This window comes from Lysobacter xanthus, from assembly GCF_047159895.1.
On record NZ_BAAGAB020000013.1, the window covers coordinates 1 to 52,249 of the forward strand.

The 52,249-nt window shown below is 70.5% G+C and carries 50 protein-coding genes, 1 other RNA gene and 1 pseudogene; 16 read left to right on the top strand and 36 right to left on the bottom strand.

The features are described from left to right. The 6 genes from ACY35P_RS05585 to ACY35P_RS05610 form a co-directional block, all read left to right on the top strand. The coding region (locus ACY35P_RS05585) for a sigma-54-dependent transcriptional regulator (RefSeq protein WP_462114844.1) at positions 1-1,228 on the top strand (1,228 nt) is incomplete at its 5' end. A gap of 243 nt (positions 1,229-1,471) precedes the next feature. Further along, positions 1,472-1,897, top strand: a complete 426-nt coding sequence (locus ACY35P_RS05590; protein ID WP_462114845.1) for a pilin — start codon at positions 1,472-1,474, stop codon at positions 1,895-1,897. 89 nt (positions 1,898-1,986) lie between these two features. Continuing rightward, positions 1,987-2,415, top strand: a complete 429-nt coding sequence (locus ACY35P_RS05595; RefSeq protein WP_462114846.1) for a pilin — start codon at positions 1,987-1,989, stop codon at positions 2,413-2,415. Between the two features lie 96 nt (positions 2,416-2,511). Next, entirely contained in the window at positions 2,512-4,236 is a 1,725-nt protein-coding gene (gene pilB / locus ACY35P_RS05600; protein ID WP_462114847.1) for a type IV-A pilus assembly ATPase PilB, read from the top strand. A gap of 3 nt (positions 4,237-4,239) precedes the next feature. Beyond that, entirely contained in the window at positions 4,240-5,493 is a 1,254-nt protein-coding gene (locus ACY35P_RS05605) for a type II secretion system F family protein (protein ID WP_462114848.1), read from the top strand. A 3-nt stretch (positions 5,494-5,496) separates the two neighbouring features. Further along, complete coding sequence (locus ACY35P_RS05610) at positions 5,497-6,360, top strand: prepilin peptidase (RefSeq protein ID WP_462114849.1); 864 nt, start codon at positions 5,497-5,499, stop codon at positions 6,358-6,360. Between the two features lie 18 nt (positions 6,361-6,378). Here ACY35P_RS05610 and coaE read toward each other — a convergent pair whose 3' ends face one another. The 4 genes from coaE to ACY35P_RS05630 all read right to left on the bottom strand — a co-directional run bounded on the left by coaE (position 6,379) and on the right by ACY35P_RS05630 (position 11,801). Further along, entirely contained in the window at positions 6,379-6,999 is a 621-nt protein-coding gene (gene coaE, locus ACY35P_RS05615) for a dephospho-CoA kinase (protein WP_462114850.1), read from the bottom strand. Between the two features lie 24 nt (positions 7,000-7,023). Next, a complete protein-coding gene (locus ACY35P_RS05620) occupies positions 7,024-7,980 on the bottom strand; it encodes a Nudix family hydrolase (protein WP_462114851.1) in 957 nt (318 codons plus the stop codon). 102 nt (positions 7,981-8,082) lie between these two features. After that, positions 8,083-10,797 (bottom strand): preprotein translocase subunit SecA, encoded by a 2,715-nt coding sequence (gene secA, locus ACY35P_RS05625; RefSeq protein ID WP_462114852.1) that lies wholly within the window; start codon positions 10,795-10,797, stop codon positions 8,083-8,085. A gap of 137 nt (positions 10,798-10,934) precedes the next feature. Continuing rightward, positions 10,935-11,801 carry a M23 family metallopeptidase gene (locus ACY35P_RS05630; protein WP_462114853.1) on the bottom strand — a complete coding sequence of 289 codons (867 nt, stop codon included), beginning with the start codon at positions 11,799-11,801 and terminating at the stop codon, positions 10,935-10,937. A 19-nt stretch (positions 11,802-11,820) separates the two neighbouring features. Between ACY35P_RS05630 and ACY35P_RS05635 the strand changes: the two genes are divergently transcribed. Beyond that, positions 11,821-12,270 (top strand): DciA family protein, encoded by a 450-nt coding sequence (locus ACY35P_RS05635; protein ID WP_462114854.1) that lies wholly within the window; start codon positions 11,821-11,823, stop codon positions 12,268-12,270. Between the two features lie 251 nt (positions 12,271-12,521). Here the strand turns inward: ACY35P_RS05635 and lpxC are convergent, their stop codons facing one another. From lpxC to rsmI, 18 genes and pseudogenes are all read right to left on the bottom strand, one after another. Next, entirely contained in the window at positions 12,522-13,442 is a 921-nt protein-coding gene (gene lpxC / locus ACY35P_RS05640) for a UDP-3-O-acyl-N-acetylglucosamine deacetylase (protein ID WP_462114855.1), read from the bottom strand. Between the two features lie 25 nt (positions 13,443-13,467). Continuing rightward, a complete protein-coding gene (locus ACY35P_RS05645; protein WP_462114856.1) occupies positions 13,468-13,755 on the bottom strand; it encodes a hypothetical protein in 288 nt (95 codons plus the stop codon). A gap of 50 nt (positions 13,756-13,805) precedes the next feature. Next, positions 13,806-15,029, bottom strand: a complete 1,224-nt coding sequence (ftsZ, locus tag ACY35P_RS05650; RefSeq protein WP_462114857.1) for a cell division protein FtsZ — start codon at positions 15,027-15,029, stop codon at positions 13,806-13,808. A 169-nt stretch (positions 15,030-15,198) separates the two neighbouring features. After that, on the bottom strand, positions 15,199-16,437 hold the full coding sequence (gene ftsA / locus ACY35P_RS05655) for a cell division protein FtsA (RefSeq protein ID WP_462114858.1): 1,239 nt from the start codon (positions 16,435-16,437) through the stop codon (positions 15,199-15,201). Then, positions 16,434-17,243, bottom strand: coding sequence for a cell division protein FtsQ/DivIB (locus ACY35P_RS05660; RefSeq protein WP_462114859.1), 810 nt, complete (start codon positions 17,241-17,243; stop codon positions 16,434-16,436). Before ACY35P_RS05660 ends, ftsA begins: the two co-directional genes overlap by 4 nt. Next, positions 17,240-18,223 (bottom strand): D-alanine--D-alanine ligase, encoded by a 984-nt coding sequence (locus ACY35P_RS05665; protein ID WP_462114860.1) that lies wholly within the window; start codon positions 18,221-18,223, stop codon positions 17,240-17,242. The genes ACY35P_RS05660 and ACY35P_RS05665 overlap by 4 nt, the downstream gene beginning before the upstream one ends. Beyond that, a complete protein-coding gene (gene murC / locus ACY35P_RS05670; RefSeq protein WP_462114861.1) occupies positions 18,220-19,656 on the bottom strand; it encodes a UDP-N-acetylmuramate--L-alanine ligase in 1,437 nt (478 codons plus the stop codon). Before murC ends, ACY35P_RS05665 begins: the two co-directional genes overlap by 4 nt. Next, positions 19,653-20,759 (bottom strand): undecaprenyldiphospho-muramoylpentapeptide beta-N-acetylglucosaminyltransferase, encoded by a 1,107-nt coding sequence (gene murG / locus ACY35P_RS05675; protein WP_462114862.1) that lies wholly within the window; start codon positions 20,757-20,759, stop codon positions 19,653-19,655. Before murG ends, murC begins: the two co-directional genes overlap by 4 nt. Continuing rightward, positions 20,756-22,078: a putative lipid II flippase FtsW gene (gene ftsW, locus ACY35P_RS05680; protein WP_462114887.1), complete on the bottom strand. Its 1,323-nt coding sequence runs from the start codon at positions 22,076-22,078 to the stop codon at positions 20,756-20,758. Before ftsW ends, murG begins: the two co-directional genes overlap by 4 nt. After that, complete coding sequence (gene mraY, locus ACY35P_RS05685; protein WP_462114863.1) at positions 22,075-23,163, bottom strand: phospho-N-acetylmuramoyl-pentapeptide-transferase; 1,089 nt, start codon at positions 23,161-23,163, stop codon at positions 22,075-22,077. Before mraY ends, ftsW begins: the two co-directional genes overlap by 4 nt. Continuing rightward, positions 23,153-24,529 carry a UDP-N-acetylmuramoyl-tripeptide--D-alanyl-D-alanine ligase gene (locus ACY35P_RS05690; RefSeq protein WP_462114864.1) on the bottom strand — a complete coding sequence of 459 codons (1,377 nt, stop codon included), beginning with the start codon at positions 24,527-24,529 and terminating at the stop codon, positions 23,153-23,155. The genes mraY and ACY35P_RS05690 overlap by 11 nt, the downstream gene beginning before the upstream one ends. Next, positions 24,526-25,995 carry a UDP-N-acetylmuramoyl-L-alanyl-D-glutamate--2,6-diaminopimelate ligase gene (locus ACY35P_RS05695; RefSeq protein WP_462114865.1) on the bottom strand — a complete coding sequence of 490 codons (1,470 nt, stop codon included), beginning with the start codon at positions 25,993-25,995 and terminating at the stop codon, positions 24,526-24,528. The genes ACY35P_RS05690 and ACY35P_RS05695 overlap by 4 nt, the downstream gene beginning before the upstream one ends. Next, a complete protein-coding gene (locus ACY35P_RS05700) occupies positions 25,992-27,821 on the bottom strand; it encodes a peptidoglycan D,D-transpeptidase FtsI family protein (protein WP_462114888.1) in 1,830 nt (609 codons plus the stop codon). The genes ACY35P_RS05695 and ACY35P_RS05700 overlap by 4 nt, the downstream gene beginning before the upstream one ends. 56 nt (positions 27,822-27,877) lie before the next feature. After that, positions 27,878-28,141, bottom strand: a complete 264-nt coding sequence (gene ftsL / locus ACY35P_RS05705) for a cell division protein FtsL (protein WP_462114889.1) — start codon at positions 28,139-28,141, stop codon at positions 27,878-27,880. Positions 28,142-28,155: 14 nt separating this feature from the next. Beyond that, positions 28,156-29,094, bottom strand: a pseudogene (rsmH, locus tag ACY35P_RS05710) (16S rRNA (cytosine(1402)-N(4))-methyltransferase RsmH); the annotation flags it as partial. Continuing rightward, positions 29,091-29,537 (bottom strand): division/cell wall cluster transcriptional repressor MraZ, encoded by a 447-nt coding sequence (gene mraZ / locus ACY35P_RS05715; protein ID WP_462114866.1) that lies wholly within the window; start codon positions 29,535-29,537, stop codon positions 29,091-29,093. The pseudogene rsmH and the gene mraZ, both read right to left, overlap by 4 nt. Before the next feature lie 352 nt (positions 29,538-29,889). Next, an RNA gene (rnpB, locus tag ACY35P_RS05720) (RNase P RNA component class A) lies at positions 29,890-30,237 on the bottom strand. A 73-nt stretch (positions 30,238-30,310) separates the two neighbouring features. Further along, positions 30,311-31,138, bottom strand: a complete 828-nt coding sequence (rsmI, locus tag ACY35P_RS05725) for a 16S rRNA (cytidine(1402)-2'-O)-methyltransferase (protein ID WP_462114890.1) — start codon at positions 31,136-31,138, stop codon at positions 30,311-30,313. A gap of 61 nt (positions 31,139-31,199) precedes the next feature. Here rsmI and ACY35P_RS05730 point away from each other — a divergent pair, with 61 nt between their 5' ends. From ACY35P_RS05730 to ACY35P_RS05750, 5 genes are read left to right on the top strand one after another with little or no spacing between them, the layout of a single operon-like run. Next, positions 31,200-32,591, top strand: a complete 1,392-nt coding sequence (locus tag ACY35P_RS05730; RefSeq protein WP_462114867.1) for a penicillin-binding protein activator — start codon at positions 31,200-31,202, stop codon at positions 32,589-32,591. After that, positions 32,563-32,961 (top strand): YraN family protein, encoded by a 399-nt coding sequence (locus ACY35P_RS05735; protein ID WP_462114891.1) that lies wholly within the window; start codon positions 32,563-32,565, stop codon positions 32,959-32,961. Before ACY35P_RS05730 ends, ACY35P_RS05735 begins: the two co-directional genes overlap by 29 nt. Beyond that, a complete protein-coding gene (locus tag ACY35P_RS05740) occupies positions 32,961-33,470 on the top strand; it encodes a metal-dependent hydrolase (RefSeq protein WP_462114868.1) in 510 nt (169 codons plus the stop codon). Before ACY35P_RS05735 ends, ACY35P_RS05740 begins: the two co-directional genes overlap by 1 nt. Next, positions 33,467-34,846 carry an FAD-binding oxidoreductase gene (locus ACY35P_RS05745; protein WP_462114869.1) on the top strand — a complete coding sequence of 460 codons (1,380 nt, stop codon included), beginning with the start codon at positions 33,467-33,469 and terminating at the stop codon, positions 34,844-34,846. The genes ACY35P_RS05740 and ACY35P_RS05745 overlap by 4 nt, the downstream gene beginning before the upstream one ends. Before the next feature lie 41 nt (positions 34,847-34,887). Then, positions 34,888-35,496, top strand: coding sequence for a uracil-DNA glycosylase family protein (locus ACY35P_RS05750; RefSeq protein WP_462114870.1), 609 nt, complete (start codon positions 34,888-34,890; stop codon positions 35,494-35,496). A gap of 70 nt (positions 35,497-35,566) precedes the next feature. On the opposite strand, the gene thiL is transcribed toward ACY35P_RS05750, so the two are convergent. The 11 genes from thiL to glyA form a co-directional block, all read right to left on the bottom strand. Then, complete coding sequence (gene thiL, locus ACY35P_RS05755) at positions 35,567-36,559, bottom strand: thiamine-phosphate kinase (RefSeq protein WP_462114871.1); 993 nt, start codon at positions 36,557-36,559, stop codon at positions 35,567-35,569. Positions 36,560-36,565: 6 nt separating this feature from the next. Further along, positions 36,566-36,805, bottom strand: coding sequence for a hypothetical protein (locus tag ACY35P_RS05760; protein WP_462114872.1), 240 nt, complete (start codon positions 36,803-36,805; stop codon positions 36,566-36,568). 11 nt (positions 36,806-36,816) lie between these two features. Beyond that, positions 36,817-37,284 carry a transcription antitermination factor NusB gene (gene nusB / locus ACY35P_RS05765; protein WP_462114873.1) on the bottom strand — a complete coding sequence of 156 codons (468 nt, stop codon included), beginning with the start codon at positions 37,282-37,284 and terminating at the stop codon, positions 36,817-36,819. Further along, positions 37,281-37,760, bottom strand: a complete 480-nt coding sequence (ribH, locus tag ACY35P_RS05770) for a 6,7-dimethyl-8-ribityllumazine synthase (RefSeq protein WP_462114874.1) — start codon at positions 37,758-37,760, stop codon at positions 37,281-37,283. The genes nusB and ribH overlap by 4 nt, the downstream gene beginning before the upstream one ends. A 65-nt stretch (positions 37,761-37,825) precedes the next feature. Then, a complete protein-coding gene (ribB, locus tag ACY35P_RS05775; RefSeq protein WP_462114875.1) occupies positions 37,826-38,932 on the bottom strand; it encodes a 3,4-dihydroxy-2-butanone-4-phosphate synthase in 1,107 nt (368 codons plus the stop codon). Between the two features lie 127 nt (positions 38,933-39,059). Next, positions 39,060-39,566 (bottom strand): GAF domain-containing protein, encoded by a 507-nt coding sequence (locus tag ACY35P_RS05780; protein WP_462114876.1) that lies wholly within the window; start codon positions 39,564-39,566, stop codon positions 39,060-39,062. A 110-nt stretch (positions 39,567-39,676) separates the two neighbouring features. Next, on the bottom strand, positions 39,677-40,282 hold the full coding sequence (locus tag ACY35P_RS05785) for a riboflavin synthase (protein WP_462114892.1): 606 nt from the start codon (positions 40,280-40,282) through the stop codon (positions 39,677-39,679). Between the two features lie 326 nt (positions 40,283-40,608). Next, positions 40,609-41,367, bottom strand: coding sequence for a class I SAM-dependent methyltransferase (locus tag ACY35P_RS05790; protein ID WP_462114877.1), 759 nt, complete (start codon positions 41,365-41,367; stop codon positions 40,609-40,611). Beyond that, positions 41,364-42,425, bottom strand: a complete 1,062-nt coding sequence (gene ribD / locus ACY35P_RS05795; protein ID WP_462114893.1) for a bifunctional diaminohydroxyphosphoribosylaminopyrimidine deaminase/5-amino-6-(5-phosphoribosylamino)uracil reductase RibD — start codon at positions 42,423-42,425, stop codon at positions 41,364-41,366. The genes ACY35P_RS05790 and ribD overlap by 4 nt, the downstream gene beginning before the upstream one ends. 109 nt (positions 42,426-42,534) lie before the next feature. Next, positions 42,535-43,062: a transcriptional regulator NrdR gene (gene nrdR / locus ACY35P_RS05800; RefSeq protein ID WP_462114878.1), complete on the bottom strand. Its 528-nt coding sequence runs from the start codon at positions 43,060-43,062 to the stop codon at positions 42,535-42,537. A gap of 3 nt (positions 43,063-43,065) precedes the next feature. Then, positions 43,066-44,319, bottom strand: a complete 1,254-nt coding sequence (gene glyA, locus ACY35P_RS05805) for a serine hydroxymethyltransferase (protein WP_462114879.1) — start codon at positions 44,317-44,319, stop codon at positions 43,066-43,068. Positions 44,320-44,506: 187 nt separating this feature from the next. Between glyA and ettA the strand changes: the two genes are divergently transcribed. From ettA to ACY35P_RS05825, 4 genes are all read left to right on the top strand, one after another. Continuing rightward, positions 44,507-46,168 carry an energy-dependent translational throttle protein EttA gene (gene ettA, locus ACY35P_RS05810; RefSeq protein WP_462114880.1) on the top strand — a complete coding sequence of 554 codons (1,662 nt, stop codon included), beginning with the start codon at positions 44,507-44,509 and terminating at the stop codon, positions 46,166-46,168. A gap of 53 nt (positions 46,169-46,221) precedes the next feature. Next, positions 46,222-46,650 carry a hypothetical protein gene (locus ACY35P_RS05815; RefSeq protein WP_462114881.1) on the top strand — a complete coding sequence of 143 codons (429 nt, stop codon included), beginning with the start codon at positions 46,222-46,224 and terminating at the stop codon, positions 46,648-46,650. Between the two features lie 19 nt (positions 46,651-46,669). Continuing rightward, complete coding sequence (gene pyrF / locus ACY35P_RS05820; protein ID WP_462114882.1) at positions 46,670-47,482, top strand: orotidine-5'-phosphate decarboxylase; 813 nt, start codon at positions 46,670-46,672, stop codon at positions 47,480-47,482. A gap of 86 nt (positions 47,483-47,568) precedes the next feature. Beyond that, entirely contained in the window at positions 47,569-48,081 is a 513-nt protein-coding gene (locus ACY35P_RS05825; protein WP_462114883.1) for a hypothetical protein, read from the top strand. Here the strand turns inward: ACY35P_RS05825 and ACY35P_RS05830 are convergent, their stop codons facing one another. The 3 genes from ACY35P_RS05830 to gspD are packed head-to-tail and all read right to left on the bottom strand — an operon-like array spanning position 48,082 to position 52,070. Further along, positions 48,082-48,915 (bottom strand): glycosyltransferase family 2 protein, encoded by an 834-nt coding sequence (locus ACY35P_RS05830; protein WP_462114884.1) that lies wholly within the window; start codon positions 48,913-48,915, stop codon positions 48,082-48,084. Beyond that, the gene (locus ACY35P_RS05835) at positions 48,912-49,787 is read right to left on the bottom strand and encodes a glycosyltransferase (RefSeq protein ID WP_462114885.1); all 876 of its coding nucleotides are present in this window, start codon (positions 49,785-49,787) and stop codon (positions 48,912-48,914) included. The genes ACY35P_RS05830 and ACY35P_RS05835 overlap by 4 nt, the downstream gene beginning before the upstream one ends. 3 nt (positions 49,788-49,790) lie before the next feature. Continuing rightward, positions 49,791-52,070 carry a type II secretion system secretin GspD gene (gspD, locus tag ACY35P_RS05840; RefSeq protein WP_462114886.1) on the bottom strand — a complete coding sequence of 760 codons (2,280 nt, stop codon included), beginning with the start codon at positions 52,068-52,070 and terminating at the stop codon, positions 49,791-49,793. Between the last annotated feature and the right edge of the window lie 179 nt (positions 52,071-52,249).

The following is a 52,249-nucleotide window of genomic DNA, read 5'->3' on the forward strand; positions in this document are numbered from 1 at the left end:
CACCGGGCTGGAGATCGTCTCCGAGATCAACCAGAAGCATCCGCAGACCCCGGTCGCGATGATCACGGCGTTTGGCAACGTCGAGGCGGCCGTCGAGGCGCTCAAGGCGGGCGCCTTCGACTTCGTCAGCAAGCCCGTCGACCTTGGCGTGCTGCGCGACCTCGTCCGCCAGGCGCTGGAGCTGCACGAGCGGCGCCGCGCCGCCAGCGAGGCGGGCCTGTCCACGCGCCTGTTCGGCGAATCGCCGGCGATGGCCGCGCTGCGCGCCACGCTCACCAAGGTCGCCCGCAGCCAGGCACCGGTCTACATCTCCGGCGAGTCGGGCGTGGGCAAGGAGCTGGTCGCCCGCACCATCCACGCCGAGGGCGGGCGCGCCTCGGGCCCGTTCGTCCCGGTCAACTGCGGCGCGATCCCGGCCGAGCTGATGGAGAGCGAGTTCTTCGGCCACAAGAAGGGCAGCTTCACCGGCGCCCACGCCGACAAGCCCGGCCTGTTCCAGGCGGCCGACGGTGGCACCCTGTTCCTCGACGAGGTCGCCGAGCTTCCGCTGCCCATGCAGGTCAAGCTGCTGCGCGCGATCCAGGAGAAGTCGATCCGGCCGGTCGGTGCGAACACCGAGGTCAAGGTCGACGTCCGCATCCTGTCGGCGACGCACAAGGACCTGGCGGCGCTGGTCGAGGAAGGCCGGTTCCGCCACGACCTCTACTACCGCATCAATGTCATCGAGCTGCGCGTGCCGCCCCTGCGCGAGCGCCCGGAGGACCTCGCCGGGCTCGCCGAGGTCATCCTGCGTCGCCTCGCGGCCGCCCAGGGCCGCGGGGTGCCGAAGCTGTCCACCGACGCGCTCGAAGCGCTGCGCGACTATCCGTTCCCCGGCAACGTCCGCGAGCTCGAGAACATCCTCGAGCGTGCCCTGGCGATGGCCGACGGCGAGCAGATCCGTGCCGACGACCTGAGCCTGCCGAAGGCCGCGCCGCGCCCGGGTGCGTCGCCTGCGGCGCCAGCGGCCGCGCCGTCGCCCGCCGCCCCGGCCGCCGCCGACCCGCGCACGCTCGACCCGCGTGAAACCGCCACCAGTGCCCTGCCCTCGTACATCGAGGAAATCGAGCGTGCCGCCATCCAGCACGCCCTGCAGGAGAACCGCTACAACAAGACCCGAACCGCGGCCGCCCTGGGCATCACCTTCCGGGCGCTGCGCTACAAGCTCAAGAAGCTCGGGATCGACTGAACGCGCCCTGACGCCACGCGTCACCCCGGCGCGCAACGTGACGCGCCGGGGCATGAACAGGCCGCCGGCGCGGCCCCCAAGCGTGATCGGCTGCCCGAAAGCCCCCTCCGACGGTTGGCAGGACCGGTTGGCACGCGTTATGCGTATCCTCGGATGCACGGACAGCACGTACGGCGGACCAAGGACCCGGCGAGTCGTCCGTTCTCATCCGTGAAGTTCCAAACCACTCCTAGGGGATACACCATGAAGAACCAGCAGGGCTTTACCCTCATCGAACTGATGATCGTCGTTGCGATCATCGCCATCCTGGCCGCCATCGCGCTGCCGGCGTACCAGGACTACACGATCCGCGCCCGCGTTTCGGAGCTGGCCGTGATGGCCGACGGCATGAAGGCGACGGTCGCCGAGAACATCGCGAACAACGGCGGCACGATCGCCGCGGGCTCGTGCAAGGGCACCGGCACCACCGCCGCCACGACCAACATGGCGTCGATCGCCTGTGCCGACGCCACCGGCGTGATCACCGTCACCGGCGACGCGACGAAGGTGAAGGGCACCGTCCTGACCTTCACCCCGACGGCCGGCGCCGACGGTTCCGCGGTCGGCACGACGTGGAAGTGCGTGGGCAGCGGCTCGAAGGCCAGCTACTACCCGGCCGAATGCCGCTAATAGCCGGCGCGTGACCGAAAGCCCCGGCACGTCCGGGGCTTTTTTTTGGCACCGGATTTGCTTGGCACCATGACAGCGGGGAGCACGTCATGAAGCGCAATCGGGGATTCACCCTCATCGAGTTGATGATCGTCGTCGCGATCATCGCGATCCTCGCGGCGATCGCGATTCCGGCCTACCAGCAGTACACGGTGCGGGCACGCGTGTCCGAGGCGCTGCTGCTCGCCGAGTCGCCGAAAGCGACCGTTGCCGAGAACATCGCCGCGAACGGCGGCAGCCTGGGGGCGGGCTCCTGCCGGGGTCTGACCACGGAAGCGCCGGGAACGTCGAACCTCGCGCTGATCGACTGCAGCGACGCGACCGGCACCCTCACCTTCGTCACGAGCCCGGCCGCGCGCAGCATGACGCTGACGTTCAAGCCCACGGCGGGCGCAGTCGGCAGCGCGGTCGGGACGACGTGGCGCTGCAGCAGCGCGAGTGCCGTCGACACCCCTTATCTACCCGCCGAGTGCCGCTGAGACGCCCGTAGGGCATGCCGGTCCTTTGTGGACCCGACCCCGTTTTGACGCGTTCCGATTGGGTTACAGTCAGGGCGGGGAAATTCGGGTATCACCATGAGCACCGTCGCTTCGGCCAACCTGGTCGGGATTACCGGCATTGCGCGCCGCCTCGTCCTTGATGGCGCGCTGGACGAGGCCGTCGCCCGCGAGGCGATGGCGGCCGCCACGACCGAGAAGAAGCCTCTGGCGCAGTACCTGTCGGACCGCCGACTGGTGTCCGCTGCCAGCATGGCCGCCGCCAATTCCGTCGAGTTCGGCGTTCCGCTGCTCGACGCCATGGCGTTCGATCCCGGCCAGTCCGCCATCAAGCTGGTCAACGAGGAACTCCTCCGAAAGCACAACGTGCTGCCGCTGTTCAAGCGCGGCAACCGCCTCTTCGTAGGCGTCACCGACCCCACCAATTCAGGCGCCCTCGACGAGGTCAAGTTCCAGACCAACCTCGCCGTCGAGGCGATCCTTGTCGACGCGGACACGATCGCGCGTTGCCTGGAGCGTTGGCAGGAGAATTCCGATTCGCTCGGCGATGCCGGCGGGGATGACGAGGGCTTCGAGAACCTCGAGGTCGGCAAGGACGATGACGGCGGCGCCGGAGACTCGGGCGTGGACGCGAAGGGTGACGACACCCCGGTCGTGCGCTTCGTCAACAAGGTGCTGGTCGATGCGATCCGCCGCGGTGCCTCGGACATCCACTTCGAGCCGTACGAGACGGAATACCGCGTGCGCATGCGCATCGACGGCATCCTCAAGCAGGTCGCCAAGGCGCCGGTGAAGCTCAACACGCGCATCGCCGCGCGCCTGAAGGTCATGTCGCAGCTCGACATCGCCGAGAAGCGCGTACCGCAGGACGGCCGCATCAAGCTCAATCTCTCGAAGACCAAGCAGATCGACTTCCGCGTAAGCACGCTACCGACGCTGTTCGGCGAGAAAGTGGTGCTCCGCATCCTGGACGGCAGCGCGGCCAAGCTCGGCATCGACAAGCTGGGCTACGAGGAGGACCAGAAGGAACTCTTCCTCAACGCGATCGCCAAGCCCTATGGGATGGTGCTGGTCACGGGTCCGACTGGTTCGGGCAAGACGGTCTCGCTGTACACGGCGCTGAACATCCTCAACGAGGACGCGCGCAACATCTCGACCGTCGAGGACCCGGTGGAAATCCGTGTCCCGGGCATCAACCAAGTGCAGATGAACGTGAAGCGCGGCATGACGTTTGCCGCCGCGCTGCGCAGCTTCCTGCGCCAGGACCCGGACGTGATCATGGTCGGCGAAATCCGCGACCTGGAAACGGCCGAGATCGGCGTCAAGGCCGCGCAGACCGGCCACATGGTGCTGTCGACGCTGCATACGAACGATGCGCCGCAGACGATCGCGCGCCTGATGAATATGGGCATCGCGCCGTACAACATCACGTCCTCGGTCACGCTGATCATCGCCCAGCGCCTCGCGCGCCGGCTGCACGACTGCAAGCGTCCCGTGGTGCTCCCCGAGCATGCACTCATCGCCGAAGGCTTCACGCACGAGGAGATCGCATCCGGGTTCACCGTTTACGAAGCCGTGGGCTGCCCCGATTGCACCGAGGGCTACAAGGGCCGGCTGGGCATTTACCAGGTCATGCCGATGACCGAGGCGATCCAGGCCATCATCCTGGAGGGCGGCAATGCGATGCAGATCGCCGAGGCCGCCCAGAAGTCCGGAATCCGCGACCTGCGCCAGTCGGCACTGATGAAAGTCCGCACGGGCGCCACCAGCCTCGCCGAAATCAACCGCGTCACCAAGGACTAAGCCATGTCCGCTAGCCGAAACGCAGTCAAAACCACCGCGCGCGCGAACGACGGCCTCCAGACCTTCACATGGGTCGGCAAAGACAAGCGCGGCATCGTCATGAAGGGCGAGACGCCCGCGAAGAACATGAACCTGGTCAAGGCGGAACTGCGCCGACAGGGAATCACGCCGCAGACGGTCAAGCCGAAAGGCAAGCCGCTGTTCGGCGCGACGGGCAAGCCGATCAAGCCGGGCGAGATCGCCGTCTTCGCCCGCCAGATCGCGACCATGATGAAGTCGGGCGTGCCGATCGTTGCCTCGCTCGAAATCATCGGCAACGGCAACAAGAACCCCCGCATGAAGAAGATGGTCGACGAGATCCGGGCCGACATCCAGGGCGGCATGGCGTTCTCGGAAGCCCTCACGAAGCACCCGGTGCAGTTCGACGAACTGTTCCAGAACCTCGTCCGCGCCGGCGAGGCGGCAGGCGTGCTGGATACGGTCCTGGACACGGTCGCCACCTACAAGGAAAACCTTGAGGCACTGAAGGGCAAGATCAAGAAGGCGATGTTCTACCCCGCCATGGTCGTTGCGGTCGCCCTGATCGTCAGTGCGATCCTGCTGATCTTCGTGGTGCCCATGTTCGAGGAAGTCTTCAAAGGCTTCGGTGCCGACCTCCCCGCATTCACGCAGATGGTCGTCAACTTCAGTCGCTTCATGGTGAGTTGGTGGTGGGCGATCCTGATCGTCATGGTCGCCAGCGTGGTCGGCACGATCGCGTTCTACAAGCGTTCGACGGCCTTCCAGCACACGCTGGACCGTTGGATCCTGAAGGTGCCGGTGATCGGCCAGATCATGCACAACTCCGCCATCGCGAGGTTCTCGCGCACGCTCGCGGTCACCTTCAAGGCCGGCGTTCCGCTGGTCGAGGCCCTCGATACGGTGGCAGGTGCGACCGGTAACCGCGTGTATACGCAGGCGGTGCTGCGAATCCGCGACGACGTCGCCGTCGGCTACCCGGTCAACATGTCGATGAAGCAGGTCAACCTGTTTCCGCACATGGTCATCCAGATGACCGCGATCGGCGAGGAAGCCGGCGCGCTGGACACGATGCTGTTCAAGATCGCCGAGTTCTACGAGCAGGAGGTCAACAATGCGGTCGACGCGCTGTCGAGCCTGCTCGAGCCGATGATCATGGTCTTCCTCGGCGTCATCGTCGGCGGCATGGTCATCGCGATGTACCTGCCGATCTTCAAGCTCGGCGCGGTCGTCGGCTGACGGATGGCGTTCCTCGACGGCAATCCGCAACTCGGTTATCCGCTCGCCGCAGGCTTCGGCCTGCTGGTGGGCAGCTTCCTCAACGTGGTGATCCTCCGCCTGCCCGGGCGGCTGGAATGGGCGTGGAAGCGCGACTCGCGCGACATGCTCGGCATCGACGAGGTCTACGACCCGCCGCCGCCGGGCATCGTCGTCGAGCGGTCGCACTGCCCGCACTGCAAGCACGTGCTGAGCTGGTACGAGAACATCCCGCTCTTCAGCTGGCTCGCCCTGCGCGGCAAGTGCCGCCACTGCAAGGCGCCGATCTCCGTGCAGTACCCAGCGGTCGAGCTGCTCACGATGCTGCTGTTCGTCGCCTGCGTGGCGCGCTTCGGCTTCGGGTGGCAGGGCTTCGGCGCGATGGTGTTCACGGGCTTCCTGGTCGCGATGTCCGGCATCGACCTGCGCACGCAACTGCTGCCCGATTCGCTGACGTTGCCGCTGATGTGGCTCGGCCTCATCGCCGCGTCGGATCACCTGTACATGGGCGCGAAGCCGGCGCTGCTCGGCGCTGCGGTGGGCTATGCGAGCCTGTGGTCCGTCTGGTGGCTATTCAAGCAGCTCACCGGCAAGGAAGGCATGGGCCACGGCGACTTCAAGCTGCTCGCCGCGATCGGCGCGTGGACCGGCCTCAAGGGCATCCTGCCGACGATCCTGTTCTCGTCGCTGGTCGGCGCGATCGTCGGTTCGATCTGGCTCGCCATGAAGGGCCGCGACCGCCAGACGCAGATCCCGTTCGGCCCGTATCTCGCCGTGGCCGGCTGGGTGGTGTTCTTCTGGGGCGAAGCGCTCGTCGACGGCTACCTTCGGTACGCGAAGCTGAAGTGAGTCGACACCCGGCGCGCGTCAGCCGCGCGCGTCGGCCCACGTCCGGTAACGCGCGTCGAGCGCATCGATACCCGCCTGCAGCGCGGCGCGATCGCCGTCGTTGACCAGGACGTCGTCCGCCAGCGCCAGCCGCGCTTCGCGGCTCGCCTGCGCCGCGATCATGCGATCGGCCAGCCCAACGTCGATCCCGTCGCGTTCGACCAGCCGCGCGCGCTGCACCTCGACCCGCACGTCGATCACGAGGATGCGCGCGACATACGGATACGCCGTGCGTCCCCCGCCTTCCGCCAGCAGGGGGATTGCGGCGACGACATAGGGCCCGGTCGAGGCGAGGCAGCGTCGCTCGATCGCCTCGCGGACGCGCGGATGGACGATCCCTTCCAGGCGCGTCCGCGCGGTCGGGTCGTCGAAGACGCGTCGACGCAGGGCGCCACGGTCGAGCAGGCCGTCGGGCTGCAGCACGTCGGCCCCGAACGCGTCCACCACCGCGGCCAGACCCGGCGTGCCGGGCGCCACGACCTCGCGCGCGATCACGTCCGCATCGACGACCTCGATGCCGAGTGCTTCGAAGCGTCGCGAGGCTTCGCTCTTGCCCGAGGCGATGCCGCCGGTGAGGCCGATGACGTAGGGCTCGCGCATGGTGTCCTCCGGCGACGCGCCAGCCTAGCCCAGCCCGCCGTCGCCGAAGAAGCCCCGGATGCCGGCGATGCCCTGCGCGCCGTGCTCGCGCGCCTCGGCGAGGTCGGGCGCGCGCAGCCCGCCGATGGCATAGAGCGGCAGCGCGACCTGTTCGCGCAGCGCGGCGAAGCCCGCCCAGCCGAGTGGCACCCGATCGGGATGCGTGGGCGTGGCCCGGACATGGCCCACGACCGCGAAGTCGCAGCCGAGGCGCACGGCGTGCGCGAGGTCGGCCGCGTCATGGCACGACGCAGCGACCGGAACGCCCCCGGGCCGCGGGCGCGACGCCAGCGCGGCCAGTTGCGCGGCGCGCAGATGCACGCCCGCGCCCAGTTCGCTCGCGAGCGCGATGTCGCCGTTGACCAGGACCTCCGCGCCCATCGCACGGCCGCGCTCGACCGCCTCGGTGACCGCGTGTCGCCACGCAGGCCCCTCGCTTCCCGGCGAACGCAGCTGTAGCCGGCGAACGCCCGCGGCGAGCGCGGCGTCGATGCCGGCGAGCCAGTGGTCGAGGTCGAGCAATGCCGGCGTCACGGCGTACAGCGGAGGCTGCAGCAGCGCGGCGACCACCGGGCGATCGGCCGGCGGCATGTCGTAGAGGGCCAGCTTCTCGTGCGGCACCCAGGCCAGCGCCTGGCCTTCGCGCCCGCGCGGCGTGCCGGTCCAGCCGTCGACATGGCGGACGTCGAGCGCGAGCAGCTTGTCGGGGTACTGCTGCGGCACGCGGATCAGCGGCGCGCCGATGCGCGCCTCGATCCCGAGTTCCTCGCGCAGCTCGCGAACGAGTGCCTCGTCGGGCGTCTCTCCCGGCTCGCACTTGCCGCCCGGGAATTCCCACAACCCCGCCAGGTCGCGGCCTTCGGTGCGGCGCGCGAGCAGCACGCGGCCGCGCACGTCGCGCAGGACGCCGGCCACGACGTGGATCGAGCGCCGTACCGCCATCACGCACGACTCCACGCGGGGCACGATGGGCGAAAGAGTTGGCAACGCGGAGGATTCATGCCTGCACCGCCGACCCGGGGGCCGGCGGCCTTCGCGATCCCGTCAGGCCAGCTGGCCGTGGCAGTGCTTGTACTTCTTGCCGCTGCCGCAGGGGCAGGCATCGTTGCGTCCGATGTTCGCGACCGCCGCGCCCTCGTCGAGCGCCTGCGCGGCTTCCTCGTCGGCACCGAGGCCACCGACGCCCGGATGCTGGAACTGCATTTGCCGGGCCTGCGCCTCGAGCGCGGCGCGCTGCGCCGCCTCCTCCTGCGCGATCTCCTCCTCGGTGCGAATGCGCACACGGGCGAGCAGCGTCACGACCTCGCTCTTCACCTTCTCCAGCATCTCGGAGAACAGCTCGAACGCCTCGCGCTTGTACTCCTGCTTCGGCTGCTTCTGCGCATAGCCGCGCAGGTGGATGCCCTGGCGCAGGTAGTCCATGCGCGCGAGGTGCTCCTTCCAGTTCTGGTCGAGCACGTTGAGCATGATGTGCTTTTCCAGCATGCGCATCGTCTCGGCGCCGAGCTGCGCCTCGCGCTCGTCGAAATGCGCAGTGACGGCCGCATCGACGTGGCGCAGGACGCCTTCGGCGTCGAGCTCGGGTTCGGACTTCACCAGCGCGTCGAGGTCGAGCTGCAGGCCGAAGTCCTCCGCGATCGTCGCCTCGAGGCCGCGCAGGTCCCACTGCTCGTCGATCGAATTCGGCGGCACGAACTTCTCGACCGTCTCGGCGACCACGTCGCCGCGGATCGCGGAGATGTTTTCCGCGACGTCCTCGGCCTCGAGCAGCTCGTCACGCTGGCCGTAGATGACCTTGCGCTGGTCGTTGTTGACGTCGTCGAACTCCAGCAGGTTCTTGCGGATGTCGAAGTTGTGTGCCTCGACCTTCCGCTGCGCGTTCGCGATCTGCTTGGTGACCAGCGGCGACTCGATGATGTCGTCTTCCTTCAGGCCCATGCGCGCCATGACGCGCTGCACCCAGTCGGCCGCGAAGATGCGCATCAGGTTGTCTTCGAGCGACAGGTAGAAGCGCGAGGAACCCGGGTCGCCCTGGCGACCGGAGCGGCCGCGCAGCTGGTTGTCGATGCGCCGCGACTCGTGGCGCTCGGTGCCCACGATGTGCAGGCCGCCCGCGGCCTTGACGGCTTCATGGCGCGCCTGCCATTCCGACTTCAGGCGCTGTTTCGTGACCTCGTCGACCTCGCCTTCCGCTTCGAGCAGGGCGAGCTCCGATTCCAGCGACCCGCCGAGCACGATGTCGGTGCCGCGGCCGGCCATGTTGGTCGCGATCGTGATCGCGCCCGGGCGCCCGGCCTGCGCGATGATGTGCGCCTCGCGCTCGTGCTGCTTCGCGTTGAGCACCTCGTGCGGGATGCCGGCTTCGCGGAGCTGGTCGCTGAGCATCTCGGAGACTTCGATCGACGTCGTGCCGACCAGCACGGGCTGCTTCTTCGCGTGGCAGTCCTTGATCTCGTTGACGACCGCGCGGTACTTGCCGGCGCGATTGAGGAACACCGCGTCCGGATGGTCCTTGCGGATCATCTGGCGGTTGGTCGGGATCACCGTGACCTCGAGGCCGTAGATCGACTGGAACTCGTAGGCCTCGGTATCGGCCGTACCCGTCATGCCGGCGAGCTTGCCGTACATGCGGAACAGGTTCTGGAAGGTGATGGACGCGAGCGTCTGGTTCTCGCGCTGGACCGGCACGCCTTCCTTCGCCTCGACCGCCTGGTGCAGGCCGTCGGACCAGCGGCGGCCCGGCAGCGTGCGGCCGGTGAACTCGTCGACGATGACCACTTCCCCGTCGCGCACGATGTAGTCGACGTCGCGGCTGTAGATCGCATGCGCACGCAGCGCCGCGTTGAGGTGGTGCACGACGCTGAGCTGGCGCGGGTCGTAGAGCTCGTCGTCCTCGCCGAGGATGCCGGCCTGTCGCAGCAGCTGCTCGGCGTGCTCCTGGCCCGCCTCGGACAGGTGCACCTGCTTGCCCTTCTCGTCGACCCAGAAATCGCCCTCGCCCTCTTCCGTCGCCTGGCGGACGAGCTGCGGGACGATGCGGTTGACCTTGATGTACAGCTCCGGCGATTCGTCCGCCGGGCCGGAGATGATCAGCGGCGTGCGCGCCTCGTCGATCAGGATCGAGTCGACTTCGTCGACGATCGCGTAGTTCAGGCCGCGCTGTACGCGATCGGCCTTCGACAGCGCCATGTTGTCGCGCAGGTAGTCGAAGCCGATCTCGTTGTTCGTCGCATAGGTGATGTCCGCGGCGTAGGCGGCATGCTTGTCGGCATGCGGCATGCCCGGATAGACCACGCTCGTGGTCAGCCCGAGCCAGCCGTAGAGCTTGCCCATCGTCGCGGCGTCGCGGCGCGCGAGGTAGTCGTTCACGGTGACGACGTGCACGCCCTTGCCGGTCAGCGCGTTGAGATAGACCGGCAGCGTCGCGGTGAGGGTCTTGCCCTCGCCGGTGCGCATCTCGGCGATCTTGCCCAGGTGGAGCACCATGCCACCGACGAGCTGCACGTCGAAGTGGCGCATGCCCATCACGCGGACCGAGGCCTCGCGGCAGACGGCGAACGCCTCCGGCAGGATCTTGTCGACGGACTCGCCGTTGGCGATGCGCTGCTGCAGTTCCGGCGTCTTCGCCTTCAGCTCCTCGTCGCTCAGCTTCTGCATCTGCGGTTCGAGGGCGTTGATCTTGTCGACGGAGCGCTGCAGCTGACGCAGGAGGCGTTCGTTGCGGCTGCCGAAGACACGGGTGAGCAGGCTGTTGAGCATGACGGACCGGTTGGAAAAAGGGCTGGGCGGCGCGGTGGCGTCGCCAATAAAAAAGGGCGCTGGGCGCCCTTCTACGGCATCGCGCATTGTAGCTGGAGGCGGTCGGCGGCGTTTGCAAGCCGCCGGCCGCCTCGTGCTCAGCCCTGCAGCCGGCCCTGCAGGAACGGCCGCGGATTCACCACGCGCCCGTCCTGCCAGACTTCGAGGTGGACGTGCGCGCCGGTCGAACGGCCGGTCGAACCGGCCTTGGCGATCTCCTGGCCGGCACGCACGAGCTCGCCCACGCGCCGCTCGAGGCGCGAATTGTGGGCATAGCGCGTCGTGTAGCCGTTGCCGTGGTCGATCTCGACGACGTTGCCGTAGCCCGAACGCTCGCCCGAGAAGCTGACCACGCCGTCGGCGATCGCGAGGACCGGGTCGCCGGTGTTGGCCGAGAAGTCGATGCCCTTGTGGAACTGGCCGCCGCCGAGGATCGGGTCGACGCGCTCGCCGAAGCCCGAGGTCACGTAGCTGCCGAGCACCGGCACGCGGGACGGCACCGCGCCGAGCGACAGGCGACGGTCGGTCAGCAGCGTCTCGAGCAGGCCGAGCTGGCGGCCGGACTCGTCGAGCTGGCGCTCCACGCCCTGCAGGTTGCGGCCGAGCTCGGCGCGCGGCATGTCGTGCACTTCGCTGTCGCCACCGACGCCGACCGGGCGGTCGAAGTCGAATTCGCCGTCCTTCAGGCCGCCCATCCGGGTGAGGCGCTCGCCGAGCGCATTCAGGCGATTGGCCTGCGCCTGCAGCTCGCCGACGCGTGCCGCCAGCGCATTGAGTTCGCGCTGCGCCTGCTGGTGCCCGGTGCGGACCTGTGCGAGGTCGTTCGCGGCCTGCTGGCGGGTGACCGCGGCGCCGGCCAAGCCGCCGGCGACCAGCAGCGCGAGGCCGCCGGCCATGAACGTCGACAGCGCGAACGCCGGGCGACGCGAGGCCTGATGGCCGAGGAAGGCGACGGCGTCGCCCATGAGACTGCGGGGATTTACGATGCTCGAAACGGTCATAGGTCCGATGTCAGATTCCAGGCCCAGGTTGCGAAGGAAGGCCACCGGTCCCGCCCGTGCGCCGCTGGATGCGGTGCTGGACGGTCCGGGCGGCGACCCCGTGCGTCGAGCGGTGTGGCTCGATGACCTGGACGGTCGATTTCGCCCGTACCTGCCGGAAGCGCTGGCCGCGCATGCGCGGCTGGCCAACTTCGATGGCGGCAGGCTCGTGTTTGTCGTCGACGCGCCGGTCTGGCAGGCGAAGCTGCGCCTCGCCATCCCGGAACTCCTTCAAGCGGCCCGATCCCTCGGGCTTGCTGCGAGCGACGTCGTGATCAGGACATCGCCGGGGATTCCCGCCGACCGCACCGCGGTCAAGGCGCCTCGTCCCATGTCGGCCGCGTCGCAGCAGGCGCTGCAGGCGGCATTGGCATCGCTGAGGGACGTCGACTAGGTCCCGTACGCTTGATGCCGGCCCCGTACGTCGTCGTACGCGTCGTCGGGGTGGCGGCATCCTATCGACGCCCCGGGGCAGGGGTGTTAACGACCCGGTAAGCGAAGCGACGGATTCGTTAAGACCGGGTTATTCGTCACCGGAAGTTCACCTGCGTGACGACGAACGGTCGAGATACGGGCGCAGCGCGACCGCGACAGACGCCGCCGATCGTCTAACCCGTTGATTCTCAAGGGCCGCTTTTCGCGGCGTCAGGCGAGGCCGGTGGCGAGGCCCGGCATGCCGAAGGCGACGGGCGTGCGCGCGTCGTCGGCGAAGGTCACTTCTTCCCAGGCGCCCTGCTCCGCCAGGAGCGCGCGGACCAGCTTGTTGTTGAGCGCATGGCCCGACTTGAAGCCTTCGTAGGCGCCGAGGATCGGGCGGCCGGCGAGGTACAGGTCGCCGACGGCGTCGAGGATCTTGTGGCGCACGAACTCGTCGGCGTACCGCAGGCCGTCGTCGTTCAGCACGCGGAATTCGTCGAGCACGATCGCGTTGTCCATCGAGCCGCCGAGGCCGAGGTTGCGCTCGCGCATGTACTCGAGGTCGCGCATGAAGCCGAACGTGCGGGCGCGGCTCACCTCGCGCACGTACGCCTCGCTGGAGAAATCGACCACGGCGCGCGACTGCGAGGCCGGGATCGCCGGATGGTCGAACTGCACGGTGAAGCCGATGCGGAAGCCGTCGAACGGGCTGAAGCGCGCGACCTTGTCGCCCTCGCGCACTTCGACGTCGCGCAGGATGCGGATGAAGCGCTTCGGCGCGGCCTGCTCGGCAATGCCCGCGGACTGGATGAGGAAGACGAACGGGCCGGCCGAGCCGTCCATGATCGGCACCTCGGCCGCGGACAGCTCGACGTAGCAGTTGTCGACGCCGAGGCCCGCGAGTGCGGACAGCAGGTGCTCGACGGTCTGGATCTTGCCCGCGCCGGAAGTGAGGCCGGTGCAGAGCGTCGTCTCGGTGACCAGTTCGGCGCGCGCGGGGACGTCGACGACGGGGTCGAGGTCGGTGCGGCGGAAGACGATGCCGGTGTCGACCGGTGCCGGACGCAGCGTCATGAACACCTTCTCGCCGCTGTGCAGACCGACGCCGGTCGCGCGGATGGTGTTCCTGAGGGTTCGCTGGCGGGGCATGGGCGTCGATCGGGCCGGTCGGCGGTCAGGTCGGGAAGTTAGCACGCGGCCGGCTGAACCTGAACGGAAACGCTGCCACGGCCTGTTGCACCGTCGCGACAGTGGCGCCTTGCGACGTGAACGCCAAGTGGCGGGCGACCGCGCAGGTGCGATGCGCCGACGACCGGTCGGGATGGCGCCGGGAAAAGGCGTGGAAGGCCTGGACCTTCCACGCGAAGTCGCGATCGATCGACGGACGGCGATCGATGCGGGCCGACGCGCAGGGACGCGGCGGCTCGGGTCGCGGACACGACCCGGTGATCAACGGCGGCATCGCAGCTGCGGTGCCGGTGCCGCGCGGCGTGGTGCCGCGCGGCCGCGACCTCAGTCCGCCTGCCGACGCAGGAAGGCGGGGATGTCGAGGTAGCTGTCGCCGCCGAAGTCGGCGACCGCGGGCTGCGAGGCGGGTGCCGACGGCGCGGCGTCCGCACGCGGCGCGCGCAGGCTGCCGGTGAAGCTCGGCACGCTCGGCGAGTACGCGGTCGCGACATCGTCGATCGGCAGGCCGGTCGTGCCGTCGCGCTTGCTGGCGACGACCTGCATCTGCGGGCGACGCTGGCTTTCGAAACCGGTCGAACGCGCGGCCGCCCGGTTGAGGCCGGTCGCGACGACGGTGACGCGCACTTCGTCCTGCATGTCCGGGTCCAGCACGGTGCCGATGACGACCGTCGCGTCCTCGGAGGCGAACTGCTCCACGGTGCGACCGACTTCGTCGAACTCGGCCATGGTGAAGTCCGGACCGGCGGTGATGTTGACGAGGATGCCGTTCGCGCCCGACAGGTTGACGTCGTCGAGCAGCGGGTTCTGGATCGCGGCTTCCGCGGCGGCCTGCGCGCGGTCGTCGCCCTTCGCGGCGCCGGTGCCCATCATCGCGAGACCCATCTCGCTCATGACGGTGCGCACGTCGGCGAAGTCGACGTTGATCAGGCCCGGGCGGACGATCAGGTCGGCGATGCCCTGCACGGCGCCGAGCAGCACGTCGTTCGCGGCGCGGAACGCCTGGATCATCGTGGCGTTGCGGCCGAGCACGGTGATCAGCTTCTCGTTCGGGATCGTGATCAGCGAGTCGCAGTGCTGGCTGAGCTCGTCGATGCCCTTGAGCGCGACCTGCATTCGGCGGCGGCCTTCGAACGGGAACGGCTTGGTCACGACGGCGACGGTGAGGATCCCCATCTCCTTCGCGAGCTGCGCGACGACGGGCGCGGCGCCGGTGCCGGTGCCGCCGCCCATGCCGGCGGTGATGAAGACCATGTCCGCGCCCTGCAGCGCGTCCATGATGCGGTCGCGGTCCTCGAGCGCGGCCTGGCGACCCACTTCGGGGTTCGCGCCGGCGCCGAGGCCCTTGGTGACGTTGCCGCCCAGCTGCAGCTGCAGCTTCGCGCCGCAGTTCTTGATCGCCTGCGAGTCCGTGTTGGCGGTGATGAACTCCACGCCGTCCACGCTGCTGTTGACCATGTGCGCGACCGCGTTGCCGCCGCCGCCACCCACGCCCACGACCTTGATGACGGCGTTGGGAGCCATCTTCTCGACCAGTTCGAAATGCGCCATGTCCGTTGTCCTCGTTGGTGCAGGCTGTCGATGCGTGTCCCCGCTCGATGCCTGCTTTATTTGATGTCTATTGTTGCTGATGTTTGAAACGCTGTGTGCTGCCGCTACGAAATTTTCCGCACTTTTTTTCGCTTCGCCGCCCACCCACGACTGACGACGAGCCCTGCCTTCAGAACTCGCCGCGATACCAGGTCTTCAATCGGCTGAAGAGGCCGCCCGCGCGCCCCGTCGGCAGCATCGGCCGACGCGGGTTCTCGATCTGGCTGCCCATCAGCAACAGGCCGACGCCGGTGGCATGCACCGGATTGCCGACGACTTCGCCCAGGCCGGTGACGTGCTGCGGGATGCCGACGCGCACGGGCATCTGCAGCATTTCCTCGGCCAGCTCCACCACGCCTTCCATCTTTGCGGCGCCGCCGGTCAGGACCATGCCGGCGCGCACGTGCTGCTCGAAGCCCGAGCGGCGCAGTTCGGCCTGTACCATCTCGAAGATTTCCTCGTAGCGCGCCTGCACGGCCTGCGCGAGCGAGGCGCGCGGCATGCGGCGCGGCGGGCGGTCGCCCACGCTCGGGACCTGGATCGATTCCTCGGCCGTCGCCATCTGCGCCAGCGCGCAGGCGTAGCGGACCTTGATCTGCTCGGCCTCGGGCGTCGGCGTGCGCAGCATGTGCGCGATGTCCTCGGTGACCTTGTCGCCCGCGATCGGCAGCGAGGCCGAATGGGCGATGGCCCCCTGCACGTAGACGGCGATGTCGGTGGTGCCCGCGCCGAGGTCGACGCAGACCACGCCGAGCTCGCGCTCGTCGGGGGTGAGCACCGCCTGCGAGGACGCGAGCACGGACAGGATCAGGTCGTCGACCGCGAGGCCGCACTTCTGCACGCACTTGCTGATGTTCGCCGCGGCGGACTGCGCGCAGATGATCAGATGCGCGTGCACCTCCAGGCGCACGCCGGTCATGCCGACCGGGTTGCGGATGCCCTCCTGCGAATCGTCGAGCACGTAGTCGCGCGGGATCGCGTGGAGGATCTTCTGGTCGGCGGGGATCGCGACGGCCTTGGCGGCCTCGAGCACGCGGTCGAGGTCGGCGTAGGTGACCTCGTTGTTGTCGCGGATCGGCGCGATGCCCTGCGAATTGCGGCACTGCACGTGGCTGCCGGAGATCGAGGCGTAGACCGAGCGGATCTCGCAGCCGGCCATGAGCTCGGCCTCCTCGATCGCGCGCTGGATCGACTGCACGGTCGAATCGATGTCGACGACGACGCCGCGGCGCATGCCGCGCGACTCGTGCGAGCCCAGGCCGATCACCTCGATCGGCTGGCCCGGCAGGTATTCGCCGACCAGCGCGGTCACCTTCGAGGTGCCGATGTCGAGGCCGACGATCAGCGACTTGTCGCCTTTGCGGTTCATGTGAGGGAAGGCACCGGGAATCGGGGGAAGGAAACGGCCGCGGACCGCGGAGTGCGGACCACCGGCGCGGGCGGCGTCGGGGCATGGCCGGTCACGACGGACCAGACCAGCGCGAAGCCGTTCGTGTAGCGGAGGTCCGCGCGCTCGATGTGGCGCTCGGGATTGACCAGCAACTGCGGCATCAGGCGCACGAAGCGGCCGATGCGCGCGCGCGCCTCGTTGCGGCCGACCACCACGTGCGTCGGGGCGCCACCATGCGCGCGGTCGAGCAGCGTCAGCGACCAGCTGCCGCGCGGGTCGAGCACGACGGCGTCGAGTTGCAGGCCGACGGGCGAGAACAGGATGCGCGCCTGCTGGTACAGCTCGACGACCTCGCGGGTGCGCGTCGCCGGGCCGTCGAACTTCGGCAGGCCCGCCGGCACGCGAGCGCCGCGCGCCTCGAACAGGGCACCGCGGTCGGAGAGCAGGCGATCGGTTCCCCAGTGCGCGAAGGGACGATGCTCGGTCACGGTCACCTCGAGCACGTCGGGCCAGCGCTTGCGCACGCGCGCCTGCTCGACCCATGGCAGCGCGGCGACCGCCGACTGCGCGGCCTTGAGGTCGACGGCGAAGTAGCCACGGCGCGCATGCGGCAGCAGGACGCGCTGCACGAGTGCGGGGTCGACCCGCTCGAAACGGCCCGTCGCGCGCAGGTGCGTGAGCGGCCAGCGGTCCGCCCCGATCCAGCCGCGCAGCACGGCGACCACGGGCAGCGCGACGAGCGCCACCGCGATCAGCCAGGCCACGAGCCGGAGCATCGGGTTCACGCGCCGGTGCCCCCGTCGCGGTGGAACGAGGACTCGAGCACGCGCCAGCAGAGGTCGGCGAATTCGATGCCGACCTGCCGCGCGGCCTTCGGCACCAGCGAGTGGCTGGTCATGCCCGGCGCGGTATTCACCTCGAGCAGATAGAAGGCGCCGGTCGTGCGGTCGCGCATCACGTCGACGCGGCCCCAGCCGGTGCAGCCCGCGGCCTTGAAGGCCTCGACCGCGATGCGACGGATCTCCGCCTCGGCGTCGCCGTCGAGGCCCGGGCACAGGTACTGCGTGTCCTCGGCGATGTACTTCGCGTTGTAGTCGTACCACTCGCCCTTCGGGACGATCCGGATCGACGGCAGCGCGACATGGTCGTCGCCATTGGCGATGACGGCGACGGTGAGTTCGTCGCCGACGACGAGCTGCTCCATCAGCATCTCGCCCGGATAGCGCGCAGCGAGTTCGACCGCTTCGTCGAGGCCGGCATCGTCGTGCACGCGGGAGACACCGACGCTGGAGCCCTCGCACGACGGCTTGACGATCACGGGCAGGCCGAGGCTGCGGCCGGCGGCGTGCACGTCGTCGCCCTTGCGCAGGCGGATGTAGCGCGGAGTCGGCAGGCCGAGGCTCAGCCAGACCTGCTTGGTCCGGATCTTGTCCATCGAGAGCGCCGAGCCGAGCACGCCCGAACCGGTATACGGCACGCGCAGCGCTTCGAGCAGGCCCTGCAGGACGCCGTCCTCGCCCCCGCCCTTGTTGCCGTGCAGGATGTTGAAGACGCGATCGACGCGACCGTCGCGGATCGCATCGACCAGCGCGGGAATGCCGTCGACGGCGAACGCCTCGACGCCCTTCGACTGCAGCGCCTCCAGCACGTTGCGACCGGAGTCGAGCGAGACTTCGCGCTCGGAGCTGGTGCCGCCCATCAGCACGGCGACGCGACCGAAGTCGGCCGGATCCTGGATGCGCGGGGGCGCGACGACGAGGCTCAAGACGCGGCTCCTTCGAAACCGTTCGCCGCGATCTGCTGCGCGGCGGCGCCGATGTCGCCCGCGCCCATCATCAGCAGCAGGTCGTCGGCCTGGAGGATGTCGGGCAGCACGGACGCGAGGTCCGCGGCGCGCTGCACCACGACGGGATTGGCACGGCCCCGCGCGCGGATCGCACGCGCCAGCGACTTGGCGTCGGCGCCCGCGATCGGCTGCTCGCCCGCGGCGTACACCTCGGTGAGCACGAGCACGTCGACGCCCGACAGCACGGCGGCGAAGTCGTCGAACAGGTCGCGCGTGCGGCTGTAGCGATGCGGCTGGAACGCGACGACGAGGCGCTTGTCGCCCCAACCGCCGCGCGCGGCCTTGAACACCGCATCGAGTTCCTTCGGATGGTGGCCGTAGTCGTCGACGAGCGTGACCGTGCCGCCGTCGACCGGCACCTGCGCAAGCAGGTTGAAGCGGCGACCGATGCCGGCGAAATTCTCGAGCGCACGGCAGATCGCCGGCTGCTCGACGCCGAGCTGCCAGCCGACCGCCGCCGCGGCGAGTGCGTTCTGCACGTTGTGGCGGCCGGGCATCGCGAGCGTCACGCCGCAGCGCTTGCCATCGGGCAGGCACAGGGTGAACCGCATGCGCGCGCCGTCCTGCACGACGTCCTCGGCGCGCACGTCGGCCTCCGGCGCGAAGCCGTAGGTGAGCACGTTGCGCGTGGCGCTGCGCGCGAGCGCAGCGACTTCCTCGTCGTCGATGCAGAGCACCGCGAGCCCGTAGAACGGCAGGCGGTGCAGGAATTCGTCGAACGCGGCGCGCACCTTGGCGAAGTCGCCGCCGTAGTTCTCGAGGTGGTCGGCGTCGATGTTGGTGACGACCGCGATCTGCGGGTTCAGGCGCAGGAAGCTGCCGTCGGACTCGTCGGCCTCGGCCACCAGCCACTGGCCGCCGCCGAGCTTCGCGTTGGCGCCGGCGGCGAGCAGCTGGCCGCCGATCACGAACGTCGGGTCGATGCCGCCCTCGCCCAGCACGCTGGCGGTGAGCGAGGTCGTGGTGGTCTTGCCGTGCGTGCCGGCAATGGCGATGCCGCGCTTGAAGCGCATCAGCTCGGCGAGCATCTCGGCGCGCGGCACGATCGGGATGCGCTGCTCGCGCGCGGCCAGCAGTTCGGGATTGTCGGCCTTGATCGCGCTGGAGACGACGAGGCATTCGACGCCGTCGACGTTCGCCGCGTCGTGGCCGCGATGCACGGTGATGCCGATGCGGGCCAGACGCCGGGTGGTGGCGTTGTCGGCATTGTCCGAGCCCGACACCTGGTAGCCGAGCGTGCACATCACTTCGGCGATGCCGCTCATGCCGACGCCGCCGATGCCGACGAAGTGCACGCGCGCGCCGCCTTCCGCGGCGTTCTCGAGGAGGCGATGGCGATGCGTCGCGCTCATGCGGCCTGTTCCATGGGGATCGCTTCCATCACGAGGTCGGCGACGCGGGCGGCCGCGTCGGGTCGCGCAAGCGCGCGGGCGGCCTCGGCCATCGGGCGCAGCGCCTCGCGGGAGCCGAGCGACTGCAAGGCGTCGGCGAGCTGGGTGGCGAGGTGCTCGCCCTGCGGCAACAGTCGCGCCGCGCCGCGCTCGACGAGGAAGCGCGCGTTCTTGGTCTGGTGGTCGTCGACCGCCTGCGGGAACGGCACCAGCACGCTGGCGACGCCGACGGCGCAGAGTTCGGCGAGCGTGAGCGCGCCGGCGCGGCAGACGACGAGGTCGGCCCAGGCGTAGGCAGCGGCCATGTCGGCGATGAACGGCTCGACGGAAGCCTCCACGCCGGCGTCGCGATAGGCCGCACGCGCGTCGTCGAGCATCTTCTCGCCGCACTGGTGGCGCACCTGCCACGCACCGGCATCACCGCGCGATGCGAGGGCAGCGGGCACCGCACGATTCAGCGCGGCCGCGCCCTGGCTCCCGCCGAGCACCAGCAGGCGCAGCGGGCCGTCGCGTCCGTCGAAACGTGCCGCGGGCGGTGCGACGTCGGCGATTTCCGTGCGAACCGGATTGCCGACCACGGTCTCGCCAGAGAAAGTATCGGGAAAGCCGGTAAGCACGCGGCGCGCCATGCGGGACAGGACGCGGTTGGTCATGCCGGGCGCGCGGTTCTGCTCGTGCACGTACAGCGGCACGCCGGCGAGCTTCGCGGCGAGGCCGCCCGGGCCCGCGGCGAAGCCACCGAAACTGATCACCGCGCGCGGTCGGCGACGCGACAGCACGCCCCGCGCGGCCGAGACCGCGGACAGCAGCTTGAAGGGAGCAGCGAGCAGCGTCGCGACGCCCTTGCCGCGCACGCCGCGGATCGCGATGGTGTCGACCTCGATCCCGTGCTGCGGCACCAGGCGCGTCTCCATGCCGCCCGCGCTTCCGAGCCAGCCGACCGCGACGCCGCGCCGGCGCAGTTCGTGCGCGACGGCGAGTCCCGGGAAGATGTGGCCGCCCGTGCCGCCGGCGAGGATCATCACCCCGCCCTGCCCGCCTGCATTGGCGTGCGTCTGCGTCATGCGCTGTGGCGCCCGAACGTGGGTTCGACGCGCGGACGCAGGCGGCTGGTGCCGCGCGGGTCGGGGCGCCCCAGGGGCGTGACGCTCGCGGCCGGCGGGGTGCCGACGGCGTTCGAGCGCTGCATCGACGGCGCCACGCTGTCGGCATTCGACGCGGGCACGTCGCGACGCAGCGCCACCTGGCGACGCGCGCGCTCGAGTTCATACGAGATGCGCAGCAGCAGGCCCATCGCCGCCATCGTCATCGCGATCGACGAGCCGCCATAGGAGATCAGCGGCAGCGTGAGGCCCTTGGTCGGCAGCAGGCCGAGGTTCACGCCGATCGACACCGTGCTCTGGATGCCGATCCACAGCGCCACGCCGAACGCGCAGTAGCCGGCGAAGTGGCGGCGCATCTCCACGCACTGCAGGCCCACCCACATGGCGCGGGCGACCAGCCCCGCGTACAGCGCGATCACCACACAGACGCCCACGAAGCCGAGCTCCTCGGCGATCACCGCCATGATGAAGTCGGTATGCGCCTCGGGCAGGTAGGACATCTTGTGCACGGAGGCACCCAGCCCCGCGCCGAACCATTCGCCGCGACCGACCGCCATCAGCGCGTTCGCCAGCTGGTAGCCGTCGCCGAATGGATCCTTGAACGGATCGGTGAACGAGGTCAGGCGGCGCACGCGGTAGGGCTCGAGCAGGATCATCGCGCCGGCAAGCGGGATCAGCGCGACCACCGGGCCGACCAGCCGCGGCAGGTTCGCACCACCGAGCACCAGCATGCCCGCCGTCATCGCGAGGATGAGCGCGGAGGAGCCGAAGTCCTTCTGCACCGCGAGCAGGACGCCCGCGAACGCGAGCGCCACGCCGATCACCTTGATGATCGCCTTCCAGCTGGCGCTGACTTCCTCGCTGAAGCGCTTGAGGAAGGCGGCCAGCCAGATGACCATCATCAGCTTCACCGCCTCGACCGGCTGGAAGTTGGTGACGCCGAGGTTGATCCAGCGACGCGCGCCCTTCACGGTCACCCCGAGGCCCGGCACCGCCACCATCAGCAGCAGCACGAGACCGATGATCGGCATCCACTGCGCGTAGCGCTCGACGAACTTCAGCTCCGTCCGCATCGCCCACGCCGCCGCGATGGAACCGGCGGTGAGGAAGACGAGGTGCTTGCCGAGGTAGTAGGTCGGGCTCGTCGCCTGCGCGACCGAACTCGAGCCGACCATCACGATGCCGAGGCAGAGCAGCGCACCGATGAGGCCGAGCAGCCACGGGTCGAAGCGGCCGGTGATGGCATCGAAGCGGGTGGCCTGGCGGGAAGCGTCCATCAGCGCACCTTCAACGTGGCGAGGCCGACGAGGACGAGCACCACCGAGATGATCCAGAAGCGCACGATGACGCGCGGCTCGGGCCAGCCCTTGAGCTCGAAGTGGTGGTGGATCGGCGCCATCTTGAAGACGCGCCTGCCGGTGAGCTTGAAGCTGGCCACCTGGATCATCACCGAGAGCGTCTCGATGACGAAGATGCCGCCCATGATCACCAGCACCAGTTCCTGACGGACGATGACCGCGATGGTGCCGAGGACCGCACCCAGCGCGAGGGCGCCGATGTCGCCCATGAACACCATCGCCGGATAGGTGTTGAACCACAGGAAGCCGAGTCCCGCGCCGGCGATCGCCGCGCAGATGACGATGAGTTCGCCGGCACCCGGAATCTGCGGGATCTGCAGGTAGTTCGAGAACACCGCATTGCCCGAGGCGTAGGCGAAGACGCCAAGCGCGCAGGCCACCAGCACGGTGGGCATGATCGCCAGGCCGTCGAGTCCGTCGGTGAGGTTCACCGCATTGGAGAAGCCGACGATCCACAGGTAGGCGATGAAGACGAAGCTGATCGAGACCAGCGGCAGCGCCACCATCTTGAACAGCGGGATGTAGAACGTCGTCGCCGCCGGCACGTCGGCCGTGTAATAGAGGAACAGGCCGGCGCCGAGGCCGAACACCGACTGCAGGAAGTACTTGGTGCGCGACTTCATGCCGTTCGGGTCGCGACGCACGATCTTGATCCAGTCGTCCCACCAGCCGATCGCACCGAAGGCGACCATCACCGCGAGCACGACCCAGACGTACTTGTTGCGCAGGTCGCCCCACAGCAGCACCGAGGCGAGCACCGTCAGCAGGATCAGCGCGCCGCCCATCGTCGGCGTGCCGGCCTTCGAGAAATGCGACTTCGGGCCGTCGGTGCGGATCGGCTGCCCGCCGGCCTTGAGCTGGCCCAGGCGCCGGATCACCGCCGGGCCGATCCACAGCGACAGGAACAGCGACGTCAGCGCCGAGAGGATCCCGCGGAACGTGAGGTAGCCGAACAGGCCGAAGTGGCTCTGCAGCTGCTCGAGCCAGCGGGTGAGTTCAAGCAGCATGGGGCGATCCGTTCAAAAGGGCGGCGACGATGCGGTCCATCGCGCTGCCGCGCGAGCCCTTCACTAGCACGCGGACGTCGGCGGAGAGGTCCGCGCGCAGCGCATCGGCGAGCGCGTCATGGGATTCGAAATGGCGGCCGTTCGCACCGAACGCCTCGACGGCCGCGGCGCTGAGCGGGCCGAGCGCGTAGAGGCGCGCGATGCCGGCTTCGCGGGCGCGCGTGCCGGCCTGCGCATGCAGCGCGAGCGCGTCGTCACCCAGCTCGCGCATGTCGCCCAGCACCAGCCACGAAGTGCCGGGCATGGCGGCGAGCGTGTCGATGGCCGCCGCCAGCGAGCCCGGGTTCGCGTTGTAGCTGTCGTCGATGAGCGTGGCGCCATGCGGCAGGCGATGCGTGACCAGGCGACCGGCGACCGGTCGGGCCGCACCGAGGCCACGCGCGATCGTCGCGAGCGGCACGCCGGCACCGAGCGCGAGCGAGGCGGCGGCGAGCGCATTGCGCACGTTGTGCCGGCCCGACATCGCGAGCGAGATCGCGGCCTCGCCTTCGGGCGTGACGAGCGTGAACGTGGAACCATCGTCAGTCAGGCGCACGTCGCGTGCGGTGACGTCGGCGCTGGTCTCCAGTCCGAAGCGGATGTGGCGGCGACCCGCGGCGCGCTCGGCGAAGTACGGCGCGAAGCTGTCGTCGGCATTGATCACGGCGACACCGGACGCCGGCAGCGCGTCGTAGATCGCGCACTTGGTGTCGGCGACGCCTAGCAGCGAGCCCAGTCGTTCGAGGTGCGCCGGCGCCACGTTGTTGACGAGCGAGACGTCCGGACGCGCGATGGCGGTCAGGTAGGCGATGTCGCCCGGGGCACCGGCGCCCATCTCGTAGATCGCGAATTCGGCGTCTTCCGGCGCTTCGATCACGGCGAGCGGCAGGCCGATCTCGTTGTTGCGGTTGCCGGGGTTCGCATAGGTGCGCCCGGCCTGCTCGAGGATGGCGAGCACGAGTGTCTTGACGCTGGTCTTGCCGTTGCTGCCGGTGACCGCCACGACCTTCGTCGTGCGCGAGGCCTGGAGTCCGCGGGCCAGGTCCGCGAGCGCGAGCTGCGTGTCACCGACCAGCACCTGCGGCAGGCCGTCGCAGACGCGCGAGACGAGCGCGGCACCGAGGCCGGCGTCGGCCGCGGCCGCGACATGGTCGTGGCCGTCGAAGCGTTCGCCCTTGAGTGCGACGAACAGGCCCGCGGCGCGCACCGACGGATCGACCGCCGCGAGCCCGCGGGTGTCGGTGAGCAGGCGTTCGACGACGACGTCCTCGCCGACCACGCGTCCGGCCGTCATCGCGGCGATTTCGGACAGGCGCAGCGGCCTCATGCGCAGACCTCCAGCGCTTCGCGCGCCACGACGGCGTCGTCGAACGGATGCTTCACGCCCGCGATCTCCTGGTACGGCTCGTGGCCCTTGCCGGCGATCAGCACGACGTCGTCGTCGACCGCCTGCGCGATGGCCTCGCGGATGGCGCTGCGACGATCGCGCAGCACGCGCGCACGGTCGCGGTCGGCGAAGCCTTCGAGAATCGCGGCGACGATGGCGTCGCCGTCCTCGCTGCGCGGGTTGTCGTCGGTGACGATCGCGACGTCCGCGAGCCGCTCGGCGATCGCGCCCATCTGCGGACGCTTGCCGGCGTCGCGCTCGCCGCCGCAACCGAAGACGCACAGCAGGCGCCCCTTCGTATGCGCGCGCAGCGTCGCGAGCGCCTGCTCGAGCGCGTCCGGCGTATGCGCATAGTCGACGACGACGAGCGGACGCCCGTCCCCGCCGAGGCGGTTCATGCGGCCGGCGACCGGCTGCAGGCGCGAGAGCGTGTCGGCGACGTCGCCGAGCTCCGCGCCGAGCGCGCTCAGCACGCCCGCGACGGCGAGCAGGTTGTCGACGTTGAAGCGGCCGAGCAGCGACGAACGCACCGGCGCGCGGCCGGCGTCCGTCACGAGGTCGAAGGCGAGCCCTGAGGCATCAAGTCGCAGGCCGTCCGCACGCAACGTGGCGCCGTCCGCGCCGCGCGAGCTCAGGCCGATCGCGCGCACCGCGGCCGGCAGCGCACCGAACAGCTGGCGGCCGTACTCGTCGTCGAGATTGACGACGGCGGCACCGAGGCCCGGCCAGCCGAACAGGCGTGCCTTGGCGGCGCCGTACGCGGCCATCGTGCCGTGGTAGTCCAGATGGTCGCGCGTGAGGTTGGTGAACACGGCGACGTCGAAGCGCACGCCGTCGACGCGGCCCTGGTCGAGCGCGTGCGAGCTCACTTCCATAGCGAGCGCCTGCGCACCGCCGTCGTGCAACCCGCCGATGAGCGCATGCAGGCGCAGCACGAGCGGGGTGGTGAATCCGGTCGGCTCGGTGCGGCCGTAGAGGCCGGCGCCGAGCGTGCCGATGGTCGCGGCGGTCGTGCCGCGCAGCGTCCAGGCCTGCGCGATGAGCTGGACCGTCGTGGTCTTGCCGTTGGTGCCGGTCACGCCGACCACCGTCATCGCCTCGCTCGCCCGGCCATGCAGCCGGTGCGCCATATCACCCAGTCGTGCGCGCAGGCCCGGCACGGCGATGGCGTCGGCCGGCACGTCGAACCCGGCGGGGGCCGGCGGCTCGAACAGCACGACGGCTGCGCCGCGCGCCCGGGCCGCATCGACGAAGCCGAGGCCGTGCGCGCCGAAGCCGGCGATCGCGACGAAGGCATCGCCCGGCCGGACCTCGCGGCTGTCCTGAACGAGGCCCGAGACGACGAGGTCGACGGGGATGCCGTCGACGTCGGGAAGCAGTTCGGCGAGGCGCATGGCGCGCGTCATGGCGTCACCTGCACGTCGAGCGGCATCGGCTCGTCGTCGGCCGAATCGACCGGCGCCGTCGCGGCCACGGTGCGCGGCGCGGCGCCGTTCGCCTTGTCCTGCGCGGCGAGCCAGGTCTCGATGTCGTCCGGCGGCACGTCCATCAGGCGGAGCGAGCCTTCCATCACCGACTTGAACACCGGGGCCGACACCAGGCCGCCGAAGTAGCCGCCCTTCGAAGGATCGGGGTCGTTGACGACGACCACCGTCGCGAAGCGCGGATTGTCGACCGGCACGACGCCGGCGAAGTAGGCGATGTACTTCTGCGAGTACCCGCCCCGGCCGTTGAACATGCGCGCGGTGCCGGTCTTGCCTGCGACGTGGTAGCCGAGGATCGCGCCCTGCGTCGCGGTGCCGCCGGTCTCGGTCACCGTCTGCATCATCTTCATGACCTCGCCCGCGACCTTCGGGTCGAGCACGCGACGCACCTGGCCGCGCTCGCCGCGCACGAACGTCGGCGTGGTCAGGCGGCCGCCGTTCGCGATGGCCGCATAGGCGACGGCGATCTGCAGCGGCGTCGCCGACAAGCCGTAGCCGTAGGACATCGTCGCCTTCTGCAGGCCGTTCCAGTTCGCCGGCGATGCGACGACGCCCGCCGACTCGCCCGGGAAGCCGCTGCCCGGCTTGCGGCCGTAGCCGAAGTTGCGCACGAAGTCGTAGTAGTAGTGGTCGTCCAGACGCGCGACGATCTTGCTCGCGCCGATGTTCGAGCTCTTGGTGATGACGCCCGTGACCGTCTGCATCCCGTAGTTGCTGTGGTCGCGGATGGTGTACTTGCCGAGCTTCATCCAGCCCGGGGAGAGGTCGATCGGCGTCGTCGGGGTGACGATGCCCTTCGCGAGCGCCGCGGCGATCGTGATCGGCTTCATCGTCGAGCCGGGCTCCAGCACGTCGGTGATCGCGCGGTTGCGGTGTGCGTCGCGGTCGGTGGTACCGACCGCGTTCGGATTGAACGTCGGCAGGTTCGCCATCGCGAGCACTTCGCCGGTCGCGACGTCGAGCACGACGATCGAGCCGCTCGCCGCACCGTGCGAGAGCAGCGCATTGCGCAGCTCACGGTAGGCGAGGAACTGGATGCGGCGGTCGATGGTGAGCGTGAGGTCGCGGCCGGGCTCGGCGGCGCGCACGAGGTCGACGTTCTCCAGCACGCGGCCGCGGCCGTCGCGCAGCACGCGCTTGGCGCCGGGCTTGCCGCGCAGCCACTCGTCGAAGGCGAGCTCGAGGCCTTCCTGACCTTCGTCGTCGATGTTGGTGAAGCCCAGCACCTGCGCGATGGCTTCGCCCTGCGGATAGAAGCGGCGGTATTCGCGCTGGCTCGAAACGCCCGGAATGCCGAGCGCGAGGATCTGCTGCGCCTCGTCGGGATTGATGCGGCGCTTGAGGTAGATGAACTCCTTGCCCGCTTTCTGCCCGAGCTTGCGCTGCAGCACGTCGACCGGCACGCCGAGCGCGGCTGCGAGTGCCGGAAGGCGCTGCGGGCTCTTGAGCAGCTCTTGCGGATTGCCCCAGATCGACTCGACCGGCGTCGACACCGCGAGCGGCTCGCCGTTGCGGTCGGTGATCATGCCGCGCGAGGTCGGGATCGGGATCTCGCGCAGCGAGCGCGCCTGGCCCTGCGCGACGTAGAAGTCGCGGTCGAGCACCTGGATGTAGAAGGCACGCGCGACGAGCGCGAACGAGCACAGGCCCATCACTGCGGCGAGGCCGAGCAGGCGCATGCGCAGGTCCATGCGCGCGCGACCGCGGCTGCCGCCGGCGCCGCCGAGCAATGCGCGCAGGCGACGCATCGGCTCGAGCCCCTCGCGGCGCTCGTTGCGGTTGCGGCGATGCTCGCCCGGAGTCCTCATGGACGGATCACCACGGTTTCGCTGCCTTCCGGAAACTTCATGCCGAGCCGCTCGCGGGCGACCTGGTCGATGCGATTGGATTCGGCCCACGTCGCCTGCTCGAGCTGCAGGCGGCCGAATTCGATGTTGAGTTCGTCGCGCGCCTTCTCCAGCTTCGTCGCCTGCGCGAACAGCTGGCGGTGGTGCTGACGCGTCTCGACGACCGCGAGCGCGGTCGCCACGTTGGCGACCACCAGCACGGCGAGCAGCACGCGGCCGATCATGCGGCGCGCTCCAGCTTCTCGGCGACGCGCAGCACGGCGCTGCGGGCGCGCGGATTGACGGCCGTTTCCGCGTCCTCCGCCTTCAGCGCGCCGCTCACGTCGCGCAGCGTCGGCGTGAACTCGAGCTCGACCGGCAGGCGCCGGTTGCCCGCGGGCGCCTTCGCATGGCGCGCGATGAACTGCTTGACGATGCGGTCTTCCAGCGAATGGAAGCTGATCACCGCGAGGCGGCCGCCGGGCTTGAGGCGATCCATCGCGGCGTCGAGGCCGTCCTGGAGGTCGCCGAGTTCGCGATTGACGTGGATGCGGATCGCCTGGAACGAACGCGTGGCCGGATGGATCTTCTGGTCGCCGCGCGGCACCACCGAGGCGATCAGGTCGGCGAGCTGCGCGGTGCGCAGCAGCGGCTGGGCCTCGCGGCGCGCGACGATGGTGCGCGCGATGCGGCGGCTCTGGCGCTCGTCGCCATACGTCCACAGCACGTCGGCGATGTCCTTCTCCGATGCGGTGGCGAGCCAGTCGGCCGCGCTGACGCCGGACTCGGGGTCCATGCGCATGTCGAGCGGGCCGTCCTTGCCGAACGAGAAGCCGCGCTCGGCGACGTCCAGCTGCGGCGAGGAGACGCCGAGGTCGAACAGCACGCCGTCGAGGCCGGCGGCGGTGGCGCCCCAGTGGCCGAGCGCCGCGAAGGAGCCGCGGAAGATCGAGACGCGCGGATCCGCGCCGAACTCGCGTTCGGCGACGGCGATCGCGTCGGGATCCTTGTCCATCACCAGCAGGCGCCCTCCGGGGCCCAACCGCTCGAGCACGCCGCGGGCATGCCCGCCGCGACCGAACGTGCCGTCCAGATACGTTCCATCCCCCACGACTCGCAGCCCGTCCAAGACCTGCGCGTACATCACCGGGAGGTGGCCGGCGAGCGCACCGCGCTCGATGCCACCCACCGTCACAGCGCCAGATCGAGCAGGTCGTCGCTCAGATCGCCGTCGGTGATGACCTGGCGGATCTGGGCGTGGTGCGCCTGCTCGCTCCACAGTTCGAATTTGTCGCCCATCCCGAGCAGCACGGCGCGGCGGTCCATGCCGACGGCGGTGCGCTGGCTGGCGGGAATGGAGATGCGGCCGTTGGCGTCGGGCTCGACGAAGGTGGCGGCGCCCACCAGCTTCAGCTGGAAGGTGCGGTTCGCGCTCTTGGTGCGCGGCAGCGCGTTGACCTGGTCGCGCACGCGCTCCCAGACCGGCTGCGGATAGAGGTAGAGCGAACCCGCTTCGAACGGGTTGTAGGTGAACACCAGGCGGCCGCCGCACTCGCGCGCGATGACGTCGCGATAGGCGGTTGGAATCGCCATTCGCCCTTTGTCATCGATGGTGATGGCGGTTTCGCCCTGGAACACGACGTTGGCCCCTGCGCTCGCCCGTCTTCACGCGGGCTTGATCGAAGAGAGGAAAACCACGGAATACCCGGTTTTCCCACAGGGACCCACCATATGCCCCGCCCAAGGGGTTGTCAACAATCCGACGCGGTCATTTTTATAAGTGAAGTCAACAACTTGCGGCACACTTGAGATACTTGTTCAAACTTTATCCACAACCCCCTGTTTTGTCTCAAAACTTGAGACAACAGGAACTTGGCGTGGAATCTTCACCGGGTATCCACAGGGGCTACGGCCGGCTTCACGCGGGCGACCGCCCGTCGGCGCGGGCCGATACGGCCGCTTGCGCCAAGTGCTTGATCGTCAAGGAAAGCGGCGGAGCCGGCCGGTAAGCCGGGTTCTGTCGTGGACAGTCATTCCTCTAGGCGAGGCGTCACCGCCTGCGCTCAAGCAACCTACCCGGAGGCACCGCGGGCCGCGGCATCGCCTCCCTATTTGGTCTTGCTCCCGGTGGGGTTTGCCGTGCCGGTCCGTTGCCGGACTCGCGGTGCGCTCTTACCGCACCGTTTCACCCTTGCCACGCGCCTTGCGGCCGTTCGGCGGTCTCTCTCTGTTGCACTTTCCGTCGGCTCGCGCCGCCCAGGCGTTACCTGGCACCGTGCCCTGTGGAGCCCGGACTTTCCTCGGCATCCGAAGATGACGCGACTGTCTGGCCGACTCCGCCGCGGGCGATTCTACGGGACCCGGCCACTTCCCGATGGCGGCCGTGGGAAATCGTGGGGCCGAGCGGCCGTTCAGCCGGGCTCGCCGCCGTACAGCGCCTTGCGCGGCGCGCCGGTGAGGTCGGCGGCGACCTTGGCCGCCTGCGAGGGCTTCATGTGCTCGCAGAGCTTCGCGTAGACGCGGCGGCCCTCGGCCAGCACGGCGTCCGCGTCCTCGGGCGCGCCCTCGACGACCAGGACGAACTCGCCCCGACGCTGGTTGGGGTCGGCGGACACCGCGGCGTGCAGCGACGCCAGGTCGCCGTCGAGCACGGTTTCGAACAGCTTGGTGAGCTCGCGGGCGAGCACGGCATGGCGGGGCCCGAAGACGGCCGCGAAGTCGGCAATCGTCTCCTCGATGCGGTGCGAGGCCTCGTAGAAGATCAATGTCCGCGGCTCGGCGACGAGCGCGGCCAGGCGCTCGCGTCGTGCGGCCGACTTCGCGGGGAGGAAGCCTTCGAAGGCGAAGCGGTCGGAGGCGACGCCCGCGACGCTCAGCGCCGCGATCGCGGCGCAGGCGCCGGGAACGGGCGAGACGCGGAGGCCGGCCTCGCGCGCCGCGCGCACCAGCCGGAACCCCGGATCGCTCACCAGCGGCGTGCCGGCGTCGCTGACGAGGGCGAGGCTCTGCCCGGCCAGCAGGCGCGCGACCAGCTGCGCGGCCTGCGCGTCCTCGTTGTGCTGGTGCAGCGCGACGAGCGTCGCCTCGACGCCGAAATGGGCGAGCAACTGGCGCGTGTGGCGCGTGTCCTCGGCGCAGACGGCGTCGACGGTGCGGAGGATCTCCAGTGCGCGGGCGCCGAGGTCGCCGAGGTTGCCGATCGGGGTGGCGACGACGTGGAGCGTGCCGGGCGTTGACATCATGGTCCTGCACGAGGGCGCAGGTAGAATCCTAACCCGGTCCACGCCGTCCCCCGAGCGCATGTCCATCACGTCCAGCCGCGTCCCCGCCCGACCGATCGCACGGCTCGCCGCCGTGCTGCTCGCCTCGTCCCTCGTCTTCGGCTGCGCGCCGGGCCCCGTCCGCCCCACCGGGCCGACGCAGGTCGCCGACACCACCGAACGCGACGCGATCCGCGAGGCGCATGCCCTCGCGCAGGCGCTCGGCACGCAGACGGGCACCGCCCGGCGCGACAGCGAGGCGCAGATCGACCGCCTGATCGCGAAGCTCGACGACGCGACGCTCCAGCGCGAAGCCGCGCGCCTCGCGGCGGACGATCCGCTCTATGCCTACGTGGGCCGTGCACTACTCCGCCGCGGCCTGCCGCTGCCGCATCCGTTCGCGCGCGCGGGCTGGAATTTCGACGACCGCCCGCCCGCGGACCGCGACGGCTACCGTCCGCCGGTGAAGCTCGCGGTGCTGCTGCCGCTGTCCGGCTCGCTGTCGGCCGCCGCGCGACCGGTGCGCGACGGCTTCCTCGCCGGCTACTACGGCGAGACGCGACGTCGCCCCGAAATCCGTTTCTACGACACCGCCGGCACGCCGAACGGCGCGCTCGCCGCGTACGACCGGGCCGCCGGCGAAGGCAACGACTTCATCGTCGGCCCGCTCGGCCGCGACGAGGTCGGCGCGCTGTTCGCGCGCGGCACGCTGCCGGTGTCGACGCTCGCCCTCAACCGCGGCACGCAGGCGACGCCGAAGGGCCAGTCGAGCTTTTCCCTGTCGCCGGAAGACGAAGGCATCGCCGCCGCCGATTTCCTGCAGCGCAAGGGTGCGCGGCACGTGCTGGTGGTCGCGAGCGAGGACGACTCGCAGCGCCGCGCGGTCGCCGCTTTGCGCGAACGCCTCGCCGCCGCCGGCGCGAGCGTCGTCGGGGTCGCCGACGACGGCGCCGCCGACTTCGCACCCACGATCGCGGGCAAGGAGGTCGATGCCGTGTTCCTCGCCACGCGCGGCAACGTCGCGCGCACCGCGGTGCCGCGCCTGCAAGCCGCGGGCCTGTCGGGCAAGCCGATGGTGGCGACGTCGCAGATCCTCACCGGCACCGGCAAGGCCGCGGACGATCGCGTCCTCGACGGCATCGCCTTCCCGAGCGAGACGTGGCTGACGCGCGGCGTGCGCGGCCTCGGCACCGCCGAGGCCACGGGTGCGCGGCTCGGCAGTGCGCGCGGCGCGGCGGGCCGCCTGTTCGCGTTCGGCTTCGACGCCTGGCAGCTCACCGCCTACCTCGACCGCCTCGGCCGCGAGGCCGACGCCTCGATCGAAGGCGCGACCGGCGTCCTGCGCCTCGACGGTTTCGGCAACGTGCAGCGCACGCCGGCCTGGTCGACGTTCGCCGGTGGCGATCCGGCTCCCCTCGCCGCCGCGCGCTGACGCCGGCACGCGTGCGCGCGGCGCGGCCGTCGAGGCTGCGGCGCGCGCGCACCTCGTCCGCGCCGGGCTCGCGCCGGTTGCGGCGAACGCCACGTATCGCTTCGGCGAGCTCGACCTCGTGATGCACGACGGCGACGTCCTCGTCTTCGTCGAGGTCCGCTATCGCGCCGACGACCGCTTCGGCGGCGGCGCGCAATCGATCACGGCGACCAAGCGACGCCGACTGGTGCAGGCCGCGCGCGCGTACCTCGCCGCGCATCCGCGCTGGGCCGACGCGCCCTGCCGCTTCGACGTGGTGGACGCGAGCGGCGATGCGCAACGGCCCACGCTGCACTGGATCCGCGACGCGTTCCGCACGGACGACGCCTGATGCCGAGCATCATGGGTCACTTCACGGTGCCGCTTGCGCTGCGCATCGCCCGAGCGATCCCGACGCGGCTGCTGTTCGCCGGGCTGGCCGCGTCCATGCTGCCGGACCTCGACACGCTCGGCCTGCTCGTCGGCGTCGCACCCGGCACGCCACTCGCGCATCGCGGGTTCAGCCACTCGCTGGTGTTCGCGCTCGCCGTCGCGCTCGTGGCGATGGCGGCGGCGAAACGGCTCGGCAGCACGCCGCGACAAGCCGGCGCGTTCGTCTTCGCCTGCGCGGCCTCGCATCCGCTGCTCGACCTGCTCACCAACGGCGGCCCCGGCGTGATGATCGGCTGGCCGTTGTCGGACGCGCGCGTCTTCGCGCCACGGCGACCGATCGAGGTTTCGCCGATCGGTGCCGGGTTCTTCAGTGCGCGCGGACTCGTCGTGGTCGCGTCCGAGTTCGCGTGGGTGGTGGTGCCGGCGCTGCTGCTCGCCCTGCCCGCACGCCGGTGGCGTCGCCCGTGAGCGCCCTGCCCGATAAACTCGATCGCGAGCTCGCGAGCCTCCTCGGTGACGGCTGGCGCACGGACCGCGCCGAACGGCTCACGTATGCCTACGACAACTCGCGTCGCGAAGCGATGCCCGATGCGGTCGCGCTGCCACGCGACGCGGCGCAGGTGCTCGCGCTCGTGCGCGCGTGCCGCCGGCATCGCGTCCCGGTCGTCGCACGGGGACGCGGCACCAATACGACCGGTGCGGCGGTGCCGGTGGCCGGTGGCGTCGTCGTCTCCTTCGAGCGCATGGATCGCATCGTCGACATCCGCCCGGGCGATCGCTGCGCGATCGTGCAACCCGGCGTGCTCAACGGCGACCTGCAGGCCGCGCTCGCGCCGCATGGCCTGTTCTGGCCGCCCGATCCCACCAGCGCGGGCTTCAGCACGGTCGGCGGGAACCTCGCCTGCAATGCGGGTGGCCCGCGCGCGGTGAAGTACGGCGCGAGCCGCGACAACGTGCTCGCGCTCACCGCGGTGACGGGTGCGGGCGAGCTCGTCACCTGCGGCAGCGCCACCACGAAAGGCGCGACCGGCTACGACCTGCAGCGCCTGCTCGTCGGCAGCGAAGGCACGCTCGCGCTGATCGTCGAGGCGACGCTGCGGCTGGTGCCGACGCCGGCTGCGCGGCGTGCCGTGCGCGCGGTGTATCGCGACGTCACCGGCGCGGCCGATGCGGTCGCACGCCTGATGGCGCAGCCGGTGACGCCGTCGATGCTGGAGTTCATGGATGCGCAGGCGGTCCGCCTCGCACGCGACGTCGGCGGAGCGGACCTGCCTCACGAGGCCGGCGCCCTGCTGATGATCGAAGCCGATGGCGACGCGGAAACGCTCGAGGCGTCGGTCGCGGCGCTCGCCGCGGCGGCCAGGAACGACGCGCTGCTTTCCCTGGATGCGGCGGCGGACGACGCGGCGCGTGAGCGGCTGTGGGCTGCGCGCAAGGCGCTCTCGCCCGCGCTGCGCACGCTCGCGGCCGGCAAGATCAACGAGGACGTCGTAGTGCCGGTCTCGCGCATTCCCGCGCTCGTCGACGGCGTGCAGGACATCGCCGCCGACGCCGCGCTGCCGATCGTCTGCTTCGGGCATGCGGGCAATGGCAACCTGCACGTCAACATCCTGTACGACCCGGCCGATGCCGCACAGTGCGCCGGCGCGGATGCCGCGCTGTCGGGGGTGTTCGCCCTCACCGTGGCGCTCGGCGGCACGCTGTCGGGCGAGCACGGCATCGGCCTCGCCAAGCGCGACTTCATGCCGCTGGCGGTCACGCCGGAAACGCTGGCGCTGATGCGCGCGGTGAAGGCCGCGTTCGACCCGGACGGCATCCTCAATCCCGGCAAGCTGCTGCCCTGACGTACGGCCGCCATTCCGGCACCGCGCGGCATGCTGGCGACATGGACGACGCGCCCACCCTCGACCGGCTGCTCGACGACATCCGCGCCTGCCGGTTGTGCGAAGCGCACCTGCCGCTCGGGCCACGACCGGTGGTGCGCGCCTCGCCGACGGCGCGACTGCTGATCGTGGGCCAGGCCCCCGGCACGCGCGTGCATGCCAGCGGCATTCCGTGGGACGACGCGAGCGGTCGCCGATTGCGCGACTGGCTCGGGCTCGATGCGGAGACGTTCTACGACGCCGCGACCGTCGCCATCGTGCCGATGGGCTTCTGCTATCCCGGCCGCGCCGGCGGCGGCGATGCACCGCCCCGTCCCGAATGTCGCGCGACGTGGCACGGCCGCCTGCTGCCCATGTTGCCGCGCGTCGGGCTGACGCTCCTGATCGGCCAGTACGCGCAGGCGTATTTCCTCGGCGCGCGGCGCGGCGCGACCCTCACCGACACCGTGCGCGCCTTCCGCGACTACGCGCCCGACGTGGTGCCGCTGCCGCATCCGAGCCCGCGCAACGTGGGCTGGTTCAAGGCGAACCCATGGTTCGAGGCCGAGGTGCTGCCGACGCTGCGAGCGCGGGTGGCAGCCGTGATGGGCGAAGCACGCACGACGCCCTAAGGCTCGACCGGGTTCGACGACATGCTGCGGGCAAGACGCCGTCTCCGTCAGCCGGGTGCCACGCTTCCGCTCAAGGCGCGGGGCGATCGGCGAAGTGCTCGTAACCCACGCGCCCGGGTGACCACGACGTACCGTCGCGACGGTGCGCGCTCGCGCCCTGCCCCGCGACGACGCGCCCGATGCGCGTCAGCGGCATCCCCGCACTCGCGAGCGCGACGATCGCGTCGCGAAGCGCAGCCGGCGCGGTGAATGCGAGTTCGTAATCGTCGCCACCCGCCGCCTGCAGTTGCAGCCGCGATGCCTCGTCGAAACCCGAAAGCAAGGTCGACGGCGGGAGCGCGTCCACGTCGATCTCGATGGCGACGCCGCTGGCCTGCGCGACATGCCCGAGGTCGGCGAGCAGGCCGTCTGAGACGTCGATGCACGACGTCGCCAGGCCGGCCAGCGAACGGCCGAGCGCGACGCGCGGCGTGGGGCGGTCGAGCCGTGCGGCCAGCGCCCGCGCGATCGAATCCGTGACCGGGGAGGACGCTGGCGCCACCGGCCCCAGGCCCTTCGAAGCGAGCGCGCCCGCGGCCTCACCCGGGACGCCGCTGATCCAGACGTCGTCGCCCTCGATCGCACCCGCCCGCCGTAACGCGCGCCCGGGCTCCACGAAGCCCTGCACCGCGACGCAGACCGACAGCGGGCCTCGCGTCGTGTCGCCGCCGACGAGCGCGACGTCGTGCTGCGCCGCGAGCTCCGAGAAGCCGTCGACGAAGGCATCGAGCCACGCGGCGTCCGCCGACGGCAACGACAGCGAGAGCGTGCACCAGGCCGGGCGCGCGCCCATCGCGGCGAGGTCCGACAGGTTCACCGCGAGCGCTTTCCAGCCGATGTCGGCGGGCCGGGTGTCGATCGGGAAGTGGACGCCGGCATTCAGCGTGTCCATCGCGACGGCGAGCTGCAGGCCCCACGGCGGCGCGAGCAGGGCGGCATCGTCGCCGATGCCGAGCACCACGTCGCCGCGCGCGACGACACGGCGACGGATGCGTTCGATGAGGTCGAATTCGACGGGCCGCATGCTGCGTCAGTCGCCAAAGACGCAACGGCCGACCCGGCGCAGGTTCGACGCCGCGGTGTCGCGGTCGGATGCCGGATCCGCGCCCGCGACCACGGCGAGCGAATGCGCCACGGCCGACACGCGACCACCCGGCTCAGAGTGATGGCTGCCGGCGCATGCAGCGAACTCTCGGTCGTCGAACTCGCCGGTCCGTCCGAACGTGCCGCGCCCGGGCCCGCCGGCGAAGTCGTGGCGCGCGCGGAGCATCGGCCGTTCGCTCAGCGCGGACGCCGCGCCGCCTGCACTTCCGGCGCGCGCCATTCGGCCGCCGCGCGGTCGAGCACGCCGTTGACGTACGTATGCCCGTGCTCGGCGCCGAAACGCTTCGACGTCTCGATCGCTTCGTTGATCACCACGCGATATGGCACGTCCGGTCGCAGGCGCAGCTCGTAGGCCGCCAGGCGCAGCACCGCGCGCTCGACCGGGTCGACCTGGTCGATGTCGCGGTCGAGGAACGGCGCGATTGCCGTGTCGAGCGCTTCCTGGTTCGCATCGACGCCGCGCACCAGATCTTCGAAGTACTCGAGGTCCGCGATCTCGCGCGCCTGCTCGTGCGCGAACTGCGCGATCACGTCGCCCACCGGCGCGCCGGACAGCTGCCAGGCGTACACGGCCTGCAGGGCACGGCGACGCGCGCGGGAACGCAGGACCGGGTCCACGCCATCCTTCCGGGGATTCTTGTTCATTGCGATGCTCCGGGCAGCTGCGTCAGCAGGTGTGCCATCTCGATGGCGACCAGCGCCGCTTCTTCACCCTTGTTGCCATGGCTGCCGCCCGCGCGCGCCTCGGCGTCCTCGAACCGGTCGACCGCCAGCACGCCGTTCGCCACCGGCACGCGGTGGTCGAGGGCGACGCGCATCAGGCCGTCGGAGCAGCCGTCCGCGACCTGCTCGTAGTGCCGCGTATCGCCGCGCACCACGCAGCCGAGCGCGACGATGCCCGCGTGCGCGCCTGCCTGCGCGAGGCGCGCCGCCGCCAGCGGGATTTCCCAGGCGCCCGGCACGCGCACCACGTCGACCGCCGCCTCGTCCACGCCGTGGTCGGCGAACGTCTTCCGCGCGCCGGCGACCAGCGTGTCGGTGATCCGCGGGTTCCAGCGGCTGGCGATGATGGCGTAGCGCGCGCCGGGCGGGCTGCGCAGGTCGCCTTCGAGGTGGGGCATCGGCTCGGGTCTCGCGGGGGGCTGCGAAGTTTACCGGCTCGCGACCCGGGGGGCGCTGAGACGGCTCAGCGCGCGGGGTCGACGTACTCGACCACCTCGAGCCCGAAGCCCGCCAGGCCGATCTGCTTGCGCGGGGTGCCGATCACGCGGAGCTTGCCGAGGCCAAGGTCGGCGAGGATCTGCGCGCCGACCCCGTTGCGGCGCCATTCGGCCAGGCCGGCACCGCGCCCCTCGGGATCCGGCGCGGGCTGCTCGCGGATCCGCGCCAGCAGGGCGTCGACGCTCGTCGGCTCGGACAGCAGCACCAGTGCGCCGCGACCTTCGGCCGCGATCCGCGCGAGCACGTCGCCGACCGCCGGGCCGAAGTCGGCGCGGCGCCAGTGCACGGCGTCGGCGAGCGGATTGAGCATGTGCACGCGCACCAGCGTCGGCGTGGCGGGATCCGCCTCGCCGCGCAGCAGCGCGAAGTGCAGCGCATGGCTCAGGCGGTCGCGGTAGACCGCGAGCGTGAACGGGCCATGTTCGGTTTCGATCGACCGCGTCTCCACGCGCTCGATCGTGTGCTCGTTCTCCAGCCGGTAGCGGATCAGTTCCTCGATCGAACCCATCTTCAGGCCGTGCTCGCGCGCGAACACCTCGAGTTCCGGTCGACGCGCCATCGAGCCGTCGGGATTGAGGATCTCCACCAGCACGCCGGACGGCTCGAGGCCCGCGAGCAGTGCGAGGTCGCTCGCCGCCTCGGTATGCCCCGCGCGATTCAGCACGCCGCCGGGCTGCGCCATCAACGGGAAGATGTGGCCCGGCTGGCTCAGGTCGACGGCCGTCGCGTCGGGGCGCACGGCGGTGCGCACGGTGTGCGCGCGGTCGTACGCGGAAATGCCGGTGGTGACGCCCTCGGCGGCCTCGATCGAGACGGTGAAGTTGGTGTGGTGCGGCGACGTGTTGTCGCGGACCATCGGCGGCAGGCCGAGCTGGCGGCAGCGCTCGCGCGTGAGCGACAGGCAGACCAGCCCGCGCGCATGCGTGACCATGAAGTTGATGTCCTGCGGCCGCACGAGCTCGGCCGCCATGATCAGGTCGCCCTCGTTCTCGCGGTCCTCGTCGTCGACGATGACCACCATGCGGCCGTTGCGGATCTCGTCCAGCAGTTCGGGGATCGAGCAGAAGGGCATGGGCGCGGGCCGGTTCGTGGAACGCGCATTTTACGCCCGAGGCGGAGGGCCCCGGCCCGCGATCGGCCGCCGGATCCGCGGGACGCTGCGTGTCGCGCGGCGTCGCGGAAGCCGCGGCATGCGGCGGTCAGGCGGCCTTGCGCTCGATCAGGCGGGTACGCAGGTCGTCCTGCAGGCAGTCGCCCAGGTCCCGCAGGTGGCGGAGTGTCGCCTCGTCGAAGACGCGCGGGCGGGTGTCGAGCACGCACAGCGTGCCGAGTGCCGCACCGTCGACGAACAGCGGCGCCGCGGCGTAGAAGCGAACGTGCGGCGCACCGGCGACCAGCGGGTTGTGCAGGAACCGCACGTCCTGGAGCGTGTCCGGCACGTAGAACACGCCGCGCTCGTAGGCGGCGTATTCGCAGAAGGATTCACGACGCACGGTTTCGGTCGCGGCGCCGAGGCCCAGCGTGCTCTTGAACCACATGCGCTCGGAATCGGCGACGGTGAACGCGGCGATCGGGACGTCGCAGACCTTGCAGGCCAGCCGGACCATGCGGTCGAAACGCTCCTCGCGCGGCGTGTCGAGGAGCTTCAGGGCCTGGACGACGGCGAGCCGGCGCGCTTCGTCCATCGGGGTGGCGCATGCATCCATCGAAGCGGTTCCGTCGGGTCCTGCCGTGTCCGATGCGGTAACGGCGCGCCTAGCGTGTGCTTGAGCCGGCGGTGGCGCGACGCGGACAGGATGCTGAACGCGACGCCTGCTCAGGCGTTCGGCGCGAGCGACAGGCAGAGCCGTTCCACGTAGCGCGCGACCAGGTCGATCTCCAGGTTCACGGCATCGCCGATGCGCGTCGAGGCGAACGCGGTGTGCGCGACGGTATGCGGCACCAGCGCGACCTCGAACCCGTCCGCGTCGACCTCGTTCACCGTCAGGCTCACGCCATCGACGCAGATCGAACCCTTCTTGGCGACGTAACGCAGCAGCGCCGCCGGTGCGGCGAACCGCCAGCGCTGCGCACGCGCGTCCTCGTGCACCGACACGACCGCGCCGACGCCGTCCACGTGGCCGCTGACGAGGTGCCCGCCGAGGCGGTCGCTGGGCCGCATCGCACGCTCGAGGTTCACCGCCGCGCCCGGCGCGAGGCTTCCGAGCGTGGTGAGCGACAGCGTCTCGGTGGATGCGTCGGCATCGAAGGACCGCGCATCGAAGGCGACCACCGTCAGGCAGACGCCGTTGACGGCGATGCTCTCGCCGAGGCGCACGTCGTCGAATGCGAGCGTTCCCACCGCGACGCGAAGCCGGACGTCGCCGCCGCGCGGCTCGATGGCGGCGATCGCGCCGACGCCCTCGATGATGCCGGTGAACATCAGCAGGTCTCCGGCGGGCAGGCGGGCGGGAGATGGATACACGGGGGCGGCATCGCGGCGTTCCTGGGACTACGGGGGTGGAGAGTGGATGGCGCGGGAGCGTCCGGGGCTCGCTCACGGCCAATGGAGCCACGCAGTCGGCACTGCCGGCGCGGCGGTCATTGCCGCATTGCCGTCGCGGTGCATCGCGGGCAACAGGGCGTGCGAGCCCCCGAGCAGGCACCGCCATTGTATCGGCGCCGTATCGACGATCGCTTTGGCCCTTGCGCTGCGCCGCGTGACAGGGCGTTCCATCGGCCGTCGCCGCAACGGCGGCACCGACCGCGTCAGCCTGGCTTGCGCCGCAGGTGCAGGAACAGCGGCCAGGTGATCCGCCGCATCGCGGACGGGTCGCCCCAGGCCTCGCGCAGCGCCTCGACGTGCAGGGCGACGGCATCGTCGCCGGTACGGGCGCGATGCTGCACCACCGCCGAGAAGCTCGCGAGGTAACCGACGAATCGATCGAAGCGCCAGTCCACCGCGAGCTGCAGGGGCGGCGACGCGACTGCCTCGAACGGCCAGTCGAAGTCGATGTAGTGGCGCTTGATGAAGGCGCGCTCGGCCGGCCAATCCGCCTCGATGCGTGCGCGGAACGGCTCGACCGCGGTGGCCCTCCCGTCGGGTACGTCGAAGTCGTCGTAACCCCAGGCCGCCAGCACGCCACCGGGCCGCAGCACCCGCTCGCACTCGGCGAAGAACGCCGGCACGTCGAACCAGTGCATGGCCTGCGCGACTGCGACGAGGTCGACGGAAGCATCGAACAGCCACGTGCGCTCGGCCGATTCGCAGGTCAGCGTGACGTTCGCCGACGGCTCGCCGCGCGCCCAGTGTTCGGCCAGCTGCCGCTCGCTCGGGTCGGTGGCGTGCACGTGCGCGAAGCGGGTCGCCAGCTCGCGCGTGGCCTGCCCGCTGCCGCAGCCGGGCTCCCAGACGTGCGCCGGCGCCCGCACATGGGCGGCGATCGTGTCGAACAGCACCGCCGGATACGCGGGCCGCGACGCCGCGTACGTCGCCGCGACGCCCGAGAAGTGGTCCTGCACGCTCATTTCGCGGGGCGCAGGAGCAGGCGCAGGTCGTCGCCGGTCGAACGGGTGTCCACGACCCGCATCGCCATGCGCTCGCTCATCTGCTGGATGTCGAGCCCGTCGAACAGCGGCCGCGCGCCGGCGCCGAGCAGCACCGGGGCCACGTAGAGCAGCAACTCGTCGACCAGGCCCGCGGCGAGGAAACCGCCGGCGAGCGTCGCGCCGGCTTCGAGCTGCACTTCGTTGATCTTGCGCTCGCCCAGCAGGCGCAACACCGCCTCGAGGTCGAACTTTCCGTCGCGCACCGGCGCGGCCGCCATCTGCGCATCGCAGTCGCGCGGCACCCGGGCATCCGGTGCGTGGACGTAGAGCGTCGGCGCATCGCCCTCGCGCACGCGGCCACGGCGGATCGTCGCGAGGCCGGGATCGAGCACGACGCGCAGCGGCGGCACGAAGTCGGTGTCGTCGCCGAGGCGCACGGTCAGCGCCGGATCGTCGGCCAGCACGGTGCCCGCGCCGGTGAGCAGCGCCGACGAGCGCGCGCGCCAGCGCTGGACGTCCAGGCGCGAGGCCTCGCCGCTGATCCATTTGGAATCGCCGCTGGCGAGCGCGGTGCGGCCGTCGAGGCTGGTCGCGAGCTTCACCCGCAGCCACGGCCGGCCGCGTTCGACGCGCGACAGGAAGCCGCGATTGAGCTCGCGCGCCTGCGCCTCCATCAGGCCGACGGAAACCTGGATGCCCGCCTCGCGCAGCCGCGCATAGCCGGCACCGTCGACCTGCGGGAACGGATCGCGCATCGCCCCGACCACACGCGCGACGCCCGCGGCGATGAGCGCATCGGCACAGGGTTCGGTGCGCCCGATGTGCGCGCAGGGCTCGAGGGTGACGTAGGCGGTGGCGCCCCGTGCGCGCTCGCCGGCCTCGCGCAGCGCAAAGACTTCCGCATGCGGGCCGCCGGTGCGCTGGTGGAAGCCCTCGCCGACGACCTCGCCCTCGCGGACCAGCACGCTGCCCACCATCGGATTCGGCTTGGTCGTGTACGCCCCGCGCTCGGCGAGGCGCAGCGCGCGCGCCATCATCGCGTGGTCGAGGGCGGAGAAGCTCGCGGGGTCGGTCACGGAGGGCTCGCAGTCGGAACGGTGCCCGGATCAGACCGCAGGACGACACGACGACGCAAGGCGGCGCGCCTCAGGAGCGACGGCGGCCCTTCTCGGGCTTGGGCTCCTCGCCCGCGAGCAACGGCAGCTGGCCTTCGGCGGGCGCGACGTCGCGTTCCAGGCGATCGAGCTCCTCGCGGAAGTCCGCGACGTCCTCGAAGGCCCGGTACACGGACGCGAACCGCACGTAGGCGACGTGGTCGAGCTTGCGCAGTTCGCCCATCACGAATTCACCGACACGGCGCGACGGCACCTCGCGCTCGGTGGTCATGCGCAGCTGGTGCACGACGGAGCGCACCGCGGCCTCGATCTGCTCCTCCGCCACCGGGCGCTTCTGCAGCGCGCGGTCGAAGCCCGTGCGCAGCTTGCGTGCGTCGAAGGCCTCGCGGCGACCGTCGCCCTTCACGATCGTCGGCAGCTTGAGCTCGATCGTCTCCAGCGTGGAGAACCGCTCCCCGCAGGCCTCGCAGACGCGGCGACGACGGATCGTCGCCCCGTCCTCGGACACGCGCGAGTCGATGACGCGCGTGTCCTGGTGCTGGCAGAAGGGGCAGTACACCGGTCAGCCGTAGACCGGGAAGTTCGCGCACTGCGACTGCACGGCGTCCGCGACGCGGGCGATCACCGCTTCGTCCTTCGGATTGTCGAGCACGTCGGCGATCCAGTTGGCGAGCGCGATGCATTCGGCTTCGCGGTAGCCGCGCGTGGTCACCGCGGGCGTGCCCAGGCGCAGGCCCGAGGTGACGAACGGCGAGCGCGGATCGTTGGGCACCGAGTTCTTGTTGACGGTGATGTGCGCGCGGCCGAGCGCGGCTTCCGCGTCCTTGCCGCTCACGTCGCGGCCGATCATGTCGACGAGCATCAGGTGGTTCTGCGTGCCGCCGGAGACGATCTTGTAGCCCCGCGTCATAAGCGTGTCGGCCATCGCCTGCGCGTTCTTCACGACCTGCTGCTGGTACGCCTTGAAGTCGCCGTCCAGCGCTTCCTTGAACGCGACGGCCTTGGCGGCGATGACGTGCATGAGCGGTCCGCCCTGGATGCCCGGGAAGACGATGCTCTGCAGCTTCTTCGTCAGCTCTTCGGTCGGATTCTTCGCCACGATGATGCCGCCGCGCGGGCCGCGCAGCGTCTTGTGCGTGGTCGACGTGACGACGTGCGCATGCGGCAGCGGCGACGGGTACACGCCCGCGGCGACGAGGCCGGCGATGTGCGCCATGTCGACGAAGAAGATCGCGCCCACCGAATCGGCGATCTCGCGCATGCGGGCCCAGTCGACGATCTGCGAGTACGCGGAAAAGCCCGCGATCAGCATCTTCGGCTTGTGCTCCTGCGCGAGGCGCTCGACTTCGGCGTAGTCGATGAAGCCGTTCTCGTCGACGCCGTACTGCACCGCGTTGTAGATCTTGCCCGACAGGTTCACCTTCGCGCCGTGCGTCAGGTGGCCGCCGTGGGCGAGGCTCATGCCGAGGATCGTGTCGCCCGGCTGCAGCAGCGCGAAGAACACGGCCTGGTTGGCCTGCGAGCCCGAATGCGGCTGCACGTTGGCGTAGTCGGCGTCGAACAGCTGCTTGCAGCGGTCGATCGCGAGCTGCTCGGCGACGTCGACGTATTCGCAGCCGCCGTAGTAGCGCTTGCCGGGGTAACCCTCGGCGTACTTGTTCGTCAGCACCGAACCCTGGGCCTCGAGCACGCGCGGGCTAGCGTAGTTCTCCGACGCGATCAGCTCGACGTGGTCCTCCTGCCGCCGGGCCTCGTCGAGGATCGCCTTGGCCAGTTCGGGGTCGAATCCTTCGATACGGGCATCGCGAGCGAACATCGGGGGCTCCGGAGGGGGTCGGGAAGACGTGAATTCTAGCCCGCCGGGGCCCCCGGCCGGGTCCGCGCGGCGCCGGTCGGCCTTATAATTTCGGGCTATCCCCGATTCCCGGCCCCTGCCCTGCGCAGGCGGCCGTCGCCTGCCCCATGCGGCGCCTCGTGCCCGCCCCACCGGAGCTCCGAGCCCCATGCAGTACATCTACACGATGAACGGCGTCAGCAAGACCGTTCCTCCGAAGCGCCAGATCATCAAGGACATCTCGCTGTCGTTCTTCCCGGGCGCGAAGATCGGCCTGCTCGGCCTGAACGGCGCCGGCAAGTCCACCGTGCTGAAGATCATGGCCGGCGTCGACACCGACTTCTCGGGCGAGGCGCGCCCGCAGCCCGGCATCAAGGTCGGCTACCTCGCGCAGGAACCGGAGCTCAATCCGGAGCACACCGTGCGCCAGGCCGTCGAGGAAGGCGTCGGCGAAGTGCTGCAGGCGCAGGCCGCGCTGGAAGCCGTGTATGCGGCGTATGCCGAGGAAGGCGCCGATTTCGACGCGCTCGCCAAGGAACAGGAGCGCCTGGAGGCGATCCTCGCCGCCGGTGACGCGCACACGCTCGAGAACCAGCTGGAAGTCGCGGCCGACGCGCTGCGCCTGCCGCCGTGGGACGCGGTCGTCGGCAAGCTGTCGGGCGGCGAGAAGCGCCGCGTCGCGCTGTGCCGCCTGCTGCTGCAGAAGCCGGACATGCTGCTGCTCGACGAACCGACCAACCACCTCGACGCCGAGTCGGTCGAGTGGCTGGAGCAGTTCCTCGCGCGCTACACCGGCACCGTCGTGGCCGTGACGCATGACCGCTACTTCCTCGACAACGCCGCCGAGTGGATCCTCGAGCTCGACCGCGGCCGCGGCATCCCGTGGAAGGGCAACTACACCGAGTGGCTCATCCAGAAGGACGAGCGCCTCAAGCAGGAAGAGAACCAGGAGAAGTCGCGCCAGAAGGCCATCCAGAAGGAACTGGAATGGGCGCGCAGCAATGCGAAGGGCGGCCGCTCCAAGGGCAAGGCGCGACTCGCGCGCATCGAGGAGCTGCAGTCGGTCGACTACCAGCGCCGCCAGGAAACGAACGAGATCTTCATCCCGCCGGGCGAGCGCTTGGGCAACAAGGTCATCGAGTTCAAGAACGTCAGCAAGAAGTTCGGCGACCGCCTGCTGATCGACGACCTCTCGTTCTCGGTGCCGCCGGGTGCGATCGTCGGCATCATCGGCCCGAACGGCGCCGGCAAGTCGACGCTGTTCCGCATGATCATCGGCCAGGAAAAGCCGGACTCCGGCACCATCGAGACGGGCCAGACGGTCAAGCTCGCCTACGTCGACCAGAGCCGCGACGCGCTGACCGGCAACCACAACGTCTTCCAGGAAGTGTCGGGCGGGCTCGACATCCTCAACATCAACGGCATCGAGATCCAGTCGCGCGCCTACATCGGCCGCTTCAACTTCAAGGGCCAGGACCAGCAGAAGATGGTCGGCTCGCTGTCGGGCGGTGAGCGTGGCCGACTGCACATGGCCAAGACGCTGCTGCAGGGCGGCAACGTGCTGCTGCTCGACGAACCGTCCAACGACCTCGACATCGAAACCCTGCGTGCGCTCGAGGACGCGCTGCTCGAGTTCCCGGGCAACACGTTCGTGATCTCGCATGACCGCTGGTTCCTCGACCGCATCGCGACGCACATCCTCGCGTTCGAGGGCGATTCGCACGTCGAGTTCTTCCAGGGCAACTACCGCGAGTACGAGGAAGACAAGAAGCGTCGCCTCGGCGAAGCCGGTGCGCAGCCGCACCGCCTGCGCTTCAAGGCGCTCAAGTAATCGCGACACCGACGCCCGCCTTTCCGGCGGGCGTCTCGCATGCGGAGTTCGACATGGCCCCGGACGTCAATCGAATGCTCGTGCTCGGCGCGGCCCTCAGCGCGCTGGCCGCGGTCCTGCACGTGGCGGTGATCGCCGGCGGGCCGGACTGGTACCGCTTCTTCGGCGCGGGCGAGCGGATGGCGCGCATGGCCGAGGCCGGACGCATCGCGCCGACGGTGATCACGCTGGGGATCGCGACCGTCCTCGTCGTGTGGTCGGCGTACGCGGCCTCGGGCGCCGGCCTGTTGAGGCCCCTGCCCTTCACCGCGGCCGCCCTCGTGGCCATCACCGGTGTCTACGTGCTGCGCGGGCTCGCGGTCCTGCCCGCCGCGCTGGTGTCGACGCTTCGCACGCCCTTCAACCTGTGGAGTTCCGCGATCTGCCTGGCGATCGGCCTCGTGCATGCCGTCGGCCTGTGGCAGGTCTGGAAGCGCCTCTAAACGCTCCGGGAGACGACCGATGTCCTTCATGGCCACCCTGCGCCGCCGCTGGCAGACCGCGAACACGCTCGTCTGCGTGGGGCTCGACCCCGAGCCGGCGAAATTCCCGGCGCGCTTCGCGAACGATCCGGATGCGGTGTTCGCCTTCTGCCGCGACATCGCCGACGCCACGGCCGACTACGCCTGCGCCTTCAAGCCGCAGATCGCGCACTTCGCCGCGCTCGGCGCGGAACTGGCTCTCGAACAGTTGATCGCGCACCTGAAGTCGGCGCACCCGGACGTGCCGGTGATCCTCGACAGCAAGCGCGGCGACATCGGCAGCACCGCACAGCACTACGCGACGGAAGCCTTCGACCGCTACGGCGCCGATGCGGTGACCGCGAACCCGTACCTCGGTCGCGACGCGCTGCAGCCGTTCCTCGACCGCGCCGATCGCGGCGTGATCATCCTCTGCCGCACGTCGAATCCGGGCGCGGGCGAACTGCAGGACCTGCTCGTCGCCGGACGCCCGCTCTACCAGCACGTGGCGGAGAAGGCGGCGATCGAATGGAACGCGAACGGCAACGTCGCGCTCGTGGTCGGGGCGACGTGGCCGGAGCAGCTCAGCGAGGTGCGTGCGCTGGTGAAGGACGTGCCGCTGCTGGTGCCGGGCGTCGGCGCGCAGGGCGGCGATGCCGCGGCCGTCGTCAGCCATGCGAAGACGCCGGACGGCACGGGATTGATGATCAGCTCGTCCCGCGCCGTGCTGTACGCATCCCGCGGCGACGACTACGCCGAGGCCGCCGCCGCCGCGGCACGCCAGTTGCGCGACGCGATCAACGCGCACCGCTGAGCCCGGCGGGTTCAGCTTCGCGGCGCCGGCGTGAGGGCGCCGGCGAGCGGCGGTTGCTAGCGTCGGGGCTCGCTCCGGAGATCGCCATGGCCCGCCCCGTCGCCTGCTGCCTGCCCCTTCTGCTGCTCGCCGCCGCAGTGCCCGCCGTAGCCCAGGAGGCGACCGCCACGGGACGCGCTTCGCCGGAATGGTGGGCGGACATCAACGTCGCCTCGCACCACTTCGAAGACGCGGACGAGTACCTCGGGCCGGGCGAGCATTTCAATCAGAACAACTATGGCGCCGGCATCGAGGTCCAGTGGCAGCCGCGCCATGCGGCGTCGGCGGGTTACTACCGCAACTCGGTGTACGAGGATTCCTGGTACGCGCTGTACCACTACACGCCGCTCGCGCTCGGCCGGTACGTAAGACTCGGCGGCATGGTCGGGCTGGTGAGCGGATATCCCGGTCTCAACAACGGCAATGCCGGTCCGGCCGGCGCACTCGTGGCGAAGGTGGAATACCGCCGCGTCGGCATGAACCTCATCTACCTGCCCAAGGTGCCGGGCTCGACGCCGAACACGCTCGGACTGCAGCTCAAGGTCCGGCTCGATCGCTGATCACGCGACCGAGCGCCACCACGCGCGTAGCGCAGCGACGGCGAAGCGCGCGGCGATCGCGATGGCCACCGCGAACCGCAGCGGCGCGCTTCGATGCGGCGCCTCGAACCGGGTGAAGTAACGCCATAGGCCGCGATGCTTGTGCCACTCGACGAAGAACGGCCGGCTGCGGCTCGACACGCCGCGCAGATGCACGACCCGCACGATGTTCGCGACCGCGACGCGCCCCCCGGCGTCGCGCACGCGACGGCAGAGGTCGAGGTCCTCCGCATGCAGGCGATAGCCTTCGTCGAATCCTGCGACCGCGTCGAACAATGCGCGCGGCAGCAGCATCAGCGCGCCGGAAATCGCATCGACCGACTGCACGGGCGTGTCGCGCGGGGCGATGGCGAGGCCGGTGCGCCCCCCTGCGAGCATCGCGGCGAAATCCGGATCGCGGCGCCGCGACGCCGCGTCCGCGCGGCCGTCCTCGTCGACGAGTTCGCAGCCCACGAGCATCGGCGCATTGTGGGCGGCGATCAGGCGCAGGCGCTCCAGCGTGTCGGCATCGACGAGGCAATCGGGATTGACGAACGCCAGCCACGGCGCGGCGGACGCCGCGGCGCCCTGGTTGCACGCGACCGCGAAGCCCGGATTGTCGGGATTGGCGATGAATTTCAGGCGCGGCTCGCCGGCGGCGATGCGTTGCACGATGCCGAGCGTTCCGTCGTCGGACCCGTTGTCGACCACGCGGATCTCGGCGATGCCGGCTGACGCGCGCAGTCGGTCGAGGCAGAGCTCGATCGTCTCCGCGCTGCGGTAGCTGACGACGACGGCGGCGATGCCGTCGCTCATGTGCGCGTCGCTTCGAACAGGTCGGCCTGCGAGGCCGCGCCGGTGCGCGCGTGTGCGACCGCTTCGTGCAGCCGCCCGCGTTGCGCATGCAGCGGGTCCTGCATCAGCGCCTGTGCGAGCGCGGCGGTCCAGGCGGGCCAGCGCGCGGCGACGCGCTCGAGGTCGCCGTCGGCCGGACGGCCTTCCGCGCATCGCGCGACGTACGCCTGCGTGCACAGCAGGTCGGCGCCGCCGAAGGCACGCATGCGCAGGCTCAGATCGATGAGCGCCGCGTACCACGAGCGATAGCTGTCGCCATCGACCCCGCCGACGCCGCGACGCGCCGTGCCGCGGATCAGCACGGCATGGTCGACCGCGGCGGGCAGCGGCGCAGGCGGCAACGCCGCCTGTGCGAAGGCATCGGCGATCGCGTCGAGGTCGCGCGGGACCTCCGCGACCTCCCCCTGTCGCGGCCACGCGGCGGTCTCGCCGGCATTGCTCCACGGCGTGATCGTCGACGCGATCGGCGCCTCGCGCAGGCAGCGCGCCATGCGCACCAGCCAGCCCGGTGCGGGACGCGCATCGGCGGCGAGCACGGCGACGTCGGCATCGCCGCAGGCGGCCAGCACGTCGGCGAGATGGGCAGCTTCGCCGAGCGGCCGTGCGCGACGGCTGTAGTCGGCCTGCAGCGGCGTGCCCCGGCGCCAGGCGTCGATCACCGCCTGCACGCGCGGTCCGCCGTTCGCGTCATCGGCGAGCCAGATCCGCGTGCCGGCCGGTGTCGACACGTCGAGCGCGGCGAGGCAGGCATCGAGCGCGAGGTCGTCGACGCCCACCGGGACGACGACGACGGGCAGCGCGTCGCCGCCGGTCGGCGAGGACGCGTGCGCCATGGCTCAGCGCACGTCGATGCCGGTCTTCGGCGCCTTGCGACGCAACGGCTCCATCGCGCGGAAGCGCTTGGAGTACTCGTCGGTGAGGTCGCGCACTTCCTGCGGATTGCGCACGACCGTCGGCGTCAGCAGCACGATCACCTCGTTGCGGTCGGTGCGCGAGGTCTGGCGACCGAACAGGCCGCCGAGCACGGGAATGCGGCTCAGGCCGGGCACGCCGGACGAACCCTTGGTCACGCCGTCGCTGATGAGGCCGGCGAGCATCACGGTGTCGCCGCTCTGCACGGCCGTCTCGGTCTTCACCTTGCGCGTGTCGATGCGCACGTTGCCGTTGCGATCCGCGGCGGTGCCGGGCGAGCTCACTTCCTGCACGATGTCGAGGAACACCATGCCGTCGCGGGTGATGCGCGGGCGCACCTTCAGGATGATGCCGGTGTCGAGGTACTGCACCTGGCTGTAGGTCACGCCACCCGTGCCGGTGCCCGGGTCCACGGTGACCGACGAGATCGGGATGCGGCTGCCGACGTTGAGCGTCGCTTCGGCGTTGTTGCGCACGAAGACCGAGGGCGACTGCAGCAGCTGCAGGTCGGTGACCTGGTCGAGCGCGTTGATCACGGCCGCGGCGTTGCGGCCGAGGAACGTCCAGGCGAGGCCCGGATTGGTGACGTCGCCCGGGCGGATGCTGCCGCGCAGGTCGCCCCAGATGTTGCGGCCCGCCGCGTTCGGCAGGCCTGCGCCGCCGACCGACGTCGGATCGCTCACCGCCTGCTCGAAGAACCAGTTGACGCCGTACTGCAGCGCGCCGGTGAGCTGCACCTCGACGACCTGCGCCTCGATGTGGACCTGCATCGGCATGACGTCGAGGCGTTCGATGACGTCGCGGATCGACTTCCACGCCTGCGGCGTGCTGCGCACGAGCAGCGAATTGGTCTCGTCGACGGCCGACACGCCGACGCGCTGGCCGTCGACCTCGAGGTTCACGCTGCCGTTGCCGCCGGTGCGCGGATTGAGCGAGAGCGAGGACGTCATGCCGCTGCCGGTACCGGTCGTCGAACCCGAATCCGTCGTCGGCGGGCCGCCGATCGCCGCGGTGCCGCCGTTGTCGGTGTCGCGCAGCTCGGTGCTGTTGAGCCCCGGCATCAGCGAGACGCTGCCGCCGTCGCCGCCGCCGCCGGAACGGCCGCCGCCGAACACTTCGGAGAGGCGATCGGCGAGGTCCTTCGCCTTGATGTACTTGAGCTCGTACGAGAACAGCCGCGCCTCGCCACCTGCACCGTCGATGCGCTCGAGCCACTGCTGGATGTCGTCGAGGTACGCCGCCTGCGAGGTGATCACCATCACCGCGTTCGCGCCTTCGAGCGGCAGGAAACGGAACATGCCTGCGACCGGCGACTTGCTGGTCTCGCCGAACACCTTCTCGAGGTCCGCGACCACGCGCGTTGCTCGGCCGGACTGCAGCGGGAACACGCCCACCGACATGCCTGCGAGCCAGTCGACGTCGAACGTCTGGATCGTGCGCAGGTAGTTCTCGAGTTCGGCGCGCGAGCCGGCGACGGTGATGACGTTGCGGCCGTTGTCGACGTTGACGATCGCGTTCGGCCGCGCGTACGGCTTGAGGATCTTCTCCATCTCCGTCGCCGACACGTACTTGAGCGGGACGGTGCGGGCCTCGAAGCCGCGCGCGCTGGCGGCGGAACCGGTGCGCGGGGCGACCGTGCCGGCGAGCGCCTGGTCGGCCGGCACGATGTTGTAGCGCCCGCCGCTGAAGACCATGCGCGCGTTGTTCCAGCCCAGCACCATCTCGAGCAGGTTCAGCGCTTCGGCGGGGCTGACGGGCTTCGGGGTCGCGAGCGTCACCGTGCCCTGCACGCCGGGCGCGATCACGTAGTTCTGGCCGAGCATGTCGCCGAGGATCGCCTTCACCACGGCGGGCAGCGACTCGCCTTCGAAGTTGAACGTGGCCTGCCCCGAGCTGCCGCCGAGCGACGACGGCGGCGCGGCGGCGACGCGGCGGTTGATCACCTCGCCGGTGCCGCGGCGCAGTTGCGCGCGCGGTGCGTCGCTGGACGCGAGCGGCGTCGTGGTGATGCTGCCGTCCGCAGCGGTCGTGGTCGTAGCCGCGGCCGACGAGGTGCCGGCGGACGGGCCGTCGAGCCTCCCCTCGCGCTTGACGGTCGGCACGGGCGCGGTCGCGCAGCCGGCGAGGATCGAGGCGATCGCGAGCGCGACGGTGCCCTGGCGCAGCGCCGGGCGGTGGAAGGGAACGGAAGGCAGGAGGGTCATCGCGGGACTCAGCGTTTCTCGGGCACGGTCGGGGCGACCGTCGCCGGCGGGTTGGCGTTCTGCGCATTGCGACGCATCGCGGCGCGGCGCGCTTCGATGCGTTGGCGGATCTGCTCGATCTGGGCGGGATCGGGCATGGAGTCGGCGTCGGTGGCCGGGGGCGCGGGGGGAGGAGGCGG

Bases quoted from the DNA above. Each gene is read 5' to 3' on its own strand.
- ACY35P_RS05590 (WP_462114845.1), top strand. From the start codon at position 1,472: ATGAAGAACCAGCAGGGCTTTACCCTCATCGAACTGATGATCGTCGTT.
- ACY35P_RS05595 (WP_462114846.1), top strand. From the start codon at position 1,987: ATGAAGCGCAATCGGGGATTCACCCTCATCGAGTTGATGATCGTCGTC.
- pilB (WP_462114847.1), top strand. From the start codon at position 2,512: ATGAGCACCGTCGCTTCGGCCAACCTGGTCGGGATTACCGGCATTGCG.
- ACY35P_RS05605 (WP_462114848.1), top strand. From the start codon at position 4,240: ATGTCCGCTAGCCGAAACGCAGTCAAAACCACCGCGCGCGCGAACGAC.
- ACY35P_RS05610 (WP_462114849.1), top strand. From the start codon at position 5,497: ATGGCGTTCCTCGACGGCAATCCGCAACTCGGTTATCCGCTCGCCGCA.
- coaE (WP_462114850.1), bottom strand. From the start codon at position 6,999: ATGCGCGAGCCCTACGTCATCGGCCTCACCGGCGGCATCGCCTCGGGC.
- ACY35P_RS05620 (WP_462114851.1), bottom strand. From the start codon at position 7,980: ATGGCGGTACGGCGCTCGATCCACGTCGTGGCCGGCGTCCTGCGCGAC.
- secA (WP_462114852.1), bottom strand. From the start codon at position 10,797: ATGCTCAACAGCCTGCTCACCCGTGTCTTCGGCAGCCGCAACGAACGC.
- ACY35P_RS05630 (WP_462114853.1), bottom strand. From the start codon at position 11,801: ATGGGCGACGCCGTCGCCTTCCTCGGCCATCAGGCCTCGCGTCGCCCG.
- ACY35P_RS05635 (WP_462114854.1), top strand. From the start codon at position 11,821: ATGCTCGAAACGGTCATAGGTCCGATGTCAGATTCCAGGCCCAGGTTG.
- lpxC (WP_462114855.1), bottom strand. From the start codon at position 13,442: ATGCCCCGCCAGCGAACCCTCAGGAACACCATCCGCGCGACCGGCGTC.
- ACY35P_RS05645 (WP_462114856.1), bottom strand. From the start codon at position 13,755: ATGCCGCCGTTGATCACCGGGTCGTGTCCGCGACCCGAGCCGCCGCGT.
- ftsZ (WP_462114857.1), bottom strand. From the start codon at position 15,029: ATGGCGCATTTCGAACTGGTCGAGAAGATGGCTCCCAACGCCGTCATC.
- ftsA (WP_462114858.1), bottom strand. From the start codon at position 16,437: ATGAACCGCAAAGGCGACAAGTCGCTGATCGTCGGCCTCGACATCGGC.
- murC (WP_462114861.1), bottom strand. From the start codon at position 19,656: ATGAGCGCGACGCATCGCCATCGCCTCCTCGAGAACGCCGCGGAAGGC.
- murG (WP_462114862.1), bottom strand. From the start codon at position 20,759: ATGACGCAGACGCACGCCAATGCAGGCGGGCAGGGCGGGGTGATGATC.
- mraY (WP_462114863.1), bottom strand. From the start codon at position 23,163: ATGCTGCTTGAACTCACCCGCTGGCTCGAGCAGCTGCAGAGCCACTTC.
- ACY35P_RS05690 (WP_462114864.1), bottom strand. From the start codon at position 24,529: ATGAGGCCGCTGCGCCTGTCCGAAATCGCCGCGATGACGGCCGGACGC.
- ACY35P_RS05695 (WP_462114865.1), bottom strand. From the start codon at position 25,995: ATGACGCGCGCCATGCGCCTCGCCGAACTGCTTCCCGACGTCGACGGC.
- ACY35P_RS05700 (WP_462114888.1), bottom strand. From the start codon at position 27,821: ATGCGTCGCCTGCGCGCATTGCTCGGCGGCGCCGGCGGCAGCCGCGGT.
- rsmI (WP_462114890.1), bottom strand. From the start codon at position 31,138: ATGTCAACGCCCGGCACGCTCCACGTCGTCGCCACCCCGATCGGCAAC.
- ACY35P_RS05730 (WP_462114867.1), top strand. From the start codon at position 31,200: ATGTCCATCACGTCCAGCCGCGTCCCCGCCCGACCGATCGCACGGCTC.
- ACY35P_RS05740 (WP_462114868.1), top strand. From the start codon at position 32,961: ATGCCGAGCATCATGGGTCACTTCACGGTGCCGCTTGCGCTGCGCATC.
- ACY35P_RS05750 (WP_462114870.1), top strand. From the start codon at position 34,888: ATGGACGACGCGCCCACCCTCGACCGGCTGCTCGACGACATCCGCGCC.
- thiL (WP_462114871.1), bottom strand. From the start codon at position 36,559: ATGCGGCCCGTCGAATTCGACCTCATCGAACGCATCCGTCGCCGTGTC.
- ACY35P_RS05760 (WP_462114872.1), bottom strand. From the start codon at position 36,805: ATGCTCCGCGCGCGCCACGACTTCGCCGGCGGGCCCGGGCGCGGCACG.
- nusB (WP_462114873.1), bottom strand. From the start codon at position 37,284: ATGAACAAGAATCCCCGGAAGGATGGCGTGGACCCGGTCCTGCGTTCC.
- ribH (WP_462114874.1), bottom strand. From the start codon at position 37,760: ATGCCCCACCTCGAAGGCGACCTGCGCAGCCCGCCCGGCGCGCGCTAC.
- ribB (WP_462114875.1), bottom strand. From the start codon at position 38,932: ATGCCCTTCTGCTCGATCCCCGAACTGCTGGACGAGATCCGCAACGGC.
- ACY35P_RS05780 (WP_462114876.1), bottom strand. From the start codon at position 39,566: ATGGATGCATGCGCCACCCCGATGGACGAAGCGCGCCGGCTCGCCGTC.
- ACY35P_RS05785 (WP_462114892.1), bottom strand. From the start codon at position 40,282: ATGTTCACCGGCATCATCGAGGGCGTCGGCGCGATCGCCGCCATCGAG.
- ACY35P_RS05790 (WP_462114877.1), bottom strand. From the start codon at position 41,367: ATGAGCGTGCAGGACCACTTCTCGGGCGTCGCGGCGACGTACGCGGCG.
- ribD (WP_462114893.1), bottom strand. From the start codon at position 42,425: ATGATGGCGCGCGCGCTGCGCCTCGCCGAGCGCGGGGCGTACACGACC.
- glyA (WP_462114879.1), bottom strand. From the start codon at position 44,319: ATGTTCGCTCGCGATGCCCGTATCGAAGGATTCGACCCCGAACTGGCC.
- ettA (WP_462114880.1), top strand. From the start codon at position 44,507: ATGCAGTACATCTACACGATGAACGGCGTCAGCAAGACCGTTCCTCCG.
- ACY35P_RS05815 (WP_462114881.1), top strand. From the start codon at position 46,222: ATGGCCCCGGACGTCAATCGAATGCTCGTGCTCGGCGCGGCCCTCAGC.
- pyrF (WP_462114882.1), top strand. From the start codon at position 46,670: ATGTCCTTCATGGCCACCCTGCGCCGCCGCTGGCAGACCGCGAACACG.
- ACY35P_RS05825 (WP_462114883.1), top strand. From the start codon at position 47,569: ATGGCCCGCCCCGTCGCCTGCTGCCTGCCCCTTCTGCTGCTCGCCGCC.
- ACY35P_RS05830 (WP_462114884.1), bottom strand. From the start codon at position 48,915: ATGAGCGACGGCATCGCCGCCGTCGTCGTCAGCTACCGCAGCGCGGAG.
- ACY35P_RS05835 (WP_462114885.1), bottom strand. From the start codon at position 49,787: ATGGCGCACGCGTCCTCGCCGACCGGCGGCGACGCGCTGCCCGTCGTC.
- gspD (WP_462114886.1), bottom strand. From the start codon at position 52,070: ATGACCCTCCTGCCTTCCGTTCCCTTCCACCGCCCGGCGCTGCGCCAG.